General features: G+C 69.9%; 61 protein-coding genes and 1 pseudogene (1 of these 62 only partly in view). 19 read left to right on the forward strand and 43 right to left on the reverse strand.

The annotated features are described in order from the left end of the window. The 4 genes in view from AB0H81_RS04830 to AB0H81_RS04845 are tightly spaced (each overlapping or abutting the next) and all read right to left on the reverse strand, a layout consistent with a single transcriptional unit that may run on beyond the window. A protein-coding gene (locus tag AB0H81_RS04830) for an aminotransferase class III-fold pyridoxal phosphate-dependent enzyme (protein WP_358369306.1) crosses the window boundary here: on the reverse strand, window positions 1–179 show its start. The gene continues 1,045 nt to the left of window position 1, outside the view; 179 of the gene's 1,224 nt are visible here — the first part of the coding sequence; its start codon is at window positions 177–179; its stop codon lies off the left edge, out of view. Then, the gene (locus AB0H81_RS04835) at window positions 170–622 is read right to left on the reverse strand and encodes an NUDIX hydrolase (RefSeq protein WP_358369309.1); all 453 of its coding nucleotides are present in this window, start codon (window positions 620–622) and stop codon (window positions 170–172) included. Before AB0H81_RS04835 ends, AB0H81_RS04830 begins: the two co-directional genes overlap by 10 nt. Then, window positions 615–1,223: a dTMP kinase gene (gene tmk, locus AB0H81_RS04840; protein WP_358369312.1), complete on the reverse strand. Its 609-nt coding sequence runs from the start codon at window positions 1,221–1,223 to the stop codon at window positions 615–617. Before tmk ends, AB0H81_RS04835 begins: the two co-directional genes overlap by 8 nt. Continuing rightward, window positions 1,163–1,918, reverse strand: a complete 756-nt coding sequence (locus AB0H81_RS04845) for a hypothetical protein (protein WP_358369315.1) — start codon at window positions 1,916–1,918, stop codon at window positions 1,163–1,165. Before AB0H81_RS04845 ends, tmk begins: the two co-directional genes overlap by 61 nt. 529 nt (window positions 1,919–2,447) lie before the next feature. Between AB0H81_RS04845 and AB0H81_RS04850 the strand changes: the two genes are divergently transcribed. The 3 genes from AB0H81_RS04850 to AB0H81_RS04860 are packed head-to-tail and all read left to right on the forward strand — an operon-like array spanning window position 2,448 to window position 5,521. Then, on the forward strand, window positions 2,448–3,530 hold the full coding sequence (locus AB0H81_RS04850; RefSeq protein ID WP_358369317.1) for a hypothetical protein: 1,083 nt from the start codon (window positions 2,448–2,450) through the stop codon (window positions 3,528–3,530). Continuing rightward, window positions 3,527–4,273, forward strand: a complete 747-nt coding sequence (locus AB0H81_RS04855) for a class I SAM-dependent methyltransferase (RefSeq protein WP_358369319.1) — start codon at window positions 3,527–3,529, stop codon at window positions 4,271–4,273. The genes AB0H81_RS04850 and AB0H81_RS04855 overlap by 4 nt, the downstream gene beginning before the upstream one ends. Window positions 4,274–4,282: 9 nt before the next feature. Then, window positions 4,283–5,521: an MFS transporter gene (locus tag AB0H81_RS04860; RefSeq protein ID WP_358369321.1), complete on the forward strand. Its 1,239-nt coding sequence runs from the start codon at window positions 4,283–4,285 to the stop codon at window positions 5,519–5,521. A 30-nt stretch (window positions 5,522–5,551) separates the two neighbouring features. Here AB0H81_RS04860 and AB0H81_RS04865 read toward each other — a convergent pair whose 3' ends face one another. The 3 genes from AB0H81_RS04865 to AB0H81_RS04875 all read right to left on the reverse strand — a co-directional run bounded on the left by AB0H81_RS04865 (window position 5,552) and on the right by AB0H81_RS04875 (window position 7,437). After that, window positions 5,552–5,734 (reverse strand): hypothetical protein, encoded by a 183-nt coding sequence (locus AB0H81_RS04865; protein WP_358369323.1) that lies wholly within the window; start codon window positions 5,732–5,734, stop codon window positions 5,552–5,554. Window positions 5,735–5,831: 97 nt separating this feature from the next. After that, entirely contained in the window at window positions 5,832–6,116 is a 285-nt protein-coding gene (locus tag AB0H81_RS04870) for a hypothetical protein (RefSeq protein ID WP_358369325.1), read from the reverse strand. A gap of 100 nt (window positions 6,117–6,216) precedes the next feature. Next, window positions 6,217–7,437 carry a cytochrome P450 gene (locus AB0H81_RS04875; RefSeq protein ID WP_358369328.1) on the reverse strand — a complete coding sequence of 407 codons (1,221 nt, stop codon included), beginning with the start codon at window positions 7,435–7,437 and terminating at the stop codon, window positions 6,217–6,219. A gap of 304 nt (window positions 7,438–7,741) precedes the next feature. On the opposite strand from AB0H81_RS04875, the gene AB0H81_RS04880 reads away from it, so the two are divergent. From AB0H81_RS04880 to AB0H81_RS04895, 4 genes are read left to right on the forward strand one after another with little or no spacing between them, the layout of a single operon-like run. Then, a complete protein-coding gene (locus tag AB0H81_RS04880) occupies window positions 7,742–8,086 on the forward strand; it encodes a hypothetical protein (protein WP_358369331.1) in 345 nt (114 codons plus the stop codon). 13 nt (window positions 8,087–8,099) lie between these two features. Beyond that, the gene (locus tag AB0H81_RS04885) at window positions 8,100–8,951 is read left to right on the forward strand and encodes a hypothetical protein (RefSeq protein WP_358369333.1); all 852 of its coding nucleotides are present in this window, start codon (window positions 8,100–8,102) and stop codon (window positions 8,949–8,951) included. Next, entirely contained in the window at window positions 8,948–9,352 is a 405-nt protein-coding gene (locus tag AB0H81_RS04890; RefSeq protein WP_358369336.1) for a YbaB/EbfC family nucleoid-associated protein, read from the forward strand. The genes AB0H81_RS04885 and AB0H81_RS04890 overlap by 4 nt, the downstream gene beginning before the upstream one ends. 3 nt (window positions 9,353–9,355) lie before the next feature. Then, window positions 9,356–9,742: a YbaB/EbfC family nucleoid-associated protein gene (locus AB0H81_RS04895; RefSeq protein ID WP_358369338.1), complete on the forward strand. Its 387-nt coding sequence runs from the start codon at window positions 9,356–9,358 to the stop codon at window positions 9,740–9,742. Here AB0H81_RS04895 and AB0H81_RS04900 read toward each other — a convergent pair. Further along, window positions 9,701–10,555, reverse strand: a complete 855-nt coding sequence (locus AB0H81_RS04900) for an isocitrate lyase/phosphoenolpyruvate mutase family protein (RefSeq protein WP_358369341.1) — start codon at window positions 10,553–10,555, stop codon at window positions 9,701–9,703. The genes AB0H81_RS04895 and AB0H81_RS04900 overlap by 42 nt on opposite strands. Window positions 10,556–10,669: 114 nt before the next feature. On the opposite strand from AB0H81_RS04900, the gene AB0H81_RS04905 reads away from it, so the two are divergent. The 4 genes from AB0H81_RS04905 (at window position 10,670) to AB0H81_RS04920 (ending at window position 14,954) form a co-directional block, all read left to right on the forward strand. Then, complete coding sequence (locus AB0H81_RS04905) at window positions 10,670–11,659, forward strand: DUF5937 family protein (protein WP_358369343.1); 990 nt, start codon at window positions 10,670–10,672, stop codon at window positions 11,657–11,659. 64 nt (window positions 11,660–11,723) lie between these two features. Then, window positions 11,724–12,878, forward strand: coding sequence for a methyltransferase (locus AB0H81_RS04910; protein WP_358369345.1), 1,155 nt, complete (start codon window positions 11,724–11,726; stop codon window positions 12,876–12,878). Between the two features lie 88 nt (window positions 12,879–12,966). Further along, entirely contained in the window at window positions 12,967–13,389 is a 423-nt protein-coding gene (locus tag AB0H81_RS04915) for a hypothetical protein (protein WP_358369346.1), read from the forward strand. Between the two features lie 182 nt (window positions 13,390–13,571). Further along, on the forward strand, window positions 13,572–14,954 hold the full coding sequence (locus tag AB0H81_RS04920; protein ID WP_358369349.1) for a cytochrome b N-terminal domain-containing protein: 1,383 nt from the start codon (window positions 13,572–13,574) through the stop codon (window positions 14,952–14,954). 355 nt (window positions 14,955–15,309) lie between these two features. Here the strand turns inward: AB0H81_RS04920 and AB0H81_RS04925 are convergent, their stop codons facing one another. Further along, the gene (locus tag AB0H81_RS04925) at window positions 15,310–16,245 is read right to left on the reverse strand and encodes a LysR family transcriptional regulator (protein ID WP_358369351.1); all 936 of its coding nucleotides are present in this window, start codon (window positions 16,243–16,245) and stop codon (window positions 15,310–15,312) included. Window positions 16,246–16,380: 135 nt separating this feature from the next. Here AB0H81_RS04925 and AB0H81_RS04930 point away from each other — a divergent pair, with 135 nt between their 5' ends. Both AB0H81_RS04930 and AB0H81_RS04935 read left to right on the forward strand, forming a co-directional pair. Next, window positions 16,381–17,637, forward strand: coding sequence for an MFS transporter (locus tag AB0H81_RS04930; protein WP_358369354.1), 1,257 nt, complete (start codon window positions 16,381–16,383; stop codon window positions 17,635–17,637). Window positions 17,638–17,737: 100 nt separating this feature from the next. Continuing rightward, a complete protein-coding gene (locus AB0H81_RS04935) occupies window positions 17,738–18,409 on the forward strand; it encodes a cysteine hydrolase (RefSeq protein ID WP_358369356.1) in 672 nt (223 codons plus the stop codon). Here the strand turns inward: AB0H81_RS04935 and AB0H81_RS04940 are convergent. Both AB0H81_RS04940 and AB0H81_RS04945 read right to left on the reverse strand, forming a co-directional pair. Further along, window positions 18,369–18,587 (reverse strand): hypothetical protein, encoded by a 219-nt coding sequence (locus AB0H81_RS04940; RefSeq protein WP_358369359.1) that lies wholly within the window; start codon window positions 18,585–18,587, stop codon window positions 18,369–18,371. The two genes, AB0H81_RS04935 and AB0H81_RS04940, sit on opposite strands and share 41 nt — an antisense overlap. 159 nt (window positions 18,588–18,746) lie before the next feature. Further along, entirely contained in the window at window positions 18,747–19,235 is a 489-nt protein-coding gene (locus AB0H81_RS04945; protein ID WP_358369362.1) for a PepSY domain-containing protein, read from the reverse strand. Between the two features lie 696 nt (window positions 19,236–19,931). On the opposite strand from AB0H81_RS04945, the pseudogene AB0H81_RS04950 reads away from it, so the two are divergent. Beyond that, window positions 19,932–20,087: pseudogene (locus tag AB0H81_RS04950) on the forward strand (IS256 family transposase); the annotation flags it as partial. 668 nt (window positions 20,088–20,755) lie between these two features. On the opposite strand, the gene AB0H81_RS04955 reads toward AB0H81_RS04950, so the two are convergent. The 4 genes from AB0H81_RS04955 to msrA all read right to left on the reverse strand — a co-directional run bounded on the left by AB0H81_RS04955 (window position 20,756) and on the right by msrA (window position 23,073). Then, window positions 20,756–21,364 carry a hypothetical protein gene (locus tag AB0H81_RS04955; protein ID WP_358369363.1) on the reverse strand — a complete coding sequence of 203 codons (609 nt, stop codon included), beginning with the start codon at window positions 21,362–21,364 and terminating at the stop codon, window positions 20,756–20,758. Window positions 21,365–21,633: 269 nt separating this feature from the next. Further along, on the reverse strand, window positions 21,634–22,014 hold the full coding sequence (locus AB0H81_RS04960; protein ID WP_358369366.1) for a PIN domain-containing protein: 381 nt from the start codon (window positions 22,012–22,014) through the stop codon (window positions 21,634–21,636). Between the two features lie 11 nt (window positions 22,015–22,025). Continuing rightward, window positions 22,026–22,334: a hypothetical protein gene (locus AB0H81_RS04965; protein ID WP_358369369.1), complete on the reverse strand. Its 309-nt coding sequence runs from the start codon at window positions 22,332–22,334 to the stop codon at window positions 22,026–22,028. Window positions 22,335–22,413: 79 nt separating this feature from the next. Further along, the gene (msrA, locus tag AB0H81_RS04970; RefSeq protein WP_358369372.1) at window positions 22,414–23,073 is read right to left on the reverse strand and encodes a peptide-methionine (S)-S-oxide reductase MsrA; all 660 of its coding nucleotides are present in this window, start codon (window positions 23,071–23,073) and stop codon (window positions 22,414–22,416) included. 121 nt (window positions 23,074–23,194) lie between these two features. Between msrA and rarD the strand changes: the two genes are divergently transcribed. Continuing rightward, window positions 23,195–24,139, forward strand: a complete 945-nt coding sequence (gene rarD, locus AB0H81_RS04975) for an EamA family transporter RarD (RefSeq protein WP_358369374.1) — start codon at window positions 23,195–23,197, stop codon at window positions 24,137–24,139. 17 nt (window positions 24,140–24,156) lie between these two features. Here rarD and AB0H81_RS04980 read toward each other — a convergent pair whose 3' ends face one another. From AB0H81_RS04980 to AB0H81_RS05060, 17 genes are all read right to left on the reverse strand, one after another. Next, window positions 24,157–25,146: a polyprenyl synthetase family protein gene (locus tag AB0H81_RS04980; RefSeq protein WP_358369376.1), complete on the reverse strand. Its 990-nt coding sequence runs from the start codon at window positions 25,144–25,146 to the stop codon at window positions 24,157–24,159. Between the two features lie 11 nt (window positions 25,147–25,157). Continuing rightward, window positions 25,158–26,732, reverse strand: coding sequence for an NADH-quinone oxidoreductase subunit NuoN (nuoN, locus tag AB0H81_RS04985; RefSeq protein ID WP_358369500.1), 1,575 nt, complete (start codon window positions 26,730–26,732; stop codon window positions 25,158–25,160). An 8-nt stretch (window positions 26,733–26,740) separates the two neighbouring features. Continuing rightward, entirely contained in the window at window positions 26,741–28,306 is a 1,566-nt protein-coding gene (locus AB0H81_RS04990; RefSeq protein WP_358369379.1) for an NADH-quinone oxidoreductase subunit M, read from the reverse strand. After that, on the reverse strand, window positions 28,306–30,150 hold the full coding sequence (gene nuoL / locus AB0H81_RS04995; protein ID WP_358369502.1) for an NADH-quinone oxidoreductase subunit L: 1,845 nt from the start codon (window positions 30,148–30,150) through the stop codon (window positions 28,306–28,308). Before nuoL ends, AB0H81_RS04990 begins: the two co-directional genes overlap by 1 nt. A 73-nt stretch (window positions 30,151–30,223) precedes the next feature. Then, entirely contained in the window at window positions 30,224–30,520 is a 297-nt protein-coding gene (nuoK, locus tag AB0H81_RS05000) for an NADH-quinone oxidoreductase subunit NuoK (RefSeq protein ID WP_175591142.1), read from the reverse strand. Beyond that, window positions 30,517–31,275, reverse strand: coding sequence for an NADH-quinone oxidoreductase subunit J (locus AB0H81_RS05005; protein WP_358369382.1), 759 nt, complete (start codon window positions 31,273–31,275; stop codon window positions 30,517–30,519). Before AB0H81_RS05005 ends, nuoK begins: the two co-directional genes overlap by 4 nt. Continuing rightward, window positions 31,268–31,783 carry an NADH-quinone oxidoreductase subunit NuoI gene (nuoI, locus tag AB0H81_RS05010; protein ID WP_358369384.1) on the reverse strand — a complete coding sequence of 172 codons (516 nt, stop codon included), beginning with the start codon at window positions 31,781–31,783 and terminating at the stop codon, window positions 31,268–31,270. Before nuoI ends, AB0H81_RS05005 begins: the two co-directional genes overlap by 8 nt. Further along, window positions 31,770–33,071 (reverse strand): NADH-quinone oxidoreductase subunit NuoH, encoded by a 1,302-nt coding sequence (nuoH, locus tag AB0H81_RS05015; protein ID WP_358369387.1) that lies wholly within the window; start codon window positions 33,069–33,071, stop codon window positions 31,770–31,772. The genes nuoI and nuoH overlap by 14 nt, the downstream gene beginning before the upstream one ends. Then, on the reverse strand, window positions 33,068–35,455 hold the full coding sequence (locus tag AB0H81_RS05020) for an NADH-quinone oxidoreductase subunit G (protein WP_358369389.1): 2,388 nt from the start codon (window positions 35,453–35,455) through the stop codon (window positions 33,068–33,070). Before AB0H81_RS05020 ends, nuoH begins: the two co-directional genes overlap by 4 nt. Beyond that, entirely contained in the window at window positions 35,452–36,741 is a 1,290-nt protein-coding gene (gene nuoF, locus AB0H81_RS05025; RefSeq protein ID WP_358369392.1) for an NADH-quinone oxidoreductase subunit NuoF, read from the reverse strand. Before nuoF ends, AB0H81_RS05020 begins: the two co-directional genes overlap by 4 nt. Further along, complete coding sequence (gene nuoE / locus AB0H81_RS05030; RefSeq protein WP_358369394.1) at window positions 36,738–37,394, reverse strand: NADH-quinone oxidoreductase subunit NuoE; 657 nt, start codon at window positions 37,392–37,394, stop codon at window positions 36,738–36,740. The genes nuoF and nuoE overlap by 4 nt, the downstream gene beginning before the upstream one ends. Continuing rightward, window positions 37,391–38,719, reverse strand: a complete 1,329-nt coding sequence (locus AB0H81_RS05035) for an NADH-quinone oxidoreductase subunit D (RefSeq protein WP_358369397.1) — start codon at window positions 38,717–38,719, stop codon at window positions 37,391–37,393. Before AB0H81_RS05035 ends, nuoE begins: the two co-directional genes overlap by 4 nt. Further along, a complete protein-coding gene (locus AB0H81_RS05040; protein ID WP_358369504.1) occupies window positions 38,716–39,321 on the reverse strand; it encodes an NADH-quinone oxidoreductase subunit C in 606 nt (201 codons plus the stop codon). The genes AB0H81_RS05035 and AB0H81_RS05040 overlap by 4 nt, the downstream gene beginning before the upstream one ends. An 86-nt stretch (window positions 39,322–39,407) precedes the next feature. Beyond that, complete coding sequence (locus AB0H81_RS05045; protein WP_358369398.1) at window positions 39,408–39,959, reverse strand: NADH-quinone oxidoreductase subunit B family protein; 552 nt, start codon at window positions 39,957–39,959, stop codon at window positions 39,408–39,410. Window positions 39,960–39,961: 2 nt separating this feature from the next. Next, entirely contained in the window at window positions 39,962–40,357 is a 396-nt protein-coding gene (locus AB0H81_RS05050) for an NADH-quinone oxidoreductase subunit A (protein ID WP_358369401.1), read from the reverse strand. Window positions 40,358–40,433: 76 nt separating this feature from the next. Then, a complete protein-coding gene (locus AB0H81_RS05055; RefSeq protein WP_358369404.1) occupies window positions 40,434–41,690 on the reverse strand; it encodes a geranylgeranyl reductase family protein in 1,257 nt (418 codons plus the stop codon). Between the two features lie 182 nt (window positions 41,691–41,872). Beyond that, entirely contained in the window at window positions 41,873–42,589 is a 717-nt protein-coding gene (locus AB0H81_RS05060) for a demethylmenaquinone methyltransferase (RefSeq protein WP_358369407.1), read from the reverse strand. Between the two features lie 77 nt (window positions 42,590–42,666). On the opposite strand from AB0H81_RS05060, the gene AB0H81_RS05065 reads away from it, so the two are divergent. Further along, a complete protein-coding gene (locus AB0H81_RS05065; RefSeq protein ID WP_358369410.1) occupies window positions 42,667–43,875 on the forward strand; it encodes a hypothetical protein in 1,209 nt (402 codons plus the stop codon). Here AB0H81_RS05065 and AB0H81_RS05070 read toward each other — a convergent pair. Continuing rightward, complete coding sequence (locus tag AB0H81_RS05070; protein WP_358369413.1) at window positions 43,872–44,090, reverse strand: DUF4229 domain-containing protein; 219 nt, start codon at window positions 44,088–44,090, stop codon at window positions 43,872–43,874. The two genes, AB0H81_RS05065 and AB0H81_RS05070, sit on opposite strands and share 4 nt — an antisense overlap. 255 nt (window positions 44,091–44,345) lie before the next feature. Here AB0H81_RS05070 and AB0H81_RS05075 point away from each other — a divergent pair, with 255 nt between their 5' ends. Next, window positions 44,346–44,567 carry a BldC family transcriptional regulator gene (locus AB0H81_RS05075; RefSeq protein WP_026214226.1) on the forward strand — a complete coding sequence of 74 codons (222 nt, stop codon included), beginning with the start codon at window positions 44,346–44,348 and terminating at the stop codon, window positions 44,565–44,567. 166 nt (window positions 44,568–44,733) lie between these two features. Here the strand turns inward: AB0H81_RS05075 and AB0H81_RS05080 are convergent, their stop codons facing one another. Both AB0H81_RS05080 and AB0H81_RS05085 read right to left on the reverse strand, forming a co-directional pair. After that, the gene (locus tag AB0H81_RS05080; protein WP_358369415.1) at window positions 44,734–45,018 is read right to left on the reverse strand and encodes a hypothetical protein; all 285 of its coding nucleotides are present in this window, start codon (window positions 45,016–45,018) and stop codon (window positions 44,734–44,736) included. 10 nt (window positions 45,019–45,028) lie between these two features. Further along, entirely contained in the window at window positions 45,029–46,174 is a 1,146-nt protein-coding gene (locus tag AB0H81_RS05085; RefSeq protein WP_358369418.1) for a hypothetical protein, read from the reverse strand. A gap of 172 nt (window positions 46,175–46,346) precedes the next feature. Here AB0H81_RS05085 and AB0H81_RS05090 point away from each other — a divergent pair, with 172 nt between their 5' ends. Further along, the gene (locus AB0H81_RS05090; protein ID WP_358369420.1) at window positions 46,347–46,649 is read left to right on the forward strand and encodes a PLD nuclease N-terminal domain-containing protein; all 303 of its coding nucleotides are present in this window, start codon (window positions 46,347–46,349) and stop codon (window positions 46,647–46,649) included. Between the two features lie 79 nt (window positions 46,650–46,728). Here the strand turns inward: AB0H81_RS05090 and ccsB are convergent, their stop codons facing one another. From ccsB to AB0H81_RS05120, 6 genes are all read right to left on the reverse strand, one after another. Then, window positions 46,729–47,667: a c-type cytochrome biogenesis protein CcsB gene (ccsB, locus tag AB0H81_RS05095; RefSeq protein ID WP_358369422.1), complete on the reverse strand. Its 939-nt coding sequence runs from the start codon at window positions 47,665–47,667 to the stop codon at window positions 46,729–46,731. Beyond that, window positions 47,657–49,246: a cytochrome c biogenesis protein ResB gene (locus AB0H81_RS05100; protein WP_358369424.1), complete on the reverse strand. Its 1,590-nt coding sequence runs from the start codon at window positions 49,244–49,246 to the stop codon at window positions 47,657–47,659. Before AB0H81_RS05100 ends, ccsB begins: the two co-directional genes overlap by 11 nt. Next, the gene (locus AB0H81_RS05105) at window positions 49,246–49,968 is read right to left on the reverse strand and encodes a cytochrome c biogenesis protein CcdA (RefSeq protein ID WP_358369426.1); all 723 of its coding nucleotides are present in this window, start codon (window positions 49,966–49,968) and stop codon (window positions 49,246–49,248) included. Before AB0H81_RS05105 ends, AB0H81_RS05100 begins: the two co-directional genes overlap by 1 nt. Further along, window positions 49,961–50,545, reverse strand: a complete 585-nt coding sequence (locus tag AB0H81_RS05110) for a TlpA disulfide reductase family protein (RefSeq protein WP_358369429.1) — start codon at window positions 50,543–50,545, stop codon at window positions 49,961–49,963. The genes AB0H81_RS05105 and AB0H81_RS05110 overlap by 8 nt, the downstream gene beginning before the upstream one ends. Before the next feature lie 102 nt (window positions 50,546–50,647). Further along, entirely contained in the window at window positions 50,648–51,289 is a 642-nt protein-coding gene (locus AB0H81_RS05115; RefSeq protein ID WP_358369431.1) for a histidine phosphatase family protein, read from the reverse strand. 70 nt (window positions 51,290–51,359) lie between these two features. After that, window positions 51,360–52,280, reverse strand: a complete 921-nt coding sequence (locus tag AB0H81_RS05120) for a LysR family transcriptional regulator (RefSeq protein ID WP_358369433.1) — start codon at window positions 52,278–52,280, stop codon at window positions 51,360–51,362. Between the two features lie 183 nt (window positions 52,281–52,463). Between AB0H81_RS05120 and AB0H81_RS05125 the strand changes: the two genes are divergently transcribed. Further along, the gene (locus AB0H81_RS05125; RefSeq protein ID WP_358369436.1) at window positions 52,464–53,372 is read left to right on the forward strand and encodes an EamA family transporter; all 909 of its coding nucleotides are present in this window, start codon (window positions 52,464–52,466) and stop codon (window positions 53,370–53,372) included. 18 nt (window positions 53,373–53,390) lie between these two features. Here the strand turns inward: AB0H81_RS05125 and AB0H81_RS05130 are convergent, their stop codons facing one another. Beyond that, window positions 53,391–53,888, reverse strand: coding sequence for a cupin domain-containing protein (locus tag AB0H81_RS05130; protein WP_358369439.1), 498 nt, complete (start codon window positions 53,886–53,888; stop codon window positions 53,391–53,393). Window positions 53,889–53,918: 30 nt separating this feature from the next. Further along, a complete protein-coding gene (locus AB0H81_RS05135; RefSeq protein WP_358369442.1) occupies window positions 53,919–54,287 on the reverse strand; it encodes a DUF4267 domain-containing protein in 369 nt (122 codons plus the stop codon). Window positions 54,288–54,310 lie beyond the last annotated feature (23 nt).

The following is a 54,310-nucleotide window of genomic DNA, read 5'->3' on the forward strand; positions in this document are numbered from 1 at the left end:
ACCCGCGACGACCAGTCCGGATCGGCATGTCCGATGACCACCGGGCCGAACCCGCAGATGAAGTCCAGGTAGTCGCGCCCTTCGCGGTCGAGGACGGTCGCGCCGCTGCCCGAGGCGTACACGATCGGCGTCCCGTCCGCCCGTCGCTGCCGGGTGACCTCCGATGCCGCTACAGGCATGCCGCCTCCCCACGGATCTCGGCCAGGCTTGACCGCGCTGATTCCGTGAGCAGCCCGCCGCACAGCTTTGTCAGGGGCTGTGACAGGACGTCGGCCATGGGCACGAAGACGAAGCCGGCGTTGTACTCGGGTTCGCGCACGCTCGGCTCGCCGCCGAGCAGAAGAGCGAGGAAGGGATGGACGAGCCAGCGATGGAGCACTCCCCTGGTGTCCGGCACGGTCAGACGTTGCGGAGTCAGCGGCCGTACCACCCGTAGGAGCAGGTCGCCGGCTTCCTCGGTCACCTCGCGGTGCAGCGCGTCAAGAAGGGACTCGCCCGCGTCGACCTCGCCCCCGAGGGGCTCGATCATGCCTACCTCGTCATGGCACGCAGGGCCGCGCCGATGCAGGACGACGCGCGCGTCGGCGGTGAGCAGCACACACGCGACAGCCCGCCTAACCACAGCCCACCTGCTTGCGGATCAGCTCGGCGACCGCCTCTCGCGGCTGTGCGCCGTCGATGACGTGGAAACGATCATCGACGCCCCAGGGCCGGCTCAGGAACATCTCCCTGACCCGGGCCATGCGCTCCAGGTTGACCTCTTCCTTCTTGTGGGAGCGGCCGTCACGGCGGAGAATCCTGCGCTCGCTCTCTTCCGGGCTCATGTCGAGGTAGAAGACGAGATCCGGGGCCGGCACGAACTTGTTGAGCGCGAGCAGCCACGGCAGCTCGTCCAGCCCGCGCGCCAGGAAGTAGGCATAGCTGGAGTAGACGTACCTGTCGGTGAGCACCACGTCCCCCTGCGCCAGATGGGGGCGGATCTCCGTACGCAGGTGTCGTAGCCGGTCCGCGGCAGCGTAGAGTGCCATCTCCCTGAGCGCTGGAAGCTCCTCGGCCTTGCTCACCTCGTCGTTGAGGTAGGCGCGCACCAATGGATCGTTGCGGTAGGCCGTCGTGGGCTGCCGCGTGACGTACACGCTGTGCGCCGGCCTGAGCGCCTCGCTCAGCAGCTCGATCTGGGTGGTCTTGCCTGATCCGTCGAGACCACAGAAGGCGATGAACACGCGAATCTCTCCAGGAATTCATGGATGCGCCGGCCCACGTCACCGGCTGGGATCATGGTGGGCGGGACGACCGTCGGCTGGGTGGCGCGGTCACGGTTGTAGCCATGGGAGAAGCCCCGCGCGGCCGGCGCGGTCAGCACCAGCGTGGCGGCCATCCCCAGGCGCTCGTGCTCGATGAGGTGCGGCAGCTCGTAGTGCAGGTCATGTGTCCGGCCGGCCTTCAGCACGACGGTTTCCGCCAGGCTCAGAGCGACTTGCCCGGCCCGCTCGATCTTCTTCCTGCCGTCCGCGTCGGCGTCGTGAAGGCGATGTGCGAACCACCCCGTGCCGCTGTCCACCCTGTCGTAGTTGAACGCCATCAGCTCCCCGGCGAGAACGCGGGATGAGAAGCACCACCGGTGGTCGTGGATCTGCGGATCACGCGCGGGCCCGTCCCAGATGTGCAGCCGCAGCCGCCAGGGGGCATGGGCGGGCCCGGCGAGCAGGCAAAGCTTGGTGAAGCCGTTGCGGTGCACGTGCGACAGGCCCACAGGTCCCTCGCGGTCACGGAGCTCGGCCGCCTCGGCGAGCAGGGCCGCGCATGCGTCGTGCCGGGGCAGCAGGTCCCGAAGCCCGGCACAGGAATCGTGGCCGGCGAAATAAGCGGTGACCTTCTCGGCGAATTCGTGGACGACCGCCGACCGCGCGGACCTCATCGGCAGGTCTCCCACGAATGGCTTTTCAAAAGGCCGACGAGAATCATCCGTCACGACCCCCTTTATCCTGCCGGCGATGCCGACTCAGATTAGGCAGCCCGATTTTGGCCGGTCAAGGCACTGGAATTCGAGAGCAGCACCGCTTCCACGCCCCGGAAACGGATGCGCCACCCCTTCCAGACGCGTTCAGGAGGCGCCTTGACGGCCACGTGAAGGTTGCGTGATCCAGAAAACGTGCTGCATGATCTGGGACATCTGCCCGACCAGCAAGAGTGGTGTTATGCCACGCCCACGGGCCGCGTTTCATGGTCGGGCTCCCTCCCGGCAATCCGTCGCGGAGAACGGAATCTCTAGCAAAGGAGAGACCCCAATGATCGCTCTCGCCGTCCACGAGATCGAGTCGATTCGCCAGGGCGAGACCATCGAGATCACCAAGATGGCGGACGTCTCCCTCTAAGGAACCGCCGTCATGCGGGCCGGCCCTCCACAGGGGCGGGCCGGCCACTCGACTCGACCGCTGGGATCCGCAATGCATCTCGACGACCTCGGTCTCCTCGACGACCAGAGACGCGCAATCGACGTAGCCGTACAGAATGTTCGCACGCAATACGATCCGCTCTTCGTGTGCCTCGGCGGGAGCCTGGCGGTCGGCCTGGGAAACGCCACGTCGGACATCGACCTCATCGCGGTCGTTCCCGGCTCGGCCACCACACCCAGGTTCGCCGACAAATACGGCAGCGAGGACCTCACCGTGGACGTGGAGATCTACTCGCTGGACGAGCTGCGGAGCATATCCGCGGAATTGCTGTCGAGAAGAATCTGCAGCGACGACTACCGGTGGCTCTTCCAGGACCGCAAGACGATCCGCGATTTCGGCAGGATACACAGCGGCGTGCCCATGGTGGGCCACGACGAATTCGAGGGGTGGAGAAAGTCCGTCAGCGAGCGTCGCCTGCGGCAGATCCATCTCGCCTACTACGGGGCGGAAGCTCACAAATTCGCCCGCGACGCCTACGGAGCCGCCGTCAAGGGGGACACCGGCACGGCGTGGGCGACCTCTCAGCACACCCTGACGCTCGCCACGGAAATGCTGCTGACGGCCGTCGAAGGCAGCTACCTCGCGGAAAGGGAGAAATTCACGATCACGCGGCTGGTGGGCAGCGGGCTGGGCGACGCGGTGACAGCCGGCATCCTGGAACGCCTCAACCCGCCGGGCGGCTACCAGCCAGAGCACGCCCTCACTCATGTGCGCGACAGGATCGAGCTGAGCGAACGCCTGACCGGAATAGCGGGCCTCTTCTCCTGGGACCAAGAGCTCTCCGCGACTCTCGCCACAGACCTCCTCATGCTTCCTCCCCAGCTCGACTGCGGCTGGGAGGTCCTCTTGCCGTTGGACGGCGCGGTGGCCCTGGGCGGACGACAGGCGGGCGAGATGTCGAGGGCGACAGCGCTGGTCTGGCTGCTGGCGCACCTCTATCCGGCACATGAGATCGCCGCCCGTTTCGCATCTCTCGCGGGGATCGACAGCCCGCGGTTCGTCACCGAATCCCTGCGCCAGATCACCGCCACCGGATTCATTCCGGCCGGCTCAGGAAGGTGTAACCGCACATGATGGGCTTCGAGCCGGACACCTACGGCGAAGCGGCCGCGGACATCTACGACTCCTACTACGAGCGGCTCGTCCCCTCACCCGAGCAACTCGCCGCTCTCGCCGGCTTCGCGGGGAAGGGACGCCTGCTCGAGGTCGGCGCCGGCACGGGGCGCATCGCCATACCGCTGGCCAGGAACGGGATACCGGTGACGGCCACGGATGTCAGCCGCTCGATGCTGGACATCTTGCGGGTCAAGTGCCACGAGGGCGGCCTCGACATGGACATCCGGCATGTCGACGTCGCGCGCTCCGCCGTGGCGGGCACCTACGCCGCCGCCTCGTGCCTGTTCAACACGTTCTTCATGCTCGGCGACGACCTTCGCCAGCGGCGGTTCCTGGCGAACGTCCATGCCTGCCTGGAACCACGCGGCGTCCTCATCCTGGAGAACTTCACCCCTGGAACCTCCGGGCTCGGCTCCGGCGACGAGTTCGTCAAGGTCAAGCACATGAGTGCCGGCCGGTTGGTCATCCAGGCGATCAGGGCCGATCGCGAGAATCGCGTTTTGGAGTCGCAGGACGCCATCATCGAGGACGGATCCATCCGGCTGGTGCCATGTGTGATGCACTACCACTCCGCCGAGCAGATCGACGGCATGGCAGCCGAGGCCGGCTTCAGGCTCCGGGAGCGGTGGTCCGACTGGCAGCGGTCCGCCTACGACGACGCCAGCCGCAAGATGGTCTCCGTCTTCGAGAAGCCGGCGTAGGTCCGGCCCGTGGCGTTCAGGCAAGGCAAGTCAGCGGTCCGGCTCGGCTTTCCCACGCGCCGGCGGCTCGGATATCCGAGAGACTTCTACCGCATCCTGCTGGGGAGAGTCACCACGTCGCTCGGCTATGCGCTCGCCCCCCTCTCCAGCGCGTTCGCGTTGCTGGACCTGACCGGCTCAGCGGTCGACGTCGGCATCGTGGTGGGTGCCAGATCTTCGTCCTATGTTGCCTTCGTGGTACTCGGCGGTGCGATAGCGGACCGCTACTCTCGCAGACCGGTCCTGATCGTGTCCTGCCTCGTCGGGGGCTGCTGTCAGCTCGGAATGTCCGCGAGCGCCGTACTGGGAACCGTACACGTGGCGCCGTACGCGATCCTCGCGGCAGTCACCGGCGTGGCGAGCGCCTTCTCCCTGCCCGCCGCCGCGGCGGCGACGGCTGAGGTGACGCCCCAGGACGCGCGGCAGCGGGCGAACGCCGTCGCGCGGCTCGCAATGACCACCGCCACCGTGACCGGCACCGTTCTGGCCGGGGGCGTCGCCGCGTTCACCCAGCCGGCCTGGGGGCTCTGCGCAGCCGGGGCGCTGGTCGTCTGCGCGGCCGGGTTCTTCCGCCGGATCACCGAACCCGCCGAGCGGCCGGCCCGCCCGAGCCTCCCGTCCGCGCTTCGCGAAGGCTGGCGTGAGTTCTCGGCGCGCACCTGGGTCTGGGTCATCGTTCTCGCGTTCGCCCTCATGAATGCGGCGCTGTCCGCCAGTGTGCAGGTCCTGGGCCCGATCCTGGCCGATCAGGAGTTCGGCCGCCCCACGTGGGGCATCGTCCTCGCGGCGCAGAGCCTGGGACTGGTCACAGGTGGCCTGATCGCTCTACGGTTCACCGCGCGCCGGCCTTTGCTGGTCGGCCTGACATGCGCCGGGACACAGGCGTTCCTCCCCCTGGCCCTCGGCCTGCGGGCCCCGGCGATCGTCCTCGTCGCGACGGCGTTCTGCGTGGGCGCCGGAGTACAGCAGTTCAGCATCGCCTGGCTCGGTGCGCTGCAGTCCCACATCCCGGCTGATCTGTTCGGGCGGGTGTACTCGTACGACGTGCTCCTGTCGTCAGTGGCGGTGCCCGTCATGCAGTTCTCGATCGCCCCGATATCAGCCGCCCTCGGCGCGCACCGGACCTTGGTCATCCTGGGGTGCCTGATCACAACGGCACTGCTTCTCGCGCTGATGAGCAGGAGCGTCCGCACGGTCGATCGCTCGTGACGGGCATCCGGTCCGGACGCCGAACCACGCTCAGACCGGCTCGCGATGGTCGTCGCCGGGCACGGCCAGGACCTCGCAGTCGAGCTCGATCTCCCCCACCACGGGATGCACGCTCAGCGCCTGGACGACGCCGCAGGTCGCCGAGGCCGTGATCCGCGAGTCCGCCGCCGTGGACCGGCCCGCGCCGCCCACGGACGCGGTCGCGAAGGTCACCGGCGAACCCGCCCGGACGTACGGCCAGTGGGCCCGCGACCACGCCGAGGACTTCGGCGCCGCCTGACGAGCGGTGCCGCCGGAGCGCGGGCAACCGCTACCCGGACGCCACCACCTCGCCGGCCGTGACCTGCGGAGCGTTCGGAAGCAGGGAGGCGAGACTTTCCCGCACGTAGTCGGCGGCCCTCTTGGTGGATTCCTCGGCCCCGGCCTGATCCTCGAAGACGCTGGTGGAGAGCATCACGCCATCCCCGGCGTCGACCCAGTAGTAGGCCACGAACCCGGGGACCTGGCTGATGAGCGGGACGAACTCCTCACTCACCCGGCGTCCCGCCTCGGCGGGATCGGTCACTCCCTCGTACCGCCGTACCGTCGCGTACATGGCCGTCCTCCCCTCCGGGGCCCAAGATCGCCCCATCGGGGAGGACGTACCCCCGCCATGTGCTCTCAGATGCCAAGGGCCGGCAAATGAATCATGCCCGTCAGGACGTGGTGAGACCGAGATCGACCGGCAGGGACAGCGGTCCGATCGTGAAGAACGACGGGGAGTAGGCGATGTCGTCGGGGTCGATGGCGAGGCTGAGCCCCGGCAGCCGCCGGTACAGCGAGGCGAGGGCCAGCCTGCTCTCCAGCCGGGCCAGCGGCGCCCCGATGCAGTAGCGCGGGCCGTGGCCGAAGCCGAGGTGCCCGGTCTGCTCACGGGTGATGTCGAACCGGTTGGCGCTGTCGCCGTATTCCGCCGGATCGACGCCACTCGCCTGGTAGACCACGCCGACCGCGTTGCCCTTGGGGATGTGCACCCCCGCGATGGTCACGTCCTCCGCGGTGAAGCGGAAGCTGGTCATCATCACCGAATGGCGGTAGCGCAGGGTCTCCTCGACCACGTCGGCCCAGCGGTCCTCGGCCTTGGCCAGCCGGAGCTGGTCCGGGTTCTGAGCCAGGGCCACGATGGCGTACCCGAGCAGGTGGACGGTGGTCTCGTGACCGGCGACGAGCATGAGCCACAGCACGCCGACCAGTTCGTCGGTGGTGAGCCGGTCGCCCTCGTCTCGGGCCTGCACCAGGCCGGAGGTGAGGTCGTCGCCAGGTTCGCGCTGCTTGCGCTCCACCAGTTCGTGCAGGAACGCCTGCAGCTCGTTCTGCGTCGCGAAGGCCACCTCCGGCGGAGTGGTGTGCGCCAGCAGCGTGGAGGTCCAGTTGCGCAGCCGGAGCCGGTCCTCGGCGGGGATGCCGAACAGCTCGCAGATCACCCACATCGGCAGCGCTTCGGTGAAGGCGGGCACCAGGTCCACGCCGTCACCGGCGGCCACGACGTCATCCAGCAGGCCATCGATGATCTGCTGGATCCGCGGCTCCAGGGCCTGCACCCGGGCCGGCGTGAACGCCCTGCCGACCAGGCCGCGTAGCCGCCTGTGGTCGCCGCCGTCCATGGTGGACAGGTGACCGCCCTGGATGATGGCGCGCAGCGGCCAGTCCTCGGGAATCGATCCGTCATACAGGGCGGGCCAGTGCCGGGGGTCCCTGAGGAAGGTCTTGTTGTCCCCGGCGAGGATCTCCCGCACGGCCTTGTGCGTCAGCGCCAGGTAGGCGGGCACGCCGCCCGGGAATTCCACCTCGACCACGGGGGCGATCTCCCGTAACCGGATGCAGGTGTCGAGCGGGTTCTCGCCCGCGGCGGGGAAGGAGGGCAGGTGCGTTGTCATGTGACCCTTTGGGGAGGAGGACGACGAGCCATAGGTGATCAGTGATCACCACCTGCCGCAATCTACGCATCGCGGGACTCTGTGTCAGTAACGCGAGGGTTACCTTCCGTTCACTCGTCGCCGGATCGGTCACGGCGCCTCCGGAGACGCGGATTGGTGATGATACAAAGAGCCCGTGTTGAATGATCATGGTTCGTCGTTCATGGCCGGCTCTCCGACTTTGGTGAGCCCGTGCCCGCACACCCCCGCCTGCCCGCCGCCCGCCTGCCTCCCGCAGAGCCTTCGGGCCCAGTCGGCGCGGACCGTGTCAGCCAGGCTGGCTCCACCGCCGGACGACACGGGCAACCGCCCGAACGGTTACGACGTCAGCGAGGGGTACGTACGGAAGTTCGCCGGCACCATGGACAGCTCGGCCGTCGGCGTGGACACCGTCAAGCACTGGACTCCCCGCTTCGAGGGCTGGCACCTGATCCCCATGGCCGGCGTGCCCATAGTCGGCTTGATGTTCGTAGACCGGTTCAACACCGTCTCCGACGCCTGGCAGGATTGCGCCGGCATCCTGTCCAGGTTGCTGCGCGACGACAGCGGCAAGGTCTTCCAAGCCGCCGACAACTACGCCGCCGCCGACCGGAAGAGCAAGACCGCGTGAGGAGGAATCCACGATGACGGTTCCGTCCGGCGAACCGCCGAAGCTGATCCTGCCGGGTCCTACCGCGCCCACGGGCGACCAGCGACTGTACGTCACCAACGCCAACGGCGCCGTGCAGCGGACGATCACGGTCAGCCCCACGCCGCGTACCGACCCCGGCTTCTACCGGCGGCTGATCCAGGGGCTGAACCCGTTGCGCCAGAGCAGCAGAGCCGCGATGGCGCTCTCCGGGCTCGGTCTGGCCGCGCTCGCGCTGGACGTGGCGGCCACCCTCAACGCGGGCAACCCGTTCCTGTTCTCCCTCCGGCGCGATCTGTGGAAGGACATGGCCGGGGCGTTGGAGGGCAGCCGGTCCGACCTGTGGCGCTCGTTCTTCGACGACATCACCCCCTACTGGCAGGGCCTGGCGGCGCAGAACCTCCAGCAGTACATCCGGTTCAACGTCAACGGCCTGTACGGCCAGCTCGGCAAGATCTCCGGGGCGATGAGCAGCACCATGAACAGCCAGTACAAGGAGGTGATGGAGTACGACCTGTCGGTGTTCGGGCTCTATGCCGCCTCCGCCCCCATACTGCGCGCCGTGGCCGCCATGAGCACCCACCCCGTCGGCAAGGTCGCCCTGATGACCCAGGTCGGCGTGTTCATGAGCGCCGCCGGCAACCTGGTCAAGCAGTTCACCGACGTGTACAACTCGTACGAGAGCGAGCTCAACAAGCTGGAGCTCAAGCTCAACGACCTGAGGGGCGCCTTCTACCGGGCCGGCAACCCGGCGCTGGGGGCGCGCGACCTCCACCTCACCGACGCGATCGCGGACCCCGACGTGCTGGACGAGTACTGGGTCCCCGCGGCCAAGGGCTCCTCATGAGGAACATCGAGGCGTTCGCCGACGGTGAGCCGGGCGATGTCCCCGGCCTGCTGCGCGAGGCGGGTGATTGGGCCCAGGCCGTCACCGAGGCGTTGCACGGGCTGGAGGAGGAGCGGCTGGCGGGCTCCGACCCCTCAGGGGTGGTCCGCGCCGAGGTGACCGGCAGCGGGCGCCTGCGCGGGCTGTCCATCGACCCGCGCGCCCTGCACGGCCTGCGCGGCCTCGACCACGTCCAGCTCGCGCACGCCGTCCAGGAGGCGATCGCCGCGGCTCACCAGGCGATGGGCGAGCGACTGACGGAGGTCGTCCAGGACCTCGCGGGCCAGGCGCAAGGCACCGCGGGCGCGGGCGCCGCCGACCCGCTCGACGGTTACATCAGCGACGTGCTGCGAGGAGACTGAGCGATGGAGGGGACTGACGGGATCAAGGAGTTCGAGGAGGCGCAGGCGCGGCTGGACGCGCTGATCTCCGCCGCCGCGCGAGCGGAGGCGAGGGCGGAGGAATGGAGCGCCGCCGCGTTCTCCGGCCGGGCCGACGACGGCGGGATCACGGCCGTCACCGACGCGCTCGGCGTCCTCGTGCGGCTGGAGATCTCTCCGCGGAGCCGGAGACGGCTCGACGCGACGGGCCTGGCCCACGCCATTCTGACGGCGATCACGGCGGCCGAGGACGCCGCGGCGGCCTCCAGGGACGCGCTGTTCGCGGACCTGCTTCCCGCCTCGGGCGGGATCGCTCCGGACGGCCCCGCGTCAGCGGCCGAACAGGGCGTCGAGTTCACCGAAGTCCAGTGAACCGTCCAGCGCTGTGAGACCTCCCGTGCCGAGCAGCTCGGCGGCGGCCCGCCGGGTCGCGGCGTAGGCGGCCTGGGCCAACCCGGTGCCCAGGCTGACCCTGCGCACCCCGGCCCGCGCGAGTTCGGCGACCCCGGGGCCACCGGCGACGGCCATCGCGTTGACCGGCAGCGGCGACGCCGCGCAGAGGGTGGTCAGCACGTCCAGGTCGAGCAGGCCGGGGACGAAGACGCCGTCGGCCCCCGCCTCGGCGTACGCCGCCGTGCGCTCCAGCACTGCGCCCAGCCGGCCGTCCGACGGACCGATCCCGAACAGGAAGACGTCGGTGCGGGCGTTGACGAACAGTTCCGGCAGGCCCGCCGCGGCCGCGGCGTCCCTGGCGGCGCGCAGCCTGGCGCCCTGCTCGGCGACGCCGAACAGAGGACCGCCGACGGCCGTCGAGTCCTCCAGATTGACGCCCACCGCACCGGCCTCGACCATCGCCCGCACGGTCGCGGCGACATCCGCCGGGGCCGGCCCGTACCCTCCCTCCGCGTCGACCGTCACCGGCACGTCGACGGAGTCCACGATGCGCCGCGCGGCCTGCGCCATCTCACCCCGGCTGAGGCCCTGCCCGTCCCCGCGGCCCAGCGACCACGAGACGCCGCCGCTGGTCGTGGCGATCGCCGTGGCGCCGGCCGCGGCGATGACGGCCGCGCTCGCGGCGTCCCAGGCGTTGGGCAGCACCAGTACGGGCTCGGTGCTCAGCGCGCGGAACAAGCGGGCCTTCCGCTGGGTCGCGGCGTCGGCGGAGGGGGAGCTGGCAACGGACATGTGCGTGACTGCCTTTCGGGTCGTACTGCTTGCTGCTTCCGGGATCCTGCTAGGCAGCGGAGCGAGGGTCCACTGATTAAGCTCTGACCGAATCCGGGGAGCAGTGGAGGCGGCATGAAGGCGCGGCTGGCGTTTTCGGTGAATGACCTGGCCGAGACCCGGTTCGCCGTCTCGCCCATGTGGGAAGTCGTCACCAGCGTCAGAGCGCTGGCCGCCGCCGTGGTGCCGCGCCCGCACCGCGGCTGGGCCGACCAGGTACGCTCCCGGCTCGCAGCCGCCGGGCTCGATCGCGGCTGGCTGGCCGACATGATCCCGCCCGCCGGCCACCTCCCCGACTTCCTCAACCCGGCACCGGCGACCCCGTCCCCCGGCCTGCCCGACGAGCTGGCCGCCATCGCGGCCACCGACCCCGAGCAGGTACGGCGAGACCTCGACCACCTGGCCGCGGAACGCGGAGGCGCCCTGTCGCCCCGGCTGCGGGGCCTTCACCGGGCCCCTCGGACATACCTGCCCCGGATCGTCGCGGAGATCGAGACGTACTGGGAGCTGGCGATAGCGCCCTACTGGGCGAGGATCCGCTCGGTGCTGGAGGCGGACCTCTTCCACCGGGGCCGCCAGGTCGCCGAGCAGGGTACGGCCCAGGCGCTGGACGAACTGCACCACACGGTGCGCTGGACCGCCGGCAGCCTCCACCTGGTGCAGCGGCACTGCGCCATCACCAGGATCGACACCGGAGCCGGGTTGCTCCTGGTGCCGTCGGTCTTCGCCTGGCCGCGGGTCCTGACCCGGTCCGCCGGGTCCGAACCGCCCCAGCTGGCCTATCCGGCGCGCGGGATCGGCACGTTGTGGGAACGCCGGGCGCATGCGCACACGGACGCCCTGGCCGCCGTCATCGGCCGATCCCGGGCGTTGATCCTGGCCGAACTGGACACGCCCGCCTCGACGACCGAACTCGCCCAGCGTTCGGGCCTTTCCGCGGCGGGCGTGTCCCAGCACCTCACCGCCCTGCGCGCCGCCGGCCTGACCAGCGCCCACCGGGCGGGCCGTTCGGTGCTCTACGCCCGCACCGGCCTCGCCGACGCCCTGCTCACAGCGCAGACGTGAAGGACGCCAGCCAGGAGACCTCGCCCCCAGCGATCCCGCGCGCGAGTCGCTAGCCTGAGGCGCGATGAACCATTTGAGCACGTCGAGAGGTGAGTTCGCCCTCACCCGCTTCCCCGAGGACCCCCGCGATCCGCTCCGCGCGTGGGACGCCGCCGACGAGTACCTGCTGCGGTATCTCGAGGGAATCGACGGTGAACCCGTCGACCTGTCGGGCACCGTGGTCGTGCTGGGCGACCGCTGGGGTGCTCTGGTCACCGCGCTCGCCGATCACCGCCCCGCGCAGATCACCGACTCCTACCTCACCCAGCAGGCGACCCGGGCGAACCTGGGCCGCAACGGGGTCGCCGGCGACACGGTACGGCTCTGCACGACCATGGACGCGCCGCCGCCCCGGATCGACGTGTTGCTGATCCGGGTGCCCAAAGGGCTCTCGCTCCTCGAGGATCAGCTGCACCGTCTCGCGCCGCACGTGCACGCGGGCACCGTGGTCGTCGGCGCCGGAATGGTCACCGAGATCCACACCTCGACCCTCCAGCTGTTCGAACGCATCCTCGGGCCGACCAGGACGTCGCTGGCGGCGAAGAAGGCGCGGCTCATCTTCTGCTCACCCGACCCCGCGCTGCCCCGTGGCGCCAGTCCGTGGCCACGCAGCTACGCGCTGCCCACCGGCATCGGAGCGGTCTCCGGGCTCACCGTCACCAACCACGCGGGCACCTTCTGCGCCGACCGTCTCGACATCGGCACCCGGTTCTTCCTGCAAAATTTGCCGCCGCTCCGAGGTCATGGACATGTCGTGGACCTGGGCTGCGGCAACGGGGTGATCGGGCTCGCCGCGGCACTGGCCGACGGCGAAGCCAAGGTGACGTTCATCGACGAGTCCTACCAGGCGCTGGCCTCGGCGGAGGCGACGTTCCTGGCGAACGTGGACTCGGCCGACAACGCGACGTTCCTGGCGGCCGACGGCATGTCGGGCGTACCGGCGGGCACGGTGGACCTGGTCCTGAACAACCCGCCGTTCCACACGCACCGCGCGAGGACCGACACGACGGCCTGGCGGATGTTCAACGGGTCACGCGCGGCACTGCGCCGCGGCGGCGAACTCTGGGTGGTCGCCAACCGGCACCTCGGCTATCACGTGAAGCTGCGCCGGCTGTTCGGCAACTGCGAGGTCGCCGCGAGCGACCCCAAGTTCGTCGTCCTGCGGGCCGTCAAGCGCTGACCATGTGCGGCCTCCCCCGCGTTCGGCCCGCCGCCCGCCGATCTGCGGCCCCCGTGAGCCGCTTGCCGGTCCGGTACGTCTAAGGAGCATGAGGAGCAGGCAGACAGCGCTCGCGGCATCGTTCGCCGTGGTCCTGAGCGCGACCATCGCGCCCCCGGCGCAGGCGGCGACCACGCAGAAGAAGGTGCTGGTGGAACTGCGCGAGACGGGTGGCTTCGCGGGGTTCAAGGATCGTGTGATCGTGTACACCGACGGGTGCGCACGGGTGAGCCGCCGTACGGGCCCCACCGTGGACAAGTGCCTCACCGGCAAAGAGATACGTACGTTGCGCGGCCATCTGAAGCACCTGCGCGTGGGCCGTTCGGAAGGACAGCCGCCGGGAGCCGACTTCATCACGTACACGCTCACCTACCGGGGCCACCGCGCCAGCCGCTACACGCTGCCCAGCACCTGGAAGCCGGTGGTCCGGCAGCTGGAGCAGGTGCGCCAGAAGTACTGGGCGCCGGACTGACGTACCCGGCGACGGCGCCCGCGCCATCCAGTGGGACTACACCGGCAGCGCCGGGTCTGACGACAGGCGTCACCGGTCCCGCGCCGGTCTCGGTGACGTGAATCACCGTCATCGGCGCCTCGGCGATGTCACAAAACCCGGCTCCCATCTGTCTTATGAGCAGACAAGCTCAGGGAGCCCACATGCGTTCTTCGCCGGCCAGGCGCCGCTCGTTCCAGTTCTCCCACTGGTCTTTCATGTTCGCCGAGATCGCCGTCTGGTCATTCGTCGTTCTGGCGGTGACCGGGGCGGTGCTGATGGTGTTCTACGACCCCGGCATGTCCCAGGTCACCTATGACGGTTCGTACGGCCCGCTGCGCGGACTCTTCGTCAGCAAGGCCTTCGACTCGACCATGCGGCTGAGCCTGGAGGTGCGCGGCGGTCTGCTCATCCGCCAGGTCCACCACTGGGCGGCGCTCGTCTTCGTGGCGGCCGTCGTGTTGCAGCTGCTACGCATGTTCCTCACCGGCGCCTTCCGCCGTCCGCGGACCGGGCAGTGGCTGATCTGGGTGACGCTGCTGGCGCTGGGCATGGCCGCGGGCGAGACCGGCAACGCTCTGCCCGACGACATGCTGTCGGGTGGGAGCCTGTGGCTGATCACGTCGGTGGTGCAGTCCATCCCGGTGGTGGGGACCTGGGCGCTGTCTCTGCTGTTCGGCCCGGACTTCCCCGGTGACAGGGTCATTCCGGTCATGTACGGCGGGCACCTGCTGATCCCCGCCCTCATGGCCGCCCTGCTGGTGGCCCGTGAATGGCTGATGCGGCGACACGGCCACTCGCGGTTCATCGCCTCGCTCCCCGCGCGGAGCGGCGCACGCCCGATGATGGCGCTCGCGACGACGGGCATGCTGGTCATTCTCGGGTTCGGGTTCCAGATCGCCCCCATCTGGCTGTACGGCCCCGCCAGGCCGACGCAGATCTCGGCGGGCTCGGTCCCGGACTGGTACATGGGGTTCCTCGACGGTGCCCTCCGGATCATGCCCGGGTGGGAACTCACCCTCGGGGACCACACGCTCAGCCTCGCGGTCCTCGTCCCCACGCTGGTGATACCCGGCGTCTTCTTCACCGCCCTGGCGGCCTACCCGGTCGCCGAGCGCTTCCTCCTCTCGCGACGCGGCCGCCGCGACGCGATGGGCCGGCCCAAGACCGCGAGCCGCATGGCTCGCGAGACGGCCGCGCGTGACGTGCTCGATCAGCCCCATGAGACACCGGTGAAGACGGCCATCGCCGTCGCGGGCATCACGTTCTACGGCCTGCTGTGGGCGGCCGCGGCCAACGACCAGATCGCCCACCAGTTCCAGCTCACCGTCAACGCTGTGACGATCTTCTTCAGGTGGGCTGTGATCGTCGGCCCCGTCATCGCCTTCGTCATCACCCGGTGGATCTGCCTCGCGCTGCAGCAGACGGATCACGACGTGGCCGAGCACGGAGTGGAGACGGGCGTCATCACGCGGTCCCCGGACGGCGGATTCCACGAACGGCTGACGCCGGCGCGGCAAGAGCCGGCGATCCCCTCAGGGAGATGACGGTGACACCGGACAGGCCGTAGGTGGTGATCGTCGGAGCCGGGGCCGCCGGACACCAGGCGGCCCGCACCCTGTCGCGCCGGGCAGGAGGCGGCGCGGACATCGTGCTGGTCAACCCGACCGGCGTCGCGCTGCACCGCGAGTTGCTCCAGGGCCTCCGCTGTCTCGGCGCACAGCGTCGGCTTCGTCGTCGAGCGGTTGCGCGAGCAGCCGATGCACTGGATCCTGGCCGATCCCGCCGAATGGCTGCTGCCCGACGTACGGCACCGCCTGTCCCGCACCACGGCACGGACGCTGCGGTCGCGGGGCGTGGAGGTCCGGACGCAGACCTCCCGACCCGCCGGGGCGGCGGCGTTCAGCGCGGGATCGCCCAGTCCGGCACCCAGGTCCCGGCGGCGCCGGTGCCGGCCGCCGTGACGGCGAGGTGGGCGCGGAGGGTGGCCAGCGCGGGGTGCGGGTTGTCGCGGTGCCACAGGAACGAGTGCGGGTAGACGGGCGTGGGGTCGGTCACCGGGATGCGGCGCAGGCCGTGGCCGGCGGGCCAGACGAGGCGGGTCTGCTCACCCATGAAGGTGGCCAGGGCCGGAGTGTCGGCGACGGTGTCGAGCAGCGCGTCGGAGCCGAAGTTGGGGCCGGTCGCCTCGATGGTGAGGCCGAACTCGGCGACAAGGTCGTCGTAGTAGGCGGCCCACTCGGTACCGGGGACGACGCCGGGCATCCAGATCCGGTGCCCGGCGAGCTGAGCGAGGGGCACCGACCGGGCCGACGCCAGCGCGTGACCGGGACCGGTGAGGAGCTGGAGCTGCTCGTCGAGCACTCGTACGGACTCGATGTCCTCGGGAAGGGGCCGGCCCGGCATGGCGACGGCGCGGAAGGACGCGTCGATCGCCCCGGATCGGATGGCGGCGACAGCCGTGTCGACGTTGAACAGCATCACCACGTCGAGGTCGATCTCGGGGTGCGCGCGGTGGAAGCCGCGCATCAGGCCCGACGCCGCGCTGCGCGAGGCGATCACGTCGACGCGCAACGGACGGCTGCCGGCGCGTACGGACGCGACGGCCCGCTCGGCGGCGCGCAGCAGCTCCCGGGCGTGGGGGAGGAACGCCTGCCCGTCGATGGTGAGCTCGGCGCCGCGCGGCGTACGGGTGAACAGCCGCACGCCGAGGTTGCGCTCCAGCGCGGCGATGCGCTTGGAGACGGCCTGCTGGGTGACCGCCAGCTCGGCGGCGGCCTCCTGGAACTGCCCCGCGTCGGCGGCGGCTACGAACGTCCGGACGGTGTCGAGGTCCATGCGGACATCCTATGGATACAACTGCTGGTTGTGGCTGGACGGCCTTGCGGTTGTTTGATCTCAGGGCATGGCGCTCGCTTTGATGCTTCTGATCGCGGATCGGTTGTGCGGGTGAGTGACGAAGGGCGCTGGGACATGAGGAACGGGCACCGATTGGGGCGGCGGTTCGGGTGGCTCTGGGGGGCGTACGGGACCAGCGCGCTCGGCACGTGGCTCGCCTTCGGCGCGTTCCCGCTGATCGCGGTCCAGGTGCTGCATGCGGGGCCGGCGGAGGTAGCGGCGTTGTCGTCCGTGGGGGCGGCGGCGGGCGCGGCCGTGGCGCTTCCGCTCGGCCCGTGGGTGGAGTTCCGCCGCAAGCGGCCGGTGCTGATCGGGATGGACCTGGCACGGTTCGCGGCGCTGCTGACGATCCCCGCCGCGTTCGCGCTCGGCGTGCTCACCTTCGTCCAGCTCCTGCTGGTCTCGGTCGTCGTCGCGGCGGCCGACATCACCTTCCGCGCCGCCTCCGGCGCGTACCTGAAGACGCTGCTGCCGGCCGAGGACCTGCTCGTCGCCAACGCCCGGTTCGAGTCCACGACCTGGACGACCACGATCATCGGACCGCCGCTGGGCGGTGCCGCGATCGGGCTCCTCGGTCCGGTGGCGACGGTGGTGGCCGACGCGGCCAGCTACCTGCTCTCCGCCCTGGGCATCCGCGCGGCGGGCGGCCAGGAGCCGAGACCCGAGCGCCGGGAGACCCCGCGCATGCGGGCCGGGGACCTGCTCGACGGCTGGCGGTACATCCTCGCCGACGCGACGCTGCGCCCGCTGTTCTTCAACACCGCCTTGTTCAACGGCCTGGTGATGGCGGCCGACGCGCTGCTGGCCGTCCTGATGCTCGGCGAACTCGGGTTCACGGCGTGGCAGTACGGCCTCGCCTTCGCCGCGCCCGCGATCGGCGGGCTCCTCGGTTCGCGGCTGGCCCGACCGCTCGTCACCCGGTTCGGGCAGCACCAGGTCCTGGTCGTGGCCGGGACGCTGCGCGCGCTCTGGCCCATCGGCCTGGCCTTCCTGGGGCCGGGCACCGGAGGGCTGCTGCTGGTGATGGGCGTCGAACTCGGGCTCATCTTCTGCTGCGGGGTCTTCAACCCCGTCCACGCCACCTACCGCCTCGAGCGCACCGCGACCGCCCGGGTCGCCCGGACGCTGTCCGCCTGGGCGGTGACGACCAAGGCCTCGACCGCGCTCCTGACGGCCGTCTGGGGCGTGCTGGGCGCCGTGCTCGGTCCGCGTACGGCCATCGGTCTGGCCGGCGTGCTCCTGCTGGCGACCCCGCTGCTGCTCCCCCGCCGCGCCGCGACGACCCGCACCGAGCCGAAGCCGGAGCTGGAGCCGGAGCCGGACCGCGCCTGACGGGCCGCCACCGCCGGCTCACCCACCCCATGTGCGATCAGCCCCGGGCGCGCGATCCCGCGTGTCAGGGCGCCCTCATCACCCAACCCAAGGAGAGAAGATGACCGTCACGACCCCCACGCTGGACCCCCGGACGACCGCACTGCTCGTCATGGATTACCAGCAGGGAATCCTGGCCTCGCTCCCCGGCCTGGCCGACCCGGAAGCACTGCTGTCACGGGTGGCCGGCGCCATCACCGACATGCGAGCGCACGGCGCCACCATCGCCTACGTGCGCGTCGGCTTCACCGAGGCCGACTGGGCGGCGATCCCGTCGGCCAACAAGACCTTCTCCTTCATCGGCCGGCAGCACCTCATGCACCACGAGGAGCCCGACACCGCCGTCCACGCCCAGCTCGCTCCCGAGCCCGGCGACATCACCGTCCGCAAGACCCGCTTCGGCGCGCTGTCCACGACAGACCTGGACCGGCGACTGCGGGATCGCGGAATCACCACCCTGGTCGTCGCCGGCGTCACCACCAGCGGCGTCGTCCTGTCCACCGTCACTGACGCCGCCGACCGCGACTACCGGCTCTACATCCTCTCCGACGGCGTCACCGACCCGGACCCGCGAACTCACGAGACCCTGATGACCGGCGTCTTCCCGAGACTGGCCCACATCATCGACACCGCCGAACTGCGCTCACTCCTGCACGAGAGCCCCCTCCGGGCGGTATCGAGCAGTCCTTCCGTCACCAGCGCCACCGCCACAAGCGGCGCTGACGGCGGATGAGCAGCCGCCCGGCCACCTGTCTGCCGCGTACCACGAAATGAATCCCCTGTCCGGCGCCGCCGGCGGTGGTGTCGCGGACCCAGATCGGGCTGGCGACCGGCTCGACCTCCTCGACGTCCACGGTCGCACCGGGCGGCACCACGAGCGTGGTCCAGCCGAAGGAGACGTCGAGCTCCACCTCCACTCCCCTTCGTGCGGGTCGTGCCCCTCGCCGGACACCGCGGGCCCAGAGGCGATCAGCGCCTTCGTTGACAACCCGTGGGAGGCGAGCTGCGGTCGCCGAAGGTCGTCTTCCGCGCACCCTGGTCGACGGCACGCATGCGCACAGCGGCTTCTTCTAGCCGTTCTTGGTCACGGTGCCGGTCTTGGCGTCGACCTTGACCCCGTGCCAGGTGCCGTCCGAGGTGACGACATCGGCATCCCAGACGAGGAGGTTGTCGCTGTACCTGTCCAGGCTCATGTGGATGATCTTTCCTTCGGGCACCGCGGAGGACACCTTCTCCACCGCGTCCTTGAAGGTGAGCTCGGCGTCCTTGACGATGCCCACGACCCTGGCCTTCTCCCCCTTGCCGGTGTCCTTCACCCTGACCGCCGAGACCTTCCCTGACGCGTCCACCTCCACCAGCCGCTCTGTGCCGTCGGATCCGGCCAGCTGGACCTCCCAGATCCGGCCACCGTTCTCCGACTGGACCGAGAGGACCGTGGAGCCCTTGACCGCGTTCATGGCCGCGGCGCTCGCCCTCTCGCTCGCCGTACCGCCGGGGTTCTGACTGGGGTTGCCGCTGGAGTCGCCCACTGGCCCCGACGGCGACAGGAGGCCGGCCATGGCATCCCCCGCCGGCACTGCTTCGACAGCACTGGGCTGGGCGGGGGCGCTTCCACAGGCCGCAGCCGCGAGCAGGGTCGAGCCGGCGAAAATGGTGCCGATAATGGCCTTTATCCGTCTTCCGTCATTCATACTGATGACGCTGCCCGGGACTCCATAAAGGCACGCCCGGAACTCAGGCAACAGGATCCAGCACGGTCGCGCTCCCGTTGGCGCTTCACACGCTCGCGGACGACCGCGCGCTTGACCCGCCGGGCCGGGGGAATCCGAAGTGACCATCGACCGGCCACAGGCACCGCTCCCTTCTGACCCGTAGCCGGGCAGCGCGCGGCCTGACCCACTTCCACGCCGCGATCGAACTCGACGTGCGACCGGTCTACGTACCACGTGGAGAAAGTCGCCGCCGGGGCTACTGGCGACTACCAGCCCGAGGGTAGATCGTTCGGCCTTCGAGGTCACCACCATCGGGTCTCGCTCCCCTCTGCGAGGGGCCCCAGTACTTCGCGAGCTCAACGCCGCCGTCTTCGTGCGTCACGGCGTGATAGCGCTCGTCGAGGCGATCCAGAGCGCTGGTGAGCTTCGCGCGGGCCATCCCTTGCAGAGCCTCGCAGTACGGCGCAGCGCAGTAGCCGCCACCACCGCGCCTATGGCGTACTTGTGACCATGCAAGCGGGCGCCTCGCAGGAGCTCGGGCAGCATCTGCGCACCACCAACCCGATCGAGTCCACCTTCACCACGGTCCGGCACCGCACCAAGGTCACCAAAGGGCCCGGGTTCCGAGCCGTCGGCCTGGCCATGGCCTTCAACCTCATCGAGGCCGCCCAGGCCCGCCGGCGCGCGGTCAACGCACCCACCTCGTCGAACGCGAGCCGGCGACCGCAGCCTGACGTGCGGTGCTAAACAGAGACATCGACCACACCGCGCTGTGCCGGGTCCTGCTCGATCCGCTGGGCCCAGGCGGAGAGCAAAGGTTTCAACACGCGGCCTACGACAGAGACACCGACACCCCGTCGTCCCCGCCCGCCACCACCGCCCCCGCAGACGCCGTACTGCTCTTCGACGGCGTCTTCCTCCTGCGCCCAGAACTCATCGACCGGTGGGACCTGCGCTTCTTCGTATCCGTCTCATTCGAGCAGACGGTAGATCGCGCCCAGGACCGAGGCACAGCGCCGGCCGGATCCACCGCCGACACCACCGAAATCGAACGATCGTGGCGCAATCGCTACATCCCCTCCCAACAGCTCTACTTCGCCACAGCCCGCCCAACGACCACGCCGACATCATCGTCTACAACGAGCAACTCCAACGGCCGACCTGGGAAGTTCGACCACACTCATCGATACTCAGGATCTGACACTTGCTCGCGCAAAGGCCTATGCAGGAGATGCTGTCTGTCGCATCATGCCGCGGCACCCCATGGAGCCGGACCGCATCCAGTGAATGAGCTGCGCGAACGAACGTCGAGCGTTGGAGAGCTCACGAGATCACCCCGTAGATGTCCCGAGCCCATCGGCTCCCCTCTACCACGGCGGCACGAGTCGTACCGGTTCAGGGTCTGTTTCACCACGGACGGTCACGACGCGATCGGGTTGCCCAAGTGCTTCCGTGTCGATCCAACCGCGGCGCTTCACGCGCCCGGCGATCAGAAGCCGAATCCGCTGCCACGGCGGCGCGAGCGCGTCGTTGTACATCTGACACAGCCCTTCTCCGGTATCAGAGAAGAGATATCTGCTCGCGTAAACCTGCCCCCGATGAACCCACTCGTGGCGCACGACCTGGCGGCGCATCAGACGGTCGAACCACTCCGTGGTGCGATCCGCCAGCTCTTCCGGAGAACCGGTGGCAATGAGGGCGAGGCCGGTCGGCTCATCAGGCAAGCTGAACAGCTGGCTGTGAAGCTTGTCTCCGTGGATCCGGTGATCCTCTACCCGGATACCTGCCGTGAGCAGGACCAGATTCTCGTCTGCCGAGTTGAGATCGACAAGGAGAACGGGAAAACAGCCCTCATCGGTGCGCTCCAGCCATATGTCCGCCAGCCACTCGGACGTACGAGTTTCGATATGAGCCATGAATGCGCGCTGAGCTTCGCTGAGCTCAGATTCACATTCATGCCAGTCGTCCAGGAACACCCTTCAAAAGGTATAGCAAGGCTCCGGAAAACCCCTGCGGCACAGGGAGCAGTTGCCGCGCCGATGCCGCAACTCCCATGAGGCGCACCCCGCCGTCATCCGCACCATCACCGTCGCGCAATGCGACCCGCACCGCCTTCCAATTCGCGAGACCGAGCCGGTCGAGCGGCGCCGGTTGTGGGGCGGAGCCCCCGCCGGGGGATCGGGGGCCCGGGGAGTCCGAGCGAAGCGAGTCTGCGGACTCGTGCTCGATCACTCATCGAACGCTCTCAGACTGCGACCACCTTCACGGTTTTCCCGCACAGCTTGCTCAAGTCGTCCTCATCCGAGGTGAGTACGACGACCGGCCTCACCGAGCGCAGCGCAGTAGCCGCCACCACCGCGTCTATCGCGTACTTGTGACCGTGCAAGCGGGCGCCTCGGAGGAGCTCGATCGCCCGTGATGCGATGTCCTCCGTCACAGGCTCGATTTTCAGACGAGACAGGTACCACCTCAGGCGATCGCTCTTGACGCGAACGTCTTGCGCCTCGATCGGTGTCATCGCGCTGACCACAACCCGGAAGTCGTTGTCTTGCGCCTCCCGCACAAGCGCGGTCACCCGCTGGTCAGCCTCGCACCACTTCGCGAGCCCTTCGCAGTCGAGTATCACGGTTCCCGCACTCAGCCTGCTTCGTGCCCGCGCCATCCGTCCTCCCCCTGGAGTTCAGGCGCCGATCTGACCTGGCGGAACAGCTCCGCCGCTTCGTCACGCATCGACTGCGGGATCGGCCCGGAAGCCTCGTTCTCCTGAAGCGCCTCCTCCAGAAGATCCCGCTCGATCTGGCGTTCCACAGCGGCGTCAACGTAGGCGGAGAACCCGCGGGCACCAACTCGCTCTCGGACGGCGCGAATGTTGCCCGTTCTCAGAGAGACGCTGACCTTCGCCGCCGGCCCGTCCCCCGGGCCGAACTCTCGCTCAGGCATGCTCATGAGACCAGTTTACTACCCGAAGTAGCAAAGAGGTTGATGCTTCGCTCTACGCAGACGCCGACCGCTGCACGTAACGTGCCTACGCCTCGCCAGAAGTCAGGCCGACCGGGCAGGCCACACCCGTCCCGCCGATGCCGCAGTAGCCGTCAGGCACTTTGAAAAGATATTGCTGGTGATAGTCCTCGGCGAAGAAGAACGGTCCCGCCTCGGCCACCTCCGTGGTGATCGAGCCGTACCCCGCCTCGGACAGCACCTTCTGGTACGCCTCCCGCGACCCCTCGGCAGCCTCGCGCTGCTCCGGCGAGTGGTAGTAGATCGCCGAGCGGTACTGCGTGCCGGCGTCGTTGCCCTGGCGCATGCCCTGGGTCGGGTCGTGGGCCTCCCAGAAGACCTTCAGCAGGTCCTCGTACGACACCTTGGCCGGGTCGTAGACCACCCGGACGACCTCCGCGTGGCCGGTGCGGCCGCTGCAGACCTCCTCGTACGTCGGGTTGGGCGTGTAACCGCCCTGGTAGCCGACGGCCGTGGTGATGACGCCGGGCGTCTGCCAGAACTTGCGCTCGGCGCCCCAGAAGCAGCCGAGGCCGAAGTCGGCGATCCGGGCCTCCGGCGGGTACGGCGGGGCGAGCGGCGCGTCGAGGACCGCGTGCCGGGCCGGTACCGGCATCTCCTCGGGGCGCCCGGGCAGGGCGTCCTCCGGCCGGACCATGGTCGTCTTGTTGCCGAACAGCCACCCCATGAGTGCCACCTCCGCAGACTCTGCCTACGATACAGAACCCCTAACGCTTAAGAGTCGCTACATAGTCCCGTATAGCGATACACATTTGTGTTTAAGCATGCCAGCACCGAAAATGGGGGACATGCCTGACGTTCGCCGTGGTGTGTTGTTCGGGGTGGCCGCATACGCCATGTGGGGGCTCTTCCCCCTGTACTGGCCGCTTCTCAAGCCCTCCGGAGCCGTCGAGATCCTGGCCCATCGCATGGTGTGGTCGCTGGCGGCCGTCGTCGCGGTGCTGGCGGTGCGCCGCCACTGGGCGTGGATCCGCACGATGGCCCGCCAGCCGCGCAAGCTCGGCCTGCTCACGCTCGCCGCGGCGATCATCACGGTCAACTGGGGCGTCTACATCTACGCGGTCAACACCGGCCACGTCGTCGAGAGCGCCCTCGGCTACTTCATCAACCCGCTGGTCAGCGTGCTGTTCGGGGTGGTGCTGCTGCGCGAGCGGCTGCGGCCTCTGCAGTGGGCCGCCGTCGGGTTCGGCGTGCTGGCCGTGCTCGTGCTCACCATCGACTACGGCCGGCTGCCGTGGATCGCGCTCACGCTCGCGGTGTCGTTCGGTGTGTACGGGCTGGTCAAGAAGCAGGCGAACGTGGGCGCGGCCGAGAGCCTGACCGTCGAGACGCTGGTGCTGCTCCTGCCCGCCGTGGGCTACCTCGTGTACCTGGAGACGGCCGGGCAGGCGACGTTCGGCCACGCCGGCGCGGGGCACGCGGCGCTGCTGGTGGGCGCGGGCGTCATCACCGCCGTGCCGCTGCTGTGCTTCACGGCCGCCGCCATCCGGGTGCCGCTGAGCACGATCGGCCTGCTCCAGTACATCGCGCCGGTCCTGCAGTTCCTGTGCGGGGTGCTGGTCGCGAAGGAGACGATGCCGGCCAGCCGCTGGATCGGCTTCTCGATCGTCTGGCTGGCCCTGGCCGTCTTCACCTACGACAGCATCCGTACGGCCCGCGCCACCCGCGCCGCGAGGAACCGCGCCGCCGAGCAGGCAGCCGTGTCCCCGGAGCCCGAGCGCTCCGCCACGTAGTGGACGGAGCACTCGGGTCAGCCCGAGCGCTCCACCACGTAGTCGCACAGCGCCATGAAGGCGTCCTTGGCCGGGATGTCCGGCAGGGCGGAGATGTCGTCGCGGGCCCGGTCGATCCAGGCGGTGAGCTCGTCCCGGGCCCTGGCCATCCCGGAGTGCTCCCGCAGGAGCGTCAGGGCCTCCTCCACGTCCTCCTCGGCCACCGGGCCCGACAGCAGTTCCATGAGCCGCGAGGGGGCGCCGGAGGCGAGCGCGTACAGGACGGGCAGCGTCCGGATGCCCTCGCGCAGGTCGGTGCCGGGCGTCTTGCCGGACTCCGTGGAGGTGGACGCCACGTCGAGCAGGTCGTCGCCGAGCTGCCAGGCCACGCCGATCGCCTCGCAGGCCCGGCTGAGGCGCTCCTCCACCTCCGCGGGGGCGCCCGCGAGCAGCGCGCCGAAGCGGCCGGAGGCGGCGATCAGGGAGCCGGTCTTGTCGGCCAGGACGCTGATGTAGTGCGCGACGGGGTCGTCGCCCTCGCGCGGCCCGATCGTCTCGCGGATCTGTCCCTGCACGAGCCGGGAGAACGTCTGCGCCTGGATGCGGATGAGCTCCGGCCCCAGGTCGGCCAGGATGTCGGACGCCTGGGCGAACAGGTAGTCGCCGGTGAGGATGGCCACGGTGTTGTCCCACCGGGCGTTGGCCGACGGGGAGCCCCGGCGGACCGGGGCCTCGTCCATGACGTCGTCGTGGTAGAGCGACCCGAGGTGGGTCAGCTCGATGACCACGGCGCCGGGCACGACACCCGGCGCCGACGGGTCGCCGAACTGGGCCGCCAGCAGCACCATCAGCGTGCGGAAGCGCTTGCCGCCCGCCTCGATGAGGTGCTTGGACGCCTCCGTGACGAAGGCGTCCTCGCTCTCGACCGACGAGCGCAGGAGCTTCTCCACCGCGGCCAGGCCGGTGGCCACGTCCTGCGCCAGCCGCTCGTCCTCAATGGGAAGGTCAACAACGGGAGGCGCGGACATGGCATATCCCCTTATCTGATGAACAAGTTGGCCGCGGCCTGATGAGCCACGTCGAGCATGGGCTGCGGGAAGAGCCCGACTCCTACCGTAACGAGCGCCGCCACGGCGATGACGGCCACGGTGCCCATACTCGGCTCGGCGATGGAGGGGCCGTCGGCCGCCGGCTCGCTGAAGAACATCAGCACGATGACGCGGACGTAGAAGAACGCGGCCACCGCCGAGGCGACGACGCCCAGCACGACCAGCCCGGTCATCCAGCCGCCCAGCGAGTCGCCCGTCTCCGAGCCGCTGGCCAGGGCCGCCGCGAACACCGCGTACTTCCCGAAGAAGCCGCTCGTCAGCGGGATGCCGGCGAAGGCGAGCAGGAAGAACGCGAAGACGCCCGCGAGCAGCGGCGACCGCTTGCCGAGACCCGCCCAGCGCGACAGGTGACCCGCCTCGCCTCCGGGGTCGCGGACCATCGTGACGATCGCGAACGCGCCCACCGTGGTGAAGCTGTAAACCAGCAGGTAGAACAGGATCGCGGACAGCGAGCCGGCGTTCTGCTGGCTCTTGTCGAACGTGGCCATGACGCCGATCAGCAGGAACCCGGCGTGCGCGATGGACGAGTAGGCCAGCATCCGCTTGATGTCGGTCTGCGTGATCGCCAGCACCGCGCCCACGATCATGGTGAGGGCCGCGACGGCCCACATGACCGGCCGCCAGTTCCAGTCCAGGTTGCCCAGGCCGACCCAGAAGACGCGCAGCACGGCGCCCATGGCCGCGACGAGCGTGCCCGAGGCCATGAGGGCGGTGATCGGGGTCGGGGCGCCCTGGTAGACGTCCGGCTTCCACGCCTGGAACGGCGCCGCGCCGATCTTGAACAGCAGGCCCACGCCGAGCATGGCGAAGCCGATGAGCAGCAGCGGGTCGAGCAGCGCGCCACCGGCCAGGGCCTTGTTGATGCCCGGCAGCGACACCGTGCCGGCGTAGCCGTAAAGCATGGCCGTGCCGTACAGGAAGAACGCCGACGAGAACGCGCCCAGCAGGAAGTACTTCATCGACGACTCCTGCGACAGCAGGCGACGCCGGCGGGCCAGGCCGCACATCAGGTACAGCGGCAGCGACATGACCTCGAGGCCGACGAACATCGTCAGCAGGTCGTGGGCCGCGGGGAACAGCATCATGCCGCCCACCGCGAACAGCAGCAGCGGGTAGATCTCGGTGTGGGCGCCGCCGGCCGTCTCGGCCTCCTCCTCGTCGGCGCTGCCGGGCACCGCCGCCGCCGAGGCGACGAAGTGGCCCTCGTCGTTGACGAGCAGCACGCAGACGAACGACAGGACGAGGATGACGCCCCAGATGAACAGCGCGGGCCCGTCGACCGCGACCGCGCCCATGGCCACCGCCTCGGTGGGCGCCCCTCGCATGATCACCTGGACGAGTACCAGGGCGAACGCGCCGCCCAGGGAGACCAGGGTGAGCGGGATCTGCATCACCTTGCGCAGGTAGCGGGGCGCGAACGCCTCCACGAGCACGCCGAGCACGGCCGCGCCGAACACCAGCAGCATCGGCGCCAGCGTGCCGTACTCGATCGTCGGCGCCTGCATGATGGGATTCACTGACCGGCCCCCTTCTCAGCGATAGCCGGGTTGTCCACCTTGACGTTGACCAGCGTCTGGTTGACCGCCGGGTTGATCACGTCCAGCAGCGGCTTGGGGAAGAACCCGAAGCCGATGATCAGGGCGACCAGCGGCGCGAGGACGACGATCTCCCGCGCGTTGAGGTCCTTGAACGCCTTGACCGGCTCGGCGGTCGGGCCGTTGAGCACCCGCTGCACCATCCACAGGATGTAGACGGCCGCGAGGATCACCGCCAGCGCCGAGACGATGGCCGCCACGGTCAGCGCGCCGGACCCGTGGGCCTTGCTGGCGTACGTGCCGGTCATGACCATGAACTCGCTGACGAAGGACGACAGCCCCGGCAGCGACAGACCGGCCAGGCCGGCGATCAGGAAGAAGCCGGCCAGCAGCGGGGCGACCTTCTGGGCGCCGCCGTAGTCGGCGATGTGCGGCGAGCCGCGCCGGGCGATGAGGAACCCGGCGGCCAGGAACAGCGCGCCGGTGGCGAAGCCGTGGTTGACCATGTACAGCGTGGCGCCCGACTGGGCGACCTGCGACATGGCGAACACGCCCATCACGATGAAGCCGAAGTGCGAGATCGACGTGTAGGCGATGAGCCGCTTCATGTCGCTCTGCCCGATGGCCACGATGGCGCCGTAGATGATGCTGATGACCGCGAGCACCACGATCGGCATCGTGAACGCCTTGGCGGCGTCGGGGAACAGCTCCAGGCAGAAGCGGAGCATCCCGAACGTGCCCACCTTGTCCAGCACGCCCACGAGCAGCACGGCCGCGCCGGCCGGGGCCTGGGCGGCGGCGTCGGGCAGCCAGGTGTGGACCGGCCAGAGCGGCGCCTTGATCGCGAAGGCGATGAAGAAGCCGGCGAACAGCCACTTCTGGGTCGCCGGGTCCTGGATGGCGCCGACGAGCTCGGGGAACATGAACGTGCTCTTGCCCGCGACCACGTACAGGCCGATGACCGCGACCAGCATGAGCAGGCCGCCGAACAGCGAGTACAGCAGGAACTTGACGGCCGCGTAGGACCGCTGCGCCCCGCCGTACGACCCGATCATGAAGTACATCGGGATGAGCATGGCCTCGAAGAACACGTAGAACAGGAAGATGTCGGTCGCCGCGAAGACGCCGATCATCATCGCCTCGAGGACGAGCAGCAGCGAGAAGTACGTCTTGACCGACCGCTTCGGCGTGATCAGCGTGCCGTCGGCGGTGCGGACGCCGTCGGCGTCGTGCCAGGAGGCGAGCACCACGATCGGCACGAGCACCGCGGACAGCACGATCAGCACCAGCGCGATGCCGTCGACGCCGACCCCGAAGTGGACGCCGAAGCTCGGGATCCAGTCGTAGACCGCGGCGAACTTGAACCGGTCGCCCTTGGCCGACGGGAACTGGAACGCCATGACCAGCGTCAGCGCCAGCACGACCAGCGAGACCGCCAGCGTGACCTGCTTGGCGACCTGGTCGGCGCCCTTGGGCAGCAGGGCCACCACCACGGCCCCCAGCACGGGCACCGCCAGGAGTATGGGGAGCCAGAGTGACGACATCAGATGTTCCCAACGAGGAGCAGGGCGCCGGTCAGCAGGGCGGCACCGATCAGGATGGACAACGCGTACGTTCTGGCGAAGCCCGTCTGGATCCGCCGCAGGCGGCCCGAGGTCCCGCCGATGCCCGCGGCCAGCCCGTTGACGACCCCGTCGACGCCGCGGTTGTCGAAGAACACCGCGATCCGGGTGAGCCACTGACCGGGCCGCATGAACAGCGACTCGTTGAGCGCGTCACCGTACAGGTCACGCCGGGCGAACGTGGTGAGGAACGAGCCGCGCGGCTGGACGGCGGGCACCTCGGCCCGGCCGTACTTCACCCAGGCGAACGCGGCGCCGACCGCCACCAGCGCCAGCGTGGCGAGGCCAGGCGTGCTGGCGAAGTGGAACTGCGGAAGCTGCTCAGGACGGCCGACCGCGGGCGACAGCCACAGCATCAGCCTGTTGCTGAGGATGAGGTAGCCGCCGAGGAAGACCGAGCCGATCGACAGGATGATCAGCGGCACCGTCATGACGGCCGGCGACTCGTGCGGGTGAGCGTCGTCCGCCCACCGCTTCTCGCCGAAGAACGTCATGAAGATCATGCGCGACATGTAGAAACCGGTGATGCCCGCGCCGGCGACCGCCAGCCAGCCGAGCACCGGCTGGTGGTGGACGGCCGTCTCGATGATGCCGTCCTTGGTGAAGTAACCGGACAGCAGCGGGAACCCGATGATCGCCAGGTAGCCGACGATGAACGTGACGAAGGTGATCGGCATGTACTTGCGCAGCGCGCCGTACTTGCGCATGTCCACCTCGTCGTTCATGCCGTGCATGACCGATCCGGCGCCGAGGAACATGTCGGCCTTGAAGAAGCCGTGCGTGATCAGGTGGCCGATGGCGAAGGCGTAGCCCGCCGGGCCGAGGCCCGCGCCGAGCATCATGTAGCCGATCTGCGACATCGTCGAGCCGGCCAGGCCCTTCTTGATGTCGTCCTTCGCGCAACCGATGATCGCACCGGCGAGCAGCGTGGCCGCGCCGACGATCGCGACGGCCAGCGCCTGCGGCGATCCCTCCGGGAAGAAGAACGCGCCCGAGCGGACCACCAGGTAGACGCCGGCGGTGACCATGGTCGCGGCGTGGATGAGGGCCGAGACCGGGGTCGGGCCCTCCATGGCGTCGAGCAGCCAGGACTGCAGCGGCAGCTGCGCCGACTTGCCGCACGCGCCGAGGAGCAGCAGCAGGCCGATCGCGGTGACCACGGGCTGCGACAGCCCGCCCACCTTCTCCGAGAGGTCGGCGAAGGCGAAGGTGCCGGTCGCGCTCCACATGATGAACATGCCGACGAGCAGCCCGAAGTCACCGACGCGGTTGACGACGAACGCCTTCTTCGCGGCGACCGCGGCCGACGGCTTGAACTGCCAGAAGCCGATGAGCAGGTACGAGGCCAGGCCCACGCCCTCCCAGCCGATGAACAGGCCGACGTAGTTGTCGGCCAGCACCAGCAGGAGCATCGCGGCGACGAACAGGTTCAGGTACGAGAAGAACCGCCGCCGGTCGGGGTCGTGCGACATGTAGCCGATCGAGTAGATGTGGATCAGCGATCCGACACCCGTGATCAGCAGCGCGAAGCTGATCGACAGCGGGTCGATCAGCAGCCCCATGTCCGCCATGCCGGGGATGAACTCGTACAGGTGCACGGCCTGACGCCGCTGCTCCTCGGACAGGCCCAGGAGTTCGAAGAACGCCAGCACCGCCACGACGAACGAGGCGAGGGACATGGCCACGCCCAGCAGATGGCCCCACCGGTCGGTCTTGCGCCCGAGGATCAGCAGGATCGCCGCGCCCAGGAGCGGGAAGGCGATCATGAGCCACGAGACGCCGATCACGCCGCCGGCGGTGTGCTGGACGATCTCAACAGGAGATTCCACCAGTCACCTCTTAGTACTTCAGCAGGTTGGCGTCGTCGACGGACGCGGACCTGCGGGTTCGGAAGATCGTCACGATGATCGCCAGGCCGACCACGACCTCGGCTGCGGCCACCACCATCACGAAGAACGCGATGATCTGGCCCTCCAGGTTGCCGTTCTGCCGGGCGAAGGTGACGAACGCGAGGTTGCAGGCGTTGAGCATGAGCTCGACGCACATGAACACCACGATCGCGTTGCGCCGGATGAGCACGCCCATCGCGCCGATGGCGAACAGCAGCCCCGACAGGACCAGGTAGTGCGCGGTCACTTGGAGTCCTCCTCGGCCTTGTGCTGGATGGCCTCGGCCAGGCGCGGGTCCTCGGGCAGGTGGCCCTGCTCGACGTCGTAGCGCGCGATGTAGCGGTTGACCGAGTCCTCCGCGACGGAGCCGTCGGGCAGCAGCGCCGGCATGTCGATGGCGTTGTTGCGGGCGTACGTGCCGGGGCCGGGCAGCGGCGACGGGCGGTCGCCGAGGAAGCGGGCCCGCGACAGGTCCTTCTGCGTGGCCTTCTCGGTGAGCCGCTCGCGGTGCGCCAGCACCATCGCGCCGAGCGCGGCGGTGATGAGCAGCGCCGAGGTGATCTCGAACGCGAACACGTACTTGGTGAACAGCAGCTCCGCCAGCGACCGGATGTAGCCGGCCGCGCCGATCGCGCCCTCCAGGCCCGTCTGCGGCGTGAAGACCACGTTGCCGACGGCCAGGATCACCAGCACGGCGAAGCCGATGGCCGCGATCGCCGCCCAGAACCGCTGCCCCTTGAGCGTCTCGACCAGCGAGTCGGACGAGTCGACGCCGACCAGCATGAGCACGAACAGGAACAGCATCATGACGGCGCCGGTGTAGACGATGATCTGCACCGCGGCCAGGAACGGCGCGTCCTGAACGGCGTACATCACGGCCAGGCAGAGCATCACGGTGCCCAGCATGAGCGCCGAGTACACGGCCTTCCGGTTGAAGACCATGCCGAGCGCCGCGCTGACGGACACGACGGCGAGCACCCAGAACGTGATGGTCTCACCCATTGGTCCGCCCCAGCCGGTAATAGTCCTCTTCGGTCTCACCGAGCCGCATGGGGTGCGGAGGCTGCTCCATGCCCGGCGTGAGCGGCGCGAGGAGCATCTCCTTGGTGTAGATGAGGCTCTCGCGGTCTGTGTCGGCCAGCTCGTACTCGTTGGTCATCGTGAGCGCCCGGGTGGGGCACGCCTCGATGCAGAGTCCGCACAGGATGCACCGCAGATAGTTGATCTGGTACGTGCGCCCGTAACGCTCGCCCGGGGAGAAGCGCTCCTCGTCGGTGTTGTCCGCGCCCTCGACGTAGATGGCGTCGGCCGGACACGCCCAGGCGCACAGCTCGCAGCCGACGCACTTCTCCAGCCCGTCGGGCCACCGGTTGAGCTGGTGGCGGCCGTGGAAGCGCGGAGCCGTCGGCCGCTTCTCCTCCGGGTAGTTGATCGTGACGGGCTTCTTGAACATCGTGTGGAAGGTGACCCCGAAGCCCTTGACGGGGTTCAGCCAATCAGTTAGTCCCACTGGGAATCTCCTTGTGCTGCACCCCGTGGTAGTGCGGCAGATCGAGCGGCGGCACCGGGAAGCCACCCGCCGCCGGCTCGCTGGACAGCTCCTCGAACTCGGCCTCCACCTGGGCCTTCTTCGCTTCCCTGCGCCGCTGGTTGACGGTGTCGAAGCGGAGCCAGATGGCGATGGCCCCGATGACGATGACCGCGCCGAGCCCCATGGCCAGCATCGAGGTGTCCTTGTTGACCACCACGTTGCGGACCGCGGCGACGACGAGGATCCACGCCAGGTTGACCGGGATCAGCACCTTCCAGCCCAGCGACATGAGCTGGTCGTAGCGCACGCGCGGCAGGGAGGCCCGCACCCACACGATGAAGCAGAACGTGAGCACGAACTTGATGAAGAACCACAGGACCGGCCACCAGCCCTGGTTGGCCCCCTCCCACAGGGAGATGGGCCAGGGCGCCCGCCAGCCGCCGAGGAACAGCGTCACCGCGATGCCGGAGGCGGTGAACGTGTGAAGGTACTCGCCCATCATGATCAGAGCGAACTTCAGGGAGGAGGAGTACTCGGTCTGGAAGCCGCCGACCAGCTCGCCCTCGCCCTCGGGCAGGTCGAACGGGATGCGGGCGGCCTCACCGAACATGCAGACCACGTACACGAGGAACGACGGGATCAGCAGGACCGCGTACCAGGTCTGCTCCTGCGCCTTGACGATCTCCGAGGTGGACAGCGTCCCGGCGAACAGGAAGATCCCGACGAACGACAGGCCCATCGCGATCTCGTACGAGACCACCTGCGCCGCCGACCGCAGACCGCCGAGCAGCGCGTACGGCGAGCGCGACGACCAGCCGGCCAGCACCACGCCGTAGACCGAGATGGCGCCCATGGCCAGCATGAACAGCACGGCCACCGGCAGGTCCACCATCTGCAGCGGCGTCTGCACGCCGAATAGGTTGACCATCGGGCCGAAGGGCACGATCGAGAAGGCCAGGAAGGCCGGGATCACCATGATGACCGGGGCCAGCAGGTAGAGCACCTTGTCCACGGTCCGCGGGAAGATGTCCTCCTTCAGGCCCATCTTCAGGCCGTCGGCCACGGACTGCACCAGACCGAACTTGCCGGCCCGGTTGGGGCCGTAGCGGTGCTGCATCCGTGAGATGAGCTTGCGCTCGAACCAGACGCCGAACAGGATGCCCAGCATCAGGAAGGCGAACAGCATCACGGCCTTGATGATGGTGATCCAGAGCGGGTCCTTGCCGAAGTCGGCGAGGGTCGGATCGGCCGCGAGAACGTGGGTCATGAGGCGCTCCCGATGGTGACGATGTCGCCGGCCACCGCGCGCAGGTCGCGGGTGACCGAGCAGCCGCCGGAGTTCGCCGGCACCCAGACCACGCGGTCCGGCAGGTCCGCGACGCGGACCGCCAGCGTGACCGGGTTGGGGCCGGGGCCGGCGACGACGAGCTTGTCGCCGTCGGCGACGCCGATCTCCGCCGCCGTGCTCTCCGAGACCAGCGCCTCGGCGGCGCGGGCGGTGCCCGCGAGGTACGGCTCGCCGTCCTGCAGCCTGCCTTCGTCCAGCAGCAGGTGCCAGGTCGCCAGCACCGCCTGGCCGGCCGCCGGGGCGGCCTGCGGGCGGGTGGAGACGACGGGCGCGGCGACGCGGGTGCCGCGCCAGGCGCCGATGGCGCCCAGCTCGCGGCGGACGGCCTTGGCGTCGGGCAGCCCGAGGTGCACGTCCATGCGGTCGGCGAGGTTGCCGAGGACGACCAGCTCGCTCTGCAGGCCGGGCACCTTCAGCGGCGCCTCGAACGAGCGTCCGCGGCCCTCCCAGTTGACGAACGTGCCGCCCTTCTCCTGCACGGCGGCGACCGGCAGGACCACGTCGGCCCGGTCGGTGACCGCGCTGGCGCGGATCTCCAGGCTGACGATGAACGGCGTGCGCTCGAGCGCGTCGAGCGCGGCGGCCGGGTCGGGCAGGTCGTAGGGGTCGACACCGGCGACGACGAGCGCGTCGATGTCACCCTCCGCGGCGGCGGCCAGGATGCCGGCCGTGTCGCGGCCGGGGACGGCGGGCAGCGAGGAGACGTTCCACGCCCGGGCGATCTCCGCCCTGGCGCTCTCGTCCTCGACCGGCCGGCCGATCGGCAGCAGGTTGGGCAGCGCGCCCGCCTCGACGGCGCCGCGCTCACCGGCCCGGCGCGGCACCCAGGCCAGCCGGGCGCCGGAGGCGGCGCTGAGCCGGACGAGGGCGGACAGGGCGCCGGGGACGGTGGCGAGGCGCTCGCCGGCGAGCACGATCGTGCCCTCGGCGAGGCCGCCGACCAGCTCACCGATCGCGTCGGCCTCGCCGCCCGGTGCGGTGCGGATGAGCGTGCCGCCCATCTTGGCCAGGCTCGGGGTGGCGAACGGCGCGATCGCGGTGACCTTGAGGCCGTGCTTCTTCCACGCCTTGCGCAGGCGCAGGAAGACGATCGGCGACTCCTCCTCGGGCTCGAACCCGACGAGCAGCACGCCGGGCGCGCTCTCCAGGTCGGCGTAGGAGATCTCGATGCCCTTGCCGGCGACCGCGTGGGCCAGGAACGCCGCCTCCTCGGCGGAGTGCGGCCGGGCGCGGAAGTCGACGTCGTTGGAACCGAGGGCGACGCGGGCGAACTTGGAGTAGGCGTAGGCCTCCTCGACCGTGACGCGCCCGCCGACGAGGACGCCGGCCTTGCCGCGGGCGGCGGCCAGGCCCTGGGCGGCGACGCTCAGCGCCTCCGGCCAGGAGGCCGGGACGAGCACGCCCTCCTCGTTGCGGACCAGCGGGGTCTTGAGGCGGTCGGGCTGCGTGGCGTAGGTGAACGCCCAGCGGCCCTTGTCGCAGTTCCACTCCTCGTTGACCTGCGGGTCGTTGCCGGCCAGGCGGCGGGTGACCCGGCCGCGCCGGTGGTCGGTGCGCAGGGAGCAGCCGGACGCGCAGTGCTCGCACGCGCTCGGCGTGGAGACCAGGTCGAACGGCCGCGCCCGGAACCGGTAGGCGGCGCCGGTCAGCGCGCCGACCGGGCAGATCTGCACGGTGTTGCCGGAGAAGTAGGACTGGAACGGCTCGCCGTCGGCGACGCCCACCTGCTCCTTGGCGCCGCGCTCGAAGAACTCGATGAACGGGTCGCCGGCGATCTGGTCGGAGAAGCGGATGCAGCGGGCGCACTGGACGCACCGCTCACGGTCGAGCAGCACCTGCGTGGACAGCGGGAGCGGCTTCGGGAAGGTCCGCTTGTGCTCGTGGAACCTGGACTCGCCCTGGCCGTTGGACATGGCCTGGTTCTGCAGGGGGCACTCGCCGCCCTTGTCGCAGACCGGGCAGTCCAGCGGGTGGTTGACCAGCAGGAACTCCATCGCCGCGCGCTGCGCCTTCTCGGCGACCGGCGAGGTGAGCTGGGTCTGCACGACCATGCCCTCGGCCACCTCGATCGCGCACGACGGCTGCGGCTTCGGGAAGCCGCGGCCGTTGCCGGCGTCGGGGATGTCGACGAGGCACTGGCGGCAGTTGGCGGCCGGGTCGAGCAGCGGGTGGTCGCAGAATCGCGGGATCTGGATGCCCAGCAGCTCGGCCGCCCTGATGATCAGGGTGCCCTTGGGGACGCTGATCTGGAACCCGTCGATCGTCAGGGTCACCAGGGTGGTCTCTACGGCGGTTGTGGTCACTGGTCACCCCAGAGAGTGGACTTCTTCGCGTCGAACGGGCAGCCGCCGATCTCGAAGTGCTTGAGGTACTCGTCGCGGAAGTACTTCACCGAGGAGTGGATCGGGCTGGTCGCGCCGTCGCCGAGGGCGCAGAAGGAGCGGCCCAGGATGTTGTCGGCGATGTCGGTGATCGTGGCCAGGTCGTCCTCGGTGCCCTGTCCGGCGTCGAGCCGCTTGAGCACCTGCTTGAGCCAGTAGGTGCCCTCGCGGCACGGCGTGCACTTGCCGCACGACTCGTGGGCGTAGAACTCGGTCCAGCGCAGCACGGTGCGGACCACGCAGGTGGTCTCGTCGAAGATCTGCAGCGCGCGGGTGCCGAGCATGGAGCCCTTGGCGCCGACCGCCTCGAAGTCGAGGGGCACGTCCAGGTGCTCTTCGGTGAAGATCGGCGTGGACGAGCCGCCGGGGGTCCAGAACTTGATCCGGTGCCCCTCGCGGATGCCGCCCGCCATGTCGAGCAGCTCGCGCAGCGTGATGCCCAGGGGCGCCTCGTACTGGCCGGGGCGGGTGACGTGGCCGCTCAGGGAGAAGATGCCGAAGCCCTTGGACTTCTCGGTGCCCATCCCGGCGAACCAGTCGGCGCCGTTGGCGATGATGGAGGGAACACTCGCCACAGACTCCACGTTGTTCACAACAGTCGGCGAGGCGTACAGGCCCGCCACGGCCGGGAACGGAGGCTTGAGTCGAGGTTGACCCCGGTAGCCCTCCAGCGAGTCGAGCAGCGCCGTCTCCTCGCCGCAGATGTACGCGCCGGCGCCGCTGTGCACGACGAGCTCCAGGTCGTAGCCGGAGCCGAAGATGTCGGTGCCGAGGTAGCCCTTCTCGTACGCCTCGCGCACGGCCGCGTGCAGCCGGCGGATGACGTGCAGCACCTCGCCGCGCACGTAGATGAAGGCGTGGTTGGCGCGGATGGCGTAGGAGGTGATGATGATGCCCTCGACCAGCGAGTGCGGGTTGGCCATCATCAGCGGGATGTCCTTGCAGGTACCCGGCTCCGACTCGTCGGCGTTGACGACGAGGTAGTGCGGCTTGCCGTCGCCCTGCGGGATGAAGCCCCACTTCATGCCGGTCGGGAAGCCGGCGCCGCCGCGGCCGCGCAGGCCGGAGTCCTTGACGGCCTGGATGACCGCGTCGGGGTCCATGCCGAGCGCCTTCTTGGCCGCCTCGTACGGGCCGTAGCCGTCGAGGGTGAAGGAGTCGGGACGGTCCCAGTTGGCGGTCAGGACGGGAGTCAGGGTGACGCTCATGCCTCGGGGGCCTTCCATCCGCGGGCCTTGGCGACCTTCAGGCCCTCCAGCGAGGCGCCGGCGGCCGACGGGCCCTCGCCCGCGAGCTCGTCGGGCAGGCCGGACAGCACGCGCGAGGCCTCCTTGAAGGTGCACAGCTTCTTCGGGCCCCGGGTCGGGCGCACGTCCTTGCCGTCACGCAGGTCGTCGACGAGCTGCTTGGCCGACTCGGGCGTCTGGTTGTCGAAGAACTCCCAGTTGACCATCATGACCGGGGCGAAGTCGCAGGCGGCGTTGCACTCCAGGCGCTCCAGCGAGACCTTGCCGTCGGACGTGGTCTCCTCGTGACCGACGCCGACGTGCTCGCTGAGCTCCTCCCAGATCTGGTCGCCGCCCATCACCGCGCACAGCGCGTTGATGCACACGCCGACGTGGTAGTCGCCGGCGGGCTTGCGCTTGTACATGGTGTAAAACGTCGAGACGCCGACGACCTCGGCCTTGCTGAGGCCCAGCATCTCCGCGCAGAACTCGTGGCCGTCGTCGGAGACGTAGCCGTCCTCGGACTGCACCAGGTGGAGCAGGGGCAGCAGGGCGGACCGCGCCTTGGGGTAGCGGCCGATGATCTCCTTGGCGTCCGTCTCCAGACGCTCCCGGACTTCCGGTGAATATGTCACCGGTCCACACCTCCCATGACGGGGTCGATAGAGGCCACCGCGGCGATGACGTCGGCGACCTGGCCGCCCTCCGCCATCGCGGGGAAGCCCTGCAGGTTGCAGAAGGACGGCTCGCGGAAGTGGACGCGGTAGGGACGGGTGCCGCCGTCGCTGACCACGTGGGCGCCGAGCTCGCCCTTGGGCGACTCGATCGAGGCGTACGCCTGGCCGGCCGGCACCCGGAAGCCCTCGGTCACCAGCTTGAAGTGGTGGATCAGGGCTTCCATGGAGCTGCCCATGATGTGGGCGATGTGGTCGGGCGAGTTGCCGAAGCCGTCGGGGCCGAGCGCGAGCTGCGCGGGCCAGCCGATCTTCTTGTCCTCGATCATCACGGGGTCGCCCTTGAGGGGGCCGGCGATGCGGTCGAGGGCCTGCTCAACGATCTTGAGCGACTCCTCCATCTCCCGCATGCGCACGAGGTAGCGGGAGTACACGTCGCAGCCCCGCTCGGTCGCCACCTCGAACTCGTAGGTCTCGTACCCGCAGTAGGGCTGCGACTTGCGCAGGTCCCACGGCAGGCCGGCGGCGCGCAGGATGGGGCCGGTGATGCCGAGCGCCATGCAGCCGGTCAGGTCGAGGTAGGCGACGTCGCGGGTGCGGCTGAGGTAGACGGGGTTGGCGTCGAGGAGCTTGCGGATGTCCTTGATCCGCTTGGGCATCTCCTTGAGGAACTCGCCGACCTTGTCGACCGCGCCCGCGGGCAGGTCGACGCTCACACCGCCGGGACGGATGTACGCGTGGTTCATCCGCAGGCCGGTGATGTACTCGAAGAGATCCATGATCATCTCGCGGTCGCGGTAGCCGAAGAGGAACGGCGTGGTCGCGCCCAGCTCCATGCCGAACGTGCCCATCGCGACCAGGTGCGAGGAGATGCGGTTGAGCTCCATCATCATGACCCGGATGGCCTGGGCGCGGTCCGGGATGCGGTCCTCGATGCCGAGGAGCCTCTCGACGCCCAGGCAGTACGCCGTCTCGTTGAAGATCGGCGACAGGTAGTCCATCCGGGTGACGAACGTGGTGCCCTGGGTCCACGTCCGGTATTCCATGTTCTTCTCGATGCCGGTGTGCAGGTAGCCGATGACGCCGCGCGCCTCGGTGACCGTCTCACCGTCGAGGGTCAGGACCAGGCGGAGCACGCCGTGGGTGGACGGGTGCTGCGGGCCCATGTTGACGACCAGGCGCTCGGCCTCGGTGTCGCGCACCCCGGCCGTGACGACGTCGTCCCAGTCGGCGCCGCCGACCGAGTAGACCTTGCCCTCGGTCGCCTCGTCATAGCCGGTGGTCATGAGTAAGACCTCCTGTTGTCGGGCGCGGGCACCGTGGCGCCCCGGTACTCGACCGGGATGCCGCCGAGCGGGTAGTCCTTGCGCTGCGGGTGGCCGTCCCAGTCGTCCGGCATCATGATCCGGGTCAGGGCGGGGTGACCGTCGAAGACGATGCCGAAGAAGTCGTACGTCTCGCGCTCGTGCCAGTCGTGGCCCGGGTAGACGCCGACCGTCGACGGGATGTGCGGGTCGGAGTCGGGGCAGCTCACCTCGACCCGGACGCGCCGGTTGTGCGTGATGGAGCACAGGTGGTAGACGGCGTGCAGTTCCTCGCCCGTCAGGTGCGGGTAGTGGACGCCGGAGACGCCGAGCGACAGCTCGAAGCGCAGGGCGGGGTCGTCGCGCAGCTTCTGCGCCACCTCCAGGAGGCGCTCGCGCTTGACGTGCAGGGTCAGCTCGCCCCGGTCGACGACGACGCGCTCGATGGCGTCGTCGAGAGCCAGCGTGTCGACGACCTCGTCGAAGTAGCCCCCGTACGGGCGGGGAGAGGACAGCTGCGGCGCGCGCCGCACGACGAGGCCGCCGTAGCCGGAGGTGTCGCCGGTGTCGGACGCGCCGAACATGCCGCGGCGCGCGATCGGCGCCTCGGGCACCTCCGGAGCCGCCGGGACCTCGGCCCCGGGGACCTCGGGGAGGTTGTCTGGGGAGGTCACTTGGCAGCCCCCTGGTCGATCAGCGGAAGCTGGCGCAGGGCCCGCAGCTCGAGCTCGTCGATCTGCTTGGCGCGGTGCGCGCCGAACTTCATGTTCTGGATCTTGTCGTGTAGTTTGACGATCGCGTCGATCAGCATCTCCGGCCGCGGCGGGCAGCCCGGCAGGTAGACGTCCACCGGCACGACGTGGTCGACGCCCTGCACGATCGCGTAGTTGTTGAACATGCCGCCGCTGGAGGCGCACACGCCCATCGCGATGACCCACTTGGGCTCGGCCATCTGGTCGTAGATCTGCCGCAGCACCGGGGCCATCTTCTGCGACACGCGGCCGGCGACGATCATGAGGTCGGCCTGGCGGGGAGACGCCGAAGCGCGCTCCATGCCGAAGCGCGCCAGGTCGTAGTGGGGGCCACCGGTGGCCATCAGCTCGATGGCACAGCAGGCGAGACCGAAGGTGGCCGGCCACACCGAGTTCTTGCGCGCCCATCCCGCGGCCTGCTCGACCGTGCTGAGGATGAAGCCGCTCGGGAGTTTCTCTTCAAGTCCCATTTTCAGTCCCAGTCCAGACCCTTGCGGCGCCACACGTACGCGTACGCGGCGAGCACGGTGACGATGAACAGCAGCATCTCCACCAACGCGAAGATGCCCATGCCCGAGGCGATCACCCGGCCGTCGTCACCGGTCAGCGGGGCGAACGACACGGCCCACGGGTAGAGGAAGATGATCTCGATGTCGAACACGATGAAGAGCATCGCGGTGACCATGTACTTGAGCGGGAACCGTCCGCCACCGACCGGCTGGGGCGTCGGCTCGATGCCGCATTCATAGGCGTCAAGCTTCGCGCGGTTCCAGCGCTTGGGACCGGTGAAGGGAGCGATGGCGACCGAGAAGATCGCGAAGCCCCCCGCGAGAACGGCGAGCACCAGGATGGGCACGTAAAGGTCCATCGCTACGCCTCCTCTGGAGTCGCCGCGCGCGCGGGCGCGCAGCCTGATCTATGGATGTGCCGGGTGTCTGCGGGATTCATGCTGGCGGCGCGACCTTCGAGAGTGCGTTGATGATCTTGTCTGACGCATTGCCCCGCCGGTCGGTGAGATTACCAAGGAGTTTGAGCGCGAAGCGCATCAGCCTCGGGTGAGGCAGACCGTGGCGGGTGCCGAAGTTCATGACGCCGGGCTTGCCGATCGCCTCGACGAACCAGCGGCCGAGGGTGAAGTAGCCGCCGTAGGCGTCCTTCAGCGTCTGCGGGTAGGCACGCAGGGTGCGCTCGCGCTGGGCGGGCGTGGTGTCCTTGCGCAGGGCCCGCTCGATCACCTCGGCCGCGATCTCGCCGGTCTCCATGGCGTACGCGATGCCCTCGCCGTTGAACGGGTTGATCGCCCCGCCGGAGTCGCCGACCAGGACCAGGCCGCGCGTGTAATGGGGCTGGCGGTTGAAGGCCATCGGGAGCGCGGCGCCCCGGATGGGGGCCGTCATGTTCTCCTCGGTGAAGCCCCACTCGGCGGGCATCGACCGGCACCACCGCTTGAGCAGGTCGCGGTAGTCGATGTTCTTGAACTGGGCGCTGGTGTTGAGCAGGCCGAGGCCGACGTTGGCGGTGCCGTCGCCGACGCCGAAGACCCAGCCGTAGCCGGGCAGCAGCGTCTCCTCGTCCCAGAGCTCCAGCCAGGTCTCCAGGTAGTCGTCGTCGTGGCGGGGGCTGGTGAAGTAGGTGCGCACGGCCACGCCCATCGGGCGGTCCTCGCGCTTGTGCAGCCCCATGCCGAGGGCCAGGCGGGTGCTGTTGCCGTCGGCGGCCACCACGATCCGCGACCGGTACGTCCTGCCGTCCTTGGTGGTCACGCCGACCACGTGGCCGCTGCGGTCGTCGAGCACCGGCCCGGTGACGTTGACGCCCTCCATGAGCCGCGCGCCGGCCTTGACGGCGTTGGCGGCCACGATCTGGTCGAAGTCCTGGCGGGTGCGGACCAGGCCGAAGTCGGGGAAGCGCTCGAGCTGGGGCCAGTCGAGCTCGAATCGGTGGCCGCCGCCGACGACCCGCAACCCCTTGTTCCGCACCCAGCCGGGGGCGTCGATGTCGACGCCCATGTTCATGAGCTGCTTGACCGCGCGGGGCGTCAGCCCGTCGCCGCAGACCTTCTCCCGGGGGAAGGTGGTCTTCTCGAGGAGCAGCACGTCGAGCCCGGCCCGGGCGAGGTAGAAGGCGGTGGCGGAACCGGCGGGACCGGCGCCGACGACGATGACGTCGGCGTCAGCCTTAGTGGCTGTTGGCACGGTCACGGGACTGTCCTGTCCTACACGCTCGAAGGCTTCGGGGTGTCTGGCGCCTTCGTTCCTTTGTGAACCCCTTCACAAACTTGTCGGCCCGCAGTCTAACGCTTTTCCGGTACATAGTGGCAGTCGGGGCCTGCCGCTTTGACCAAACCGTCGCCGAAGCGGATTTCGGACACCCTGGATGCGCATCAGGCCGGTTTGAACCCCCTGTGCATGGCCACGATGCCCAGGTCCAGGTTGCGCCAGGCCACCCGCTCCCAGCCGGCCCCCTGGATCGTACGGGCCAGGGCCTCCTGGTCGGGCCAGTCCCTGATCGACTCGGCGAGGTAGTCGTAGGAGTCGCCGTTGGACCCGAAGACGCGGGCCACCACGGGAAGCAGCCGCATGAGGTACTGGCGGTAGACCAGATCGAAGGCCGGGAGCGTCACGCGGGAGAACTCGAGGATCACCAGCCGGCCGCCCGGCTTCGTGACCCGCAGCATCTCGCGCAGCGCCTGGGCGGTGTCGTGGACGTTGCGCAGCGCGACCGAGATGGTCACCGCGTCGAAGGAGTCGTCGGCGAAGGGCAGCTTCATCGCGTCGCCCGCGACGAACGGCACGCCCGGCCCGCTCAGCGCGTTGCCGCCGCGCCTGCCCACGCCGGTGCGGAGCATGCCCAGCGAGAAGTCGCAGGCGATCGCGCGCGCCCCCAGCGTGGTGAAGGTGTCCGTCGACGTGCCCGTGCCCGCCCCGAGGTCGAGGACCAGCTCACCGGGCCCCGCGTCGACGGCATGGGCGACGGCCTTGCGCCACAGGCGCACCTGGCCGAGCGTGAGCACATCATTGACGAGGTCGTAGCGCCGGGCGGTGCGATCGAACATCGCGGCGACCTCGACCGGCTGCTTGTCCAACTGAGCGCGCGTCATGGCCCAAGCCTATGACCCTCGAGACAATCAACGGAAAGTAAGCGTATGACCACGAAGAGTCTGCTAAAACTTGGCGAATGTTTTCCCGAGTCACACTCGCGGCGCTCCTCGCGGCCGCACCCGTCCCGCACGCGCGGGTGGTGTCGGCCGACCCGGTCGACACCACACCGCACGTCCTGGACGGCATCGTCAACGCGATAGCGCTGGTGGGCGGCACCGTCGTGGTGGGGGGCTCGTTCACCGAGGTGTCCGGCGCGGACCGGGCCGGCACGGTGGCGCGCGACAACCTGTTCGCCTTCGACCTGGCCACCGGGCGGATCCTGCCCGGTTTCGCGCCGGAGGTGGACGGCCCCGTGTACGCCCTGGCCGCCGGCGACGACGGCACCGTCTACGCCGGCGGCGACTTCCCCGGGGTCAACGGGCAGCCCGTGGGGCCGCTGGCACGGCTCGGCCTCGCCGACGGCGCCGTGGTGCCGGGCTTCGCGCCGCGCGTCGCGGGCGGCATGGTCACCACGCTGGCCCGGCGCGGGTCCCGGCTGTACGCCGGGGGCGACTTCACGGCGCCCCGTACGGCCCTGGCCCGGCTGGACGCCGTCACCGGTGCCGCCGACCCGCGCTTCGCGATCACGCCCGGAGCGCCGCTGACGCCCCGGGTGAAGGTCACCGCGCTCGCGGCGACGGCCGACCGGCTGGTGGTGGACGGCAGCTTCACCACGCTCGGCGGGCGCTCGCGCCCCCAGCTCGGACTGATCGACGTCAGCGGGCCCACGGCCAAGGTCGCCCCCTGGCGTTCCACCGCGTACGCGCCCGCGTGCATGCGGGCCTTCCCCTCGTACGTGCGGGGACTGGACGTCTCACCGGACGGCCGTTCCTTCGTGGTCGTCACCACGGGCGGACCGCGCGGCGGGGGGTTGTGCGACACGGCGGCGCGCTTCGAGACGTACGCGACGGCGTCCGACGTGCGGCCCACGTGGGTCAACAGCACGGGCGGCGACTCGCTGTACGCGGTGTCGGTCACCGGGGCGGCCGTCTACGTGGGCGGCCACCAGCGCTGGCTGGACAATCCGCGGGGCCACGACACCGCCGGGCCCGGGGCGGTGGCCCGCGAGGGGATCGCCGCCATTCATCCGATCACCGGTAAGGCCCTGAGTTGGAATCCCGGGCGGGAGCGCGGGATCGGGGTGAAGGCATTTCTGGCCCACCCCGGCGGACTACTGGTTGGTAGCGACACGACGAGACTGGGACGGGAGTACCATGCCCGGATTGGCATGTTCCCCCTGCCCTAGCCGTCGTGCGGCTTCGGCCGGTCGATCTTGTTCGTGAGGCGCGAGCTCATGGCGTCTCGCTGCTTGGACAGCAGGACATAGCTCACGACTCCGCTGACCAAGAATGAGACGACGATCAGCCAGAAGAGGTTTTGCAGACCCAGCAGGAACAGCAGGCCCGCGGTCACGAGGAAGAGAACAATCCTCAACAGGGTGTAAACGAGAACGGGACGCACAGGTCGAGGTTACTCGCCTGCCAGTGCGGTCGCTCTTCGCATCCGGCGCGAGCGCTGCTAGTGTTCCCAGTCAGGGAGTTTCGTAAAGAAACACCCACGAGAGCCCCAAAGAGGCTCTATCATATAACAATCGGGCAGTCAGCTGATAACAACCCGTGATCTTTGTCGAAAACCACGGATAAATCAGGCTTCGCTCGACACACTGGTTACCTGTCCGCCCGCTGGCAGGAAGCGGGATGCGAGGGGGAGAGATTGGTGGAGAGTAGCAGCGAGCGTCTGCTGACCCCAGGAGAGGTTGCCGCCCTCTTCCGGGTAGACCCAAAGACGGTTACGCGCTGGGCTGCGGCAGGCCGCATCAGCAGTATCCGCACCCCCGGAGGGCACCGGCGCTTCCGCGAGTCGGAAGTGCACGCCCTTCTGCGAGGCGAGGACGTCCTTACGGCCGACCGGCCGGCAGGCGAGTCCCCGCGCGTCTGACGTTCCGTCTTCGGTGATCCTGCGCGCCAGGATCACCGCGACGGGACGCTTTTCTGGATCATGTACGTCTGCATCATGTACGTCTGGATCATGCACGGCACGCCGGGCGCCATCCGCTGACCGTGGCTGGCGCCTGTCCAGGACGGTCCCTCCTCCGGCCGCGCGGCTACGTCTCCTCCTGCTCCACCCCGACCTGCCGCTCCGCCTCGACGCTCCGCTCCGCTCCGGCCCGGTAGGCCAGGAACTCCCGCTCCAGCTCGTCGTTGCCCGCCTGCCACCTGACGCGCCGCTCGGCCAGTTCCTCCTCGGTCAGTGACTCGGGCAGCCAGCGGTCGTAGTCGGGGTCGCCGGGTTCCAGGTCCACGTACGCGTTCGCGATGAGGCGCCCGTCTTCGCTGGTGAGGGTCCGCGGTACGCGCAGGGTCCCGTCAGCGAGCCGGATGACGTACATGGCTGATCACCTAGATTCCGTAGCGCCGGTTGAAGAACAGCATGACGTCGAGCGCCATCCGCGTGTCGCCGTTCAGCATGTCGACGAGCGCCGGCCGCTGCCGCGAGGCGATCGCGGCGAAGGCGTCGGCGAAGAACTCCTTGCGGCCCAGGCCGCCCCCCTGCCGGTGGAAGGCCGAGGCCAGCAGCGGCGTGGCCTTCTCGTACAGGGCCATGAACTCCGGCGAGTCGGACACCCAGTCACCGTACGTGGAGTCGATGTCGTCGATGGCGTGACCCACCTCGTGCATCATCACGTCCGGCGTGGGCGACGGCCGGTCGCCCACCACGATCTTGCGGTCGCCGTACGCGCCGGCGCAGATGTCCCACGTGGCCCGGCCCGAGGGCAGCGGGGCGCCGCGCAGGTAGCCCATGTCGTCGAGGTCCGGTACGCCGCCCGGGCCGACGTAGATGCCCTCCAGACCGTCGGCGAGCAGGTCCTTGAGCCGCTCGGGAAGCCTGGCGAGGCTCTCCACGGCCCGCACCACCTCGGGGGTCGGCGGGCCCAGCCGGGCGTCCCACTGGCGGTGCAGGACCGCCTCCAGCCGTCCGCAGTGCCGTAGCCCGTCCGACAGCGACGGGGCGTCGGGACGGTTCGGCTGGGCCCTGGGCGGCAGGTCGTCGAGCTCGAAGTCGTACCAGGTGTACTGGGGGCGCTCCACCACGGCGGCCGGCAGCCGCTCGGCCCCCTCCCACCGCCTCCGGCGCTCCCATGGCCGGGACGTCTCCGCGCGTCCCGGCGGCACCCTGTGCGGCTCCCTGACCTCCCTGTCACGCTCCAGGCGCGTCTCCCTGTCCCGTTCCAGCCGGGAGCGCAAGGAGCGGCTCTCCGCCTCGCGTAAGGACTCGCGGGGAGAACGGTCGCCCGCTCCTTCGGTGTGCGCCGGGCGGTCGCTCCCCCGGGCGCCCCAGCCGCCCCCGGCGTCGGCCCAGCCGGTCCCTGTGTCGGCCCGTTCCGCGCGGCCGGCCCGCCCGGCACGGCGGCGGGAGGGGCCGCCGTAGGCCCAGAACGAGCGGTCGGCGTCGGGGGGCGCCTCACTGCGCCGGGAGAAGAGGTACGAACCGCGCCGCCACCAACGACCCCGCCGATGGCGGCCCTTGTCGTTAGAAAAGGCCATCGCACCTCTCCACGCCGTGGCGCCCGCGCAAACCGCCGGACGGCCGGAAGGGCGCCGCCCGGCGAGGGGCTCCGCTGAATCTGTTCCACGGTACGACGCGGATCACCGCGAGTCACCCGAAATGGTGCATGTGACTGACACGATCACGTCGCGGATGGCTTACAGTTCGGGCATGGCAGGTGTCGTAATCGGCCTGGCGCTGCTGGCCTTCTGGCTCTACTCGCTGTTCGACCTCATCACCACTCCCGAGGAGGAGGTCCGAAACGTCCCCAAGACCCTCTGGCTGCTGATCGTCGTGCTGGTGCCCTTCGCGGGCGGGCTGTTCTGGATGCTGCTCGGCCGCCCCCAGACCGCGCGCACGACCGGGCGGGCCACCCGCCGGCCCGACGTCCACCACGCCCCGATCCCCAAGGGGCCCGACGACGACCCCGACTTCCTGCGGGAGCTCGACCGCCGCATGCGCGGCGACGACTGACGGACCTTCTCCCCCGACGCACCTTCTCCCCCGCGGACGGCGCCCCCCTCCCGTCCGCGCCGCCCGGCCCGCGCCCGGCTCAGTTCACGTCGGCGTAGCTGTGCAGGCCGCTGATGAAGATGTTCACGCCGATGAGGTTGAACAGCAGGCAGCCGAACGCGATGAGCTGCACGATCGTCGCCGCGCGGCCCCGCCAGCCCGCCGTGACCCGCGCGTGCAGGTACGCGGCGTAGGCGACCCAGGTGATGAACGCCCAGACCTCCTTGGGGTCCCAGCCCCAGTAGCGGCCCCACGCCTTGTCGGCCCAGAGCGCGCCCGCGATCACGGCGAACGTCCACACCGGGAACGACAGCACGATCGCCCGGTGCGCCACCCGCTCCAGATCCGCCCGCGACGGCAGCCGCGACAGGCCGTCGCCGCGCACCAGGTAGAGGATGCCCGCGACACCGGCGAGGATGAACAGCCCGCTCGCCAGGATCGCCGCCGTCACGTGGATGGCCACCCAGTACGAGTTGAGCGCCGGCACCACCGGGCCCGCGGCGGTGTAGAGCACCTTGACCGCGAAGCCGAGCCCCAGCGTCGCCGCGATCATGACGAACGGGCCGAGGAAGCGCACGTTCTGCCGGGTCTGCGTGACGAGGAACGCGGTCACCGCGGCGAAGCAGATCGCCACCACGAACTCGTACATGTTGCCCCACGGCCACCGGTCCACGGCCAGACCACGGGTGACGATGGCGCCCAGGTTGGCCGCCCAGCCCAGCCAGCCGAGCACGAGCCCGGCGACCCCGGCCTTGGGCGCCCAGCTCGGCGGCTCCACCCCCTCCTGCGGAGCCGAAGGCGCGCCGTCCGCCGCCTCCACAGGGGCACCCGCGCCCACGGCGGCGGGTGTGGCCGCCGCGTCGGAGCGCGCCCGGCCGAAAGCCAGTTCCAGCGCGAAGCCGACCATGGAGAAGAGGTAGAGCAGCACCGCGGCGACGACGAAGAGGTCGCTCACCTCGGCCAGTCGGTCAGCGGACATCCCTGTCTCCAGCTGTTAGAACCTTCACGATGTCGTCGAACTCCTCGGCGAAGCCGGCGGCGGAGCCCTCGGTGCGGGTCAGGCCGCCCACCTCGACCGTGCCGGCACCCGCGCCGTCCCCGTCGCCGTCCTTGCCGCCGATCCGCACCCAGAGGCGGCGGCGGCGGATCATCAGCGACAGCGCGATCGAGACCGTCGCGAGCCCGGCGAAGAACAGCGCCGGCACCCGGCCCGGGTCGTAGGCGACCTGGAGCGTGATCCACTCCTTGACCCCGGTGAACTCCAGCTTGCCCGCGCCCCCGGGCAGGTCGAGCGACTTGCCCACAGCCAGCGGCTTGGGCACGGAGGTGCCCATGACCAGCGGCTTGAGCTTCTTCATGAGGTCGGGCGGAGCCAGCTCGTACACCGACTGCGGGCGGCCGGAGCGCACGCCGAAGTCGCCGGTGAACGCGCCGAGGACCTGCACCTCGGGCTGCAGCTCGCCCGGGAAGGCGGAGGCGTAGGTGCCGTCGGTCAGCGGCACGCTCGTCGGCAGGAACCGCAGCAGGAAGCCGAGCTGCGACGGCCGGGCGTCGGGGGCCTTGACCACGCAGCCGGAGGTGAGCGTGGGCTTGTGCTCGATGAGGCACGGCACCGGGCCGTCGAAGGCCACCTGCCCCTGGCCGTCGGTGACCTTGAACACCGGCGCGTAGCCGTGGCCGATGAGGTAGGTCTGCGTGCCGTTGATCTCCAGCGGCTCGTTGACCTTCAGCTCGTAGTCGCGGGCGGGCGTCGTCGGGGAGTCGTTGACACGCAGGTAGGCGGAGTAGTCGAGCTCCTGGCCCCGCTTCTCGCCCTGGACCTGGTAGGTGGCCTTGAAATCCGTCAGCTCGAACGAGAACGGCTCCAGCGACTCGGCCGACACCTCGCGGCCGGGGATGAACCGGTCGTAGTTGGCGACGGTGTTGGCGAAGCCGTCGCCCTCGACGACGAGCACGTTGCCCCGGTAGCCGAACAGCGACCCCATGCCGACCGCCACCAGCAGGCCGAGCAGCGAGACGTGGAAGAGCAGGTTGCCCGTCTCCCGCAGGTAGCCCTTCTCGGCGGCCACCCAGCCGTCGCCGGTGTCCACCCGGAAGCGCCGGGCGCGCAGCCGCCGGGCGGCCTCCTCGACCGTGAGGTCGGCGGTGAAGGCGGCGTGGTGCGGCAGCCGCGACAGGTTGCGCGGGGCGGCGGGCGGGCGGCGGCGCACCTCCCGCAGGTAGGTGGCGGTGCGCGGGATGATGCAGCCGATCAGCGAGGTGAACAGCAGCAGGTAGATCGCCGCGAACCAGACCGAGGTGAAGACGTCGAAGAGCTGGAAACGGTCGTACCACTCGGCCAGCGTGGGGTTCTGCTGGAAGAGCTGCGCCACCTTGTCGGGCTCGACGCCGCGCTGCGGCACCAGCGACCCGGGCACCGAGGCCAGCGCGAACAGGAACAGCAGGATGAGCGCCGTCTTCATCGAGGTGAGGGTGCGCCAGAACCAGCGCGCCCAGCCGAGCGCGCCGAGACCGGGGGGCTGCGGCGCCCGCTCCTTCTCCAGCTCCTTGACGGCCATCAGATCACCGGCCTGAACCCGCCGACGAGACCCTGCATGCTTGCGATCATCTCTCCCCACAGGCCGGTCACGAGCAGGAGCCCGACGGCCACCATCATGCCGCCGCCGATCCGGGTGATCAGCCGGCTGTGCCGGCGGATGGCGCGGAACGTGCGCAGCGCCTTGCTGTAGGCCAGGGCGGCGGCCACGAACGGCAGCCCCAGGCCCAGCGCGTACGCCACGGCGAGCAGGGCGCCCCGCGAGGCGCTGCCCTCGTTGAGCCCGAGCCCCAGCACCACGGCCAGCGTCGGGCCGATGCACGGTGTCCAGCCCAGCCCGAACACCACCCCGAGCAGCGGCGCGCCGGCCAGCCCTGCGGCCGGCAGCCGGTGGATGCGCACGTCGCGCATGAGCCCGGGCAGCACGCCGAGGAAGGCCAGCCCGAGCAGGATCGTCAGCACGCCGAGCACGCGCGTGATGACGTCGGCCCTGTACATCAGCGCCGAGCCGAGCGTGCCGAACAGCGCTCCCCCGGCCACGAACACCACCGCGAACCCGGCCACGAACAGCGCCGTGCCCAGCACCAGCCGCCCCCGCCTCGGGTCGGCGCTCATGCCGGTCACGTACGACAGGTAGCCCGGCACCAGCGGCAGCACGCACGGCGACAGGAACGACACGAGCCCGGCGAGGACCGCGATCGGCACGGCCAGCAGCAGCGAGCCGGAGGCGACGACGTCACTCATCGCGGACCTTGGTCACGGTGTCCATAAGGTCCTGGTAGCGGACCGCGCCGAGCGCCCGGGCGGCGATGCGGCCCTGCTCGTCGATCACCAGCGTGGACGGGATCGCGGCGGGCGGCACCGTGCCCTGGAAGGCCAGCGCCACCTTGCCGGGCTGGTCGAAGATGCTCGGGTAGCCCGTCTGCTCGGTGCGTTCGAACGCCTGGGCGTCGGCCTTGCGGTCCTTGAAGTCGACGCCGACGAACTCGACGCCGCTGCCCTTGGTCTTGGCGGCGACGTCCTTGAGCACGGGCGCCTCGGCGCGGCACGGACCGCACCAGGAGGCCCAGAAGTTGAGCACCACGACCTTGCCCTTGTGCGCGGCGAGGGAGGCGGTGCCGCCGTCGAGCGTCTCGCCCTCGATCGCGGGGGCCGCCTTGCGGTCGGCCGCGGGGAAGACCTGCATCGTGCCGTCGCCCGCGACGAAGCGAGTGTCGCCCGCCTGGGGCTGCCCGCTCTGGCTGCCGGCGCAGCCCGCGGCCAGGACGGCCACGAGGGCGAGTGAGCCGACGGAGCCGAGGGAGACGGGCTTCGCGCACACGGGGAAGATCTCCTTGTACTACAAGCGGTAGAGCTTGCAACTCTACCGGCGGGACCGGCCGCTCAGGACTCTGGGGGCGTCGCGGCGAGATCAGGGAGGGGGTCAGGCGCCCGGAAGCGTCGGCCCCTTGACGAGCGAGCCCGCCGGCTCGCTGTAGCCGACGCTGACCAGCCGGTTGCCCTCGAACGTGAACGTGGTGAGGCTGGCCAGCGCGCACTGCCTGCGGCGCGGGTCGTGCCAGAGCCTGCGCCGCCCCTCGGCCGCCATGCGGATCGCCCAGATGGGGAGCTGATGGCTGACGAGGACCGTCTCGTGCCCGCGCGCCGCGTCGCGGGCCTCCTCCACGATCGAGCGCATGCGCTGGATGATCACGGGGTACGGCTCGCCCCAGGACGGGCGCATGGGGTTCCAGAAGTAGCGGTAGTTGCGGGGGTTGCGGAAGATCGCCAGCCCCTGCCCGACCATGCGGCCTTCGAGCAGGTTGCCGGCCTCGATCAGCCGTTCGTCGGTGGTGACGTCGAGGCCCAGCGTCTGCGCCAGGGGGGCCACGGTCTCCTGGGCGCGCTCCAGGGGAGAGCTGTAGAGGGCGACGATGTCACGGGAGGCCACCGCCTTGGCGACGGTCTCGGCCATCAGCCGGCCGGTGTCGGACAGGTGGTATCCGGGCAGCCGGCCGTAGAGGATGCCGTGGGGGTTGTGCACCTCGCCGTGACGCATCAGGTGGACGACGGTGGTTTCAGCCATGATGAGCCACAGCCTATCCGTTCCTTCCCGGACGTCCCCGTGAGACCTGAGCGGCGTGCCGCTCGGGGCTTCAGACCGTGGCCCAGGCGTTCTCGTGGGCTCGGCTGGCCAGGGTCAGCGCCTCGACCGCGGCCCTGATCGCGGGCCGGCGGGCCGCGTCCGTGCGCCAGATCGCGTAGATCCGCCGTGACTGCCGGGGCCGCAGCGGCACGACGGTAGCCCCTTCGGGCACGCGGTCCCTCCCCAGCCTGGGGATGATGGCGCAGCCGAGTCCGGCGGCGACGAGCGCCATCTGCGTCGGGTACTCGTCGGCCATGCAGGAGATCTCCGGCTCCAGGTCGGCGTTGCGCAGCGTGAAGACGAGCCAGTCGTGGCAGACCGTGCCGGGCGCGGAGCTGATCCACTGCTCGCCGCTCAGCGCGGCCAGCTCGACCTCCTTGCCCGCCGCGAGCGGATGGCCGCTCGGCATCACCACGTCGGCGATGTCGTCGAGCAGCGTCGCCTTGGACAGGCCCTCGGGCATGGCCATGGGGCGGTTCATCCAGTCCTGGATGATGCCGAGGTCCAGCTCGCCCCGCGCCACCTCGCGCACCACGCGCTCGGGCTCGCGCTCGTTCAGCAGGACCTGGAGGTCGGGATGGCGCTCGCGCAGCCCGCTGAGCGCGCCCGGCATGAGCCCGCGGGCCGCGGTCGGGAAGGCGCCCAGATGGAGTCTGCCGACGACCGCGCCGCGCAACGCCTCGAAGTCGGCCTCGGCGGTCTCCACCAGGGCGAGGATGCGCTCGGCGTGCTCGGCCAGCAGGCCCGCGGCGTCGGTGAGCCGCACGCCGCGGCCGTTGCGCTCCATCAGGCGGGCGCCGGTCTCGCGTTCTAGCTTGGCGATCTGCTGGGACACCGCCGAGGGGGTGACCATGAGCGCGTCGGCCGCAGCGCCGACCGAGCCGTAGACGTGGACGGCGTGAAGGGCCTTGAGCCGGTTCAGGTCCAACATGTAAGCCAGCCTAAAGGGTTTAGCGTAGAAAGTCTCGCTTGTCCTCCAATCTGTAGCGTTGGAAAATATATGCATGCGAATCCTTAAGACCAAGACCCAGTCCTCCCCGTCGCTCTCCTACCTCAAGGTGCTGGCCGAGCAGGCTCGCGAGTCGCGCGTCCGCTACCAGAAGCCGCGCTCTGCGTGACCTCGCGCCAGCTGACACCCCGCCACCTGGCGCTGGCCGTCGGCCTCGCGGCCGTCTGGGGTGTCAACTTCGTGGTGATGCAGGTGGGCCTGCGACACTTCCCGCCGCTGCTGTACGCGGGACTCAGGTTCGCCCTGGCCGGATTCCCCGCCCTGCTCCTCGTGGGGCGGCCCCAGGTGCCGTGGCGCTGGGTCGCCGGCGTGGCGGCGGCCATCGGAGTAGGGCAGTTCGGCCTGCTGCTCATGGGCATGCGGGCCGGGATGCCCGCCGGGCTCACCTCGCTGGTCCTGCAGGCCCAGGTGGTGTTCACCGTGGTCTTCGCGGTGCTCCTCCTGGGTGAGCGGCTCACCGCGCGGCGCGTGGGCGGCCTGTCCGTCGCCTTCGCCGGCCTCGCGCTGGTCGCCTTCGACTTCGGCCTCTCGGGGCCCGCCGGCGCGTTCGCCCTGTGCGTCGCCGCCGCGGCGGCCTGGGGCCTCGGCAACGTCCTGCAGCGCCGGGCGGCGCCGCCCGACTCGCTGCGCTTCATGGTGTGGGTGAGCGCCCTGTCGGCGCCGCCGCTCCTTCTCCTGTCCCTCCTCATGGAGGGCGCGCCCCGGCTCGCCGTCCCGGCCGAGGGGTGGCTGTCGCTGGCGTACGTCGCCTTCGTCTCCACGCTGGGCGGATTCGGAGTGTGGGGCTGGCTGCTGCGCCGCTACGACGCCTCGACCGTCGCGCCGTACACCTTGCTGGTGCCCGTCTTCGGCCTGTCGTCCGCGGCCCTACTGACGGGCGAGCCGCTCTCGTGGGTAAAGGTCGGGGCCGGGGCGCTGATCGTGGCGGGCGTCCTGTACGCGGGCGGCCGTCCGCGTTCCCGCTCCCGCGCCGCTGAGCCCGCGCGGGCGACCGCCGCGGCGCCGCGCCCCTGACCTCATCCGGGCCCGCGCTCATGCCTTGCGGGCGCGGTCCCAGGCCTCGCTGGTCCTGAAGTAGGTGTCGTAGAGCTCCTGGACGTCGAGCAGGCTCTCCGGCGGCACCTTGCCGTACGCGATGCGCTCCAGGTGGCGGAAGTACTCGAACCGCGCGACGCCCGGCGTGATGACGATGAGCAGGTCGGCGTCCTCGCCCGGGGCGGCGGCGAAGGCGTGGTCGACGTTCGGCGGGACGACGACGAGGTCGCCGCGCCCGGCGGTGACCACCTGCTCGCCGGACAGGAGCTGGGCGGTGCCGTCGAGCACGTAGAACAGCTCGGCCGAGCCGGCGTGGAGGTGCGGCTTGGCGCCGTCGGCGCCGTCGGCCAGTGTCACGCGCTGGGTGGACAGCGCGCCGCCGGTGGAGTCGCTGTCGGCCATCAGGCGGATGGTGGTCGGGGCCCGGCCGATCACCTCGGCTTCGGCGGAGCGGACGATGACGGACTCGGTGAAGCGCGGGTCGATGAGGGACATCTCGCAGGACCTTTCTGACGTGCCGGGGGCTCAGACCAGGAAGAGCAGGGCGGCGCTGATGAGGAGGACCACGGCGGTGGCGAAGTGGACGCCGAAGGCGACCGCCTTGGCGCCGCCGTGGCGCAGGACGATGACGGTGTCCGCGAACGGCATGATCGCGGCCACGAGCATGTACCACGCCTGGGCGTGGGCCCCGACGAAGAACAGCAGGGCCAGGCCCATGACGCCGTAGGTGACGTCACGCCACCCCTTGATCGTCAGGTAGGCGGAGTCGCCATCCTTGGCCGGGACTCCGTAGCCGGCCGCGGCCGCCCCGGGTGCCGTCAGGAACCGGAAGCCGATGAACAGGATGAACAGGTCGAGCACGACGGCGAGCCCGTAGGCGATGGGGGAAAGCATGACGATCTCCGTCCGGTGATTTT

This window comes from Nonomuraea sp. NPDC050691, from assembly GCF_040654455.1.
Classification (GTDB): Bacteria; Actinomycetota; Actinomycetes; order Streptosporangiales; family Streptosporangiaceae; genus Nonomuraea.

Bases quoted from the DNA above. Each gene is read 5' to 3' on its own strand.
- AB0H81_RS04925 (WP_358369351.1), bottom strand. From the start codon at position 16,245: ATGGACCTCGACACCGTCCGGACGTTCGTAGCCGCCGCCGACGCGGGG.
- AB0H81_RS05005 (WP_358369382.1), bottom strand. From the start codon at position 31,275: ATGGGTGAGACCATCACGTTCTGGGTGCTCGCCGTCGTGTCCGTCAGC.
- msrA (WP_358369372.1), bottom strand. From the start codon at position 23,073: ATGGGGTGGCTGTTCGGCAACAAGACGACCATGGTCCGGCCGGAGGAC.
- AB0H81_RS05135 (WP_358369442.1), bottom strand. From the start codon at position 54,287: ATGCTTTCCCCCATCGCCTACGGGCTCGCCGTCGTGCTCGACCTGTTC.
- AB0H81_RS04980 (WP_358369376.1), bottom strand. From the start codon at position 25,146: ATGTCCGCGCCTCCCGTTGTTGACCTTCCCATTGAGGACGAGCGGCTG.
- AB0H81_RS05090 (WP_358369420.1), top strand. From the start codon at position 46,347: ATGGCAGGTGTCGTAATCGGCCTGGCGCTGCTGGCCTTCTGGCTCTAC.
- AB0H81_RS04855 (WP_358369319.1), top strand. From the start codon at position 3,527: ATGATGGGCTTCGAGCCGGACACCTACGGCGAAGCGGCCGCGGACATC.
- AB0H81_RS04930 (WP_358369354.1), top strand. From the start codon at position 16,381: ATGAGGAACGGGCACCGATTGGGGCGGCGGTTCGGGTGGCTCTGGGGG.
- AB0H81_RS04885 (WP_358369333.1), top strand. From the start codon at position 8,100: ATGACGGTTCCGTCCGGCGAACCGCCGAAGCTGATCCTGCCGGGTCCT.
- AB0H81_RS05080 (WP_358369415.1), bottom strand. From the start codon at position 45,018: ATGTACGTCATCCGGCTCGCTGACGGGACCCTGCGCGTACCGCGGACC.
- AB0H81_RS04905 (WP_358369343.1), top strand. From the start codon at position 10,670: ATGAAGGCGCGGCTGGCGTTTTCGGTGAATGACCTGGCCGAGACCCGG.
- AB0H81_RS04890 (WP_358369336.1), top strand. From the start codon at position 8,948: ATGAGGAACATCGAGGCGTTCGCCGACGGTGAGCCGGGCGATGTCCCC.
- AB0H81_RS05100 (WP_358369424.1), bottom strand. From the start codon at position 49,246: ATGGCCGTCAAGGAGCTGGAGAAGGAGCGGGCGCCGCAGCCCCCCGGT.
- AB0H81_RS04910 (WP_358369345.1), top strand. From the start codon at position 11,724: ATGAACCATTTGAGCACGTCGAGAGGTGAGTTCGCCCTCACCCGCTTC.
- nuoF (WP_358369392.1), bottom strand. From the start codon at position 36,741: ATGAGCGTCACCCTGACTCCCGTCCTGACCGCCAACTGGGACCGTCCC.
- AB0H81_RS05130 (WP_358369439.1), bottom strand. From the start codon at position 53,888: ATGTCCCTCATCGACCCGCGCTTCACCGAGTCCGTCATCGTCCGCTCC.
- rarD (WP_358369374.1), top strand. From the start codon at position 23,195: ATGCCTGACGTTCGCCGTGGTGTGTTGTTCGGGGTGGCCGCATACGCC.
- AB0H81_RS04965 (WP_358369369.1), bottom strand. From the start codon at position 22,334: ATGAGCATGCCTGAGCGAGAGTTCGGCCCGGGGGACGGGCCGGCGGCG.
- AB0H81_RS04935 (WP_358369356.1), top strand. From the start codon at position 17,738: ATGACCGTCACGACCCCCACGCTGGACCCCCGGACGACCGCACTGCTC.
- AB0H81_RS05035 (WP_358369397.1), bottom strand. From the start codon at position 38,719: ATGACCACCGGCTATGACGAGGCGACCGAGGGCAAGGTCTACTCGGTC.
- AB0H81_RS04915 (WP_358369346.1), top strand. From the start codon at position 12,967: ATGAGGAGCAGGCAGACAGCGCTCGCGGCATCGTTCGCCGTGGTCCTG.
- AB0H81_RS04895 (WP_358369338.1), top strand. From the start codon at position 9,356: ATGGAGGGGACTGACGGGATCAAGGAGTTCGAGGAGGCGCAGGCGCGG.
- AB0H81_RS05115 (WP_358369431.1), bottom strand. From the start codon at position 51,289: ATGGCTGAAACCACCGTCGTCCACCTGATGCGTCACGGCGAGGTGCAC.
- AB0H81_RS04945 (WP_358369362.1), bottom strand. From the start codon at position 19,235: ATGGCCGGCCTCCTGTCGCCGTCGGGGCCAGTGGGCGACTCCAGCGGC.
- AB0H81_RS05045 (WP_358369398.1), bottom strand. From the start codon at position 39,959: ATGGGACTTGAAGAGAAACTCCCGAGCGGCTTCATCCTCAGCACGGTC.
- AB0H81_RS04845 (WP_358369315.1), bottom strand. From the start codon at position 1,918: ATGAGGTCCGCGCGGTCGGCGGTCGTCCACGAATTCGCCGAGAAGGTC.
- AB0H81_RS05050 (WP_358369401.1), bottom strand. From the start codon at position 40,357: ATGGACCTTTACGTGCCCATCCTGGTGCTCGCCGTTCTCGCGGGGGGC.
- AB0H81_RS05065 (WP_358369410.1), top strand. From the start codon at position 42,667: ATGTTTTCCCGAGTCACACTCGCGGCGCTCCTCGCGGCCGCACCCGTC.
- nuoH (WP_358369387.1), bottom strand. From the start codon at position 33,071: ATGACCCACGTTCTCGCGGCCGATCCGACCCTCGCCGACTTCGGCAAG.
- ccsB (WP_358369422.1), bottom strand. From the start codon at position 47,667: ATGTCCGCTGACCGACTGGCCGAGGTGAGCGACCTCTTCGTCGTCGCC.
- AB0H81_RS05060 (WP_358369407.1), bottom strand. From the start codon at position 42,589: ATGACGCGCGCTCAGTTGGACAAGCAGCCGGTCGAGGTCGCCGCGATG.
- AB0H81_RS04920 (WP_358369349.1), top strand. From the start codon at position 13,572: ATGCGTTCTTCGCCGGCCAGGCGCCGCTCGTTCCAGTTCTCCCACTGG.
- nuoL (WP_358369502.1), bottom strand. From the start codon at position 30,150: ATGATCGCCTTCCCGCTCCTGGGCGCGGCGATCCTGCTGATCCTCGGG.
- AB0H81_RS05040 (WP_358369504.1), bottom strand. From the start codon at position 39,321: ATGTTCGGCGCGTCCGACACCGGCGACACCTCCGGCTACGGCGGCCTC.
- AB0H81_RS04870 (WP_358369325.1), bottom strand. From the start codon at position 6,116: ATGTACGCGACGGTACGGCGGTACGAGGGAGTGACCGATCCCGCCGAG.
- nuoN (WP_358369500.1), bottom strand. From the start codon at position 26,732: ATGCAGGCGCCGACGATCGAGTACGGCACGCTGGCGCCGATGCTGCTG.
- AB0H81_RS05120 (WP_358369433.1), bottom strand. From the start codon at position 52,280: ATGTTGGACCTGAACCGGCTCAAGGCCCTTCACGCCGTCCACGTCTAC.
- AB0H81_RS04850 (WP_358369317.1), top strand. From the start codon at position 2,448: ATGCATCTCGACGACCTCGGTCTCCTCGACGACCAGAGACGCGCAATC.
- AB0H81_RS04990 (WP_358369379.1), bottom strand. From the start codon at position 28,306: ATGTCGTCACTCTGGCTCCCCATACTCCTGGCGGTGCCCGTGCTGGGG.
- AB0H81_RS05105 (WP_358369426.1), bottom strand. From the start codon at position 49,968: ATGAGTGACGTCGTCGCCTCCGGCTCGCTGCTGCTGGCCGTGCCGATC.
- AB0H81_RS04875 (WP_358369328.1), bottom strand. From the start codon at position 7,437: ATGACAACGCACCTGCCCTCCTTCCCCGCCGCGGGCGAGAACCCGCTC.
- AB0H81_RS05085 (WP_358369418.1), bottom strand. From the start codon at position 46,174: ATGGCCTTTTCTAACGACAAGGGCCGCCATCGGCGGGGTCGTTGGTGG.
- AB0H81_RS04900 (WP_358369341.1), bottom strand. From the start codon at position 10,555: ATGTCCGTTGCCAGCTCCCCCTCCGCCGACGCCGCGACCCAGCGGAAG.